The organism is Streptomyces californicus (assembly GCF_000717645.1).
Lineage (GTDB): Bacteria > Actinomycetota > Actinomycetes > Streptomycetales > Streptomycetaceae > Streptomyces > Streptomyces californicus.
This window is the reverse complement of the sequence record NZ_JNZZ01000021.1, coordinates 57,672-112,243: the sequence shown is the minus strand read 5'-3', so window position 1 is coordinate 112,243 and position 54,572 is coordinate 57,672. Positions and strand designations below refer to the sequence as shown.

43 protein-coding genes, 1 tRNA gene and 1 riboswitch (1 of these 45 only partly in view) are annotated in these 54,572 nt (G+C 72.9%); of the genes, 28 read left to right on the top strand and 16 right to left on the bottom strand.

Annotation, left to right across the window (positions count from 1 at the left end):
• Positions 1 to 70: 70 nt before the first annotated feature.
• A complete protein-coding gene (locus IF19_RS0126665) occupies positions 71 to 1,078 on the bottom strand; it encodes a hypothetical protein (RefSeq protein WP_030730532.1) in 1,008 nt (335 codons plus the stop codon).
• Between the two features lie 551 nt (positions 1,079 to 1,629).
• Between IF19_RS0126665 and mfd the strand changes: the two genes are divergently transcribed.
• A complete protein-coding gene (gene mfd / locus IF19_RS0126660) occupies positions 1,630 to 5,163 on the top strand; it encodes a transcription-repair coupling factor (protein ID WP_030115459.1) in 3,534 nt (1,177 codons plus the stop codon).
• Positions 5,164 to 5,247: 84 nt separating this feature from the next.
• On the opposite strand, the gene IF19_RS0126655 is transcribed toward mfd, so the two are convergent.
• Positions 5,248 to 6,126 carry a nucleotidyltransferase domain-containing protein gene (locus IF19_RS0126655; protein ID WP_078580877.1) on the bottom strand — a complete coding sequence of 293 codons (879 nt, stop codon included), beginning with the start codon at positions 6,124 to 6,126 and terminating at the stop codon, positions 5,248 to 5,250.
• Positions 6,127 to 6,475: 349 nt separating this feature from the next.
• On the opposite strand from IF19_RS0126655, the gene IF19_RS0126650 reads away from it, so the two are divergent.
• Complete coding sequence (locus IF19_RS0126650) at positions 6,476 to 7,258, top strand: HNH endonuclease family protein (protein ID WP_030115457.1); 783 nt, start codon at positions 6,476 to 6,478, stop codon at positions 7,256 to 7,258.
• Between the two features lie 158 nt (positions 7,259 to 7,416).
• Here the strand turns inward: IF19_RS0126650 and IF19_RS0126645 are convergent, their stop codons facing one another.
• Positions 7,417 to 8,082 (bottom strand): hypothetical protein, encoded by a 666-nt coding sequence (locus IF19_RS0126645; RefSeq protein WP_030115456.1) that lies wholly within the window; start codon positions 8,080 to 8,082, stop codon positions 7,417 to 7,419.
• Between the two features lie 147 nt (positions 8,083 to 8,229).
• The gene (locus IF19_RS0126640) at positions 8,230 to 8,709 is read right to left on the bottom strand and encodes a GNAT family N-acetyltransferase (RefSeq protein WP_418952769.1); all 480 of its coding nucleotides are present in this window, start codon (positions 8,707 to 8,709) and stop codon (positions 8,230 to 8,232) included.
• Between the two features lie 512 nt (positions 8,710 to 9,221).
• Between IF19_RS0126640 and IF19_RS0126635 the strand changes: the two genes are divergently transcribed.
• A complete protein-coding gene (locus IF19_RS0126635; RefSeq protein ID WP_030115454.1) occupies positions 9,222 to 9,968 on the top strand; it encodes a hypothetical protein in 747 nt (248 codons plus the stop codon).
• The gene (locus tag IF19_RS0126630; protein ID WP_030121540.1) at positions 9,965 to 10,591 is read left to right on the top strand and encodes a cysteine hydrolase family protein; all 627 of its coding nucleotides are present in this window, start codon (positions 9,965 to 9,967) and stop codon (positions 10,589 to 10,591) included. The genes IF19_RS0126635 and IF19_RS0126630 overlap by 4 nt, the downstream gene beginning before the upstream one ends.
• Positions 10,592 to 10,689: 98 nt before the next feature.
• On the opposite strand, the gene IF19_RS0126625 is transcribed toward IF19_RS0126630, so the two are convergent.
• Positions 10,690 to 11,418 carry a hypothetical protein gene (locus tag IF19_RS0126625; RefSeq protein ID WP_030115452.1) on the bottom strand — a complete coding sequence of 243 codons (729 nt, stop codon included), beginning with the start codon at positions 11,416 to 11,418 and terminating at the stop codon, positions 10,690 to 10,692.
• Positions 11,419 to 11,652: 234 nt separating this feature from the next.
• Between IF19_RS0126625 and IF19_RS0126620 the strand changes: the two genes are divergently transcribed.
• The 15 genes from IF19_RS0126620 (at position 11,653) to IF19_RS0126550 (ending at position 31,380) form a co-directional block, all read left to right on the top strand.
• A complete protein-coding gene (locus IF19_RS0126620; protein ID WP_030278082.1) occupies positions 11,653 to 13,992 on the top strand; it encodes an N-6 DNA methylase in 2,340 nt (779 codons plus the stop codon).
• 326 nt (positions 13,993 to 14,318) lie between these two features.
• Complete coding sequence (locus IF19_RS1000000137810; RefSeq protein WP_063751465.1) at positions 14,319 to 15,083, top strand: hypothetical protein; 765 nt, start codon at positions 14,319 to 14,321, stop codon at positions 15,081 to 15,083.
• Complete coding sequence (locus IF19_RS0126610) at positions 15,080 to 16,762, top strand: serine/threonine-protein kinase (protein ID WP_030121545.1); 1,683 nt, start codon at positions 15,080 to 15,082, stop codon at positions 16,760 to 16,762. Before IF19_RS1000000137810 ends, IF19_RS0126610 begins: the two co-directional genes overlap by 4 nt.
• A 140-nt stretch (positions 16,763 to 16,902) precedes the next feature.
• Complete coding sequence (locus IF19_RS0126605) at positions 16,903 to 17,556, top strand: SurA N-terminal domain-containing protein (protein ID WP_030115448.1); 654 nt, start codon at positions 16,903 to 16,905, stop codon at positions 17,554 to 17,556.
• Between the two features lie 155 nt (positions 17,557 to 17,711).
• Positions 17,712 to 18,707, top strand: coding sequence for a nucleoside triphosphate pyrophosphohydrolase (locus tag IF19_RS0126600; protein ID WP_030196993.1), 996 nt, complete (start codon positions 17,712 to 17,714; stop codon positions 18,705 to 18,707).
• Positions 18,708 to 18,748: 41 nt separating this feature from the next.
• Entirely contained in the window at positions 18,749 to 20,311 is a 1,563-nt protein-coding gene (locus IF19_RS0126595; protein ID WP_050493936.1) for an SEL1-like repeat protein, read from the top strand.
• Positions 20,308 to 21,636, top strand: a complete 1,329-nt coding sequence (locus tag IF19_RS0126590) for a cytochrome P450 family protein (protein ID WP_030115446.1) — start codon at positions 20,308 to 20,310, stop codon at positions 21,634 to 21,636. Before IF19_RS0126595 ends, IF19_RS0126590 begins: the two co-directional genes overlap by 4 nt.
• A gap of 178 nt (positions 21,637 to 21,814) precedes the next feature.
• Positions 21,815 to 22,897 carry a transglycosylase family protein gene (locus IF19_RS0126585; RefSeq protein ID WP_030115445.1) on the top strand — a complete coding sequence of 361 codons (1,083 nt, stop codon included), beginning with the start codon at positions 21,815 to 21,817 and terminating at the stop codon, positions 22,895 to 22,897.
• 300 nt (positions 22,898 to 23,197) lie between these two features.
• A riboswitch (cyclic di-AMP (ydaO/yuaA leader) is annotated at positions 23,198 to 23,380 on the top strand.
• Positions 23,381 to 23,385: 5 nt separating this feature from the next.
• The gene (locus IF19_RS0126580) at positions 23,386 to 24,090 is read left to right on the top strand and encodes a LysM peptidoglycan-binding domain-containing protein (protein ID WP_030115444.1); all 705 of its coding nucleotides are present in this window, start codon (positions 23,386 to 23,388) and stop codon (positions 24,088 to 24,090) included.
• Between the two features lie 325 nt (positions 24,091 to 24,415).
• Complete coding sequence (eno, locus tag IF19_RS0126575; RefSeq protein ID WP_006125111.1) at positions 24,416 to 25,696, top strand: phosphopyruvate hydratase; 1,281 nt, start codon at positions 24,416 to 24,418, stop codon at positions 25,694 to 25,696.
• Between the two features lie 93 nt (positions 25,697 to 25,789).
• Positions 25,790 to 26,269 carry an FtsB family cell division protein gene (locus IF19_RS0126570; protein ID WP_030115443.1) on the top strand — a complete coding sequence of 160 codons (480 nt, stop codon included), beginning with the start codon at positions 25,790 to 25,792 and terminating at the stop codon, positions 26,267 to 26,269.
• 55 nt (positions 26,270 to 26,324) lie between these two features.
• A complete protein-coding gene (locus IF19_RS0126565) occupies positions 26,325 to 26,939 on the top strand; it encodes a DUF501 domain-containing protein (RefSeq protein WP_030115442.1) in 615 nt (204 codons plus the stop codon).
• The gene (locus tag IF19_RS0126560) at positions 26,936 to 27,877 is read left to right on the top strand and encodes a Ppx/GppA phosphatase family protein (RefSeq protein WP_030115441.1); all 942 of its coding nucleotides are present in this window, start codon (positions 26,936 to 26,938) and stop codon (positions 27,875 to 27,877) included. The genes IF19_RS0126565 and IF19_RS0126560 overlap by 4 nt, the downstream gene beginning before the upstream one ends.
• A gap of 484 nt (positions 27,878 to 28,361) precedes the next feature.
• Positions 28,362 to 29,747, top strand: a complete 1,386-nt coding sequence (locus tag IF19_RS0126555) for an NAD(P)/FAD-dependent oxidoreductase (protein WP_030730565.1) — start codon at positions 28,362 to 28,364, stop codon at positions 29,745 to 29,747.
• A 331-nt stretch (positions 29,748 to 30,078) separates the two neighbouring features.
• On the top strand, positions 30,079 to 31,380 hold the full coding sequence (locus IF19_RS0126550; protein ID WP_030115439.1) for an SAM-dependent methyltransferase: 1,302 nt from the start codon (positions 30,079 to 30,081) through the stop codon (positions 31,378 to 31,380).
• A 211-nt stretch (positions 31,381 to 31,591) separates the two neighbouring features.
• On the opposite strand, the gene IF19_RS0126545 is transcribed toward IF19_RS0126550, so the two are convergent.
• Both IF19_RS0126545 and IF19_RS0126540 read right to left on the bottom strand, forming a co-directional pair.
• On the bottom strand, positions 31,592 to 34,123 hold the full coding sequence (locus IF19_RS0126545) for an ABC transporter permease (RefSeq protein ID WP_030115438.1): 2,532 nt from the start codon (positions 34,121 to 34,123) through the stop codon (positions 31,592 to 31,594).
• Positions 34,124 to 34,242: 119 nt separating this feature from the next.
• Positions 34,243 to 35,013 carry an ABC transporter ATP-binding protein gene (locus IF19_RS0126540; RefSeq protein WP_030115437.1) on the bottom strand — a complete coding sequence of 257 codons (771 nt, stop codon included), beginning with the start codon at positions 35,011 to 35,013 and terminating at the stop codon, positions 34,243 to 34,245.
• A 625-nt stretch (positions 35,014 to 35,638) separates the two neighbouring features.
• On the opposite strand from IF19_RS0126540, the gene IF19_RS0126535 reads away from it, so the two are divergent.
• The 3 genes from IF19_RS0126535 to IF19_RS0126525 all read left to right on the top strand — a co-directional run bounded on the left by IF19_RS0126535 (position 35,639) and on the right by IF19_RS0126525 (position 37,274).
• A tRNA-Leu gene (locus IF19_RS0126535) sits at positions 35,639 to 35,721 on the top strand.
• 174 nt (positions 35,722 to 35,895) lie between these two features.
• Complete coding sequence (locus IF19_RS0126530; RefSeq protein WP_030115436.1) at positions 35,896 to 36,774, top strand: Bax inhibitor-1/YccA family protein; 879 nt, start codon at positions 35,896 to 35,898, stop codon at positions 36,772 to 36,774.
• Positions 36,775 to 36,956: 182 nt separating this feature from the next.
• Positions 36,957 to 37,274, top strand: a complete 318-nt coding sequence (locus IF19_RS0126525) for a hypothetical protein (RefSeq protein WP_030197009.1) — start codon at positions 36,957 to 36,959, stop codon at positions 37,272 to 37,274.
• Between the two features lie 117 nt (positions 37,275 to 37,391).
• Here the strand turns inward: IF19_RS0126525 and IF19_RS0126520 are convergent, their stop codons facing one another.
• The 3 genes from IF19_RS0126520 to IF19_RS0126510 all read right to left on the bottom strand — a co-directional run bounded on the left by IF19_RS0126520 (position 37,392) and on the right by IF19_RS0126510 (position 41,175).
• Positions 37,392 to 38,309, bottom strand: coding sequence for a hypothetical protein (locus IF19_RS0126520; RefSeq protein WP_030197011.1), 918 nt, complete (start codon positions 38,307 to 38,309; stop codon positions 37,392 to 37,394).
• Between the two features lie 409 nt (positions 38,310 to 38,718).
• The gene (locus IF19_RS0126515; RefSeq protein WP_030121550.1) at positions 38,719 to 39,939 is read right to left on the bottom strand and encodes an acetyl-CoA C-acetyltransferase; all 1,221 of its coding nucleotides are present in this window, start codon (positions 39,937 to 39,939) and stop codon (positions 38,719 to 38,721) included.
• Positions 39,940 to 40,152: 213 nt separating this feature from the next.
• Complete coding sequence (locus tag IF19_RS0126510) at positions 40,153 to 41,175, bottom strand: SGNH/GDSL hydrolase family protein (protein ID WP_030115432.1); 1,023 nt, start codon at positions 41,173 to 41,175, stop codon at positions 40,153 to 40,155.
• 159 nt (positions 41,176 to 41,334) lie between these two features.
• Here IF19_RS0126510 and IF19_RS0126505 point away from each other — a divergent pair, with 159 nt between their 5' ends.
• On the top strand, positions 41,335 to 42,741 hold the full coding sequence (locus tag IF19_RS0126505) for a cystathionine beta-synthase (RefSeq protein ID WP_030115431.1): 1,407 nt from the start codon (positions 41,335 to 41,337) through the stop codon (positions 42,739 to 42,741).
• Positions 42,742 to 43,154: 413 nt separating this feature from the next.
• Here IF19_RS0126505 and IF19_RS0126500 read toward each other — a convergent pair whose 3' ends face one another.
• Entirely contained in the window at positions 43,155 to 43,571 is a 417-nt protein-coding gene (locus IF19_RS0126500) for a hypothetical protein (RefSeq protein WP_030115430.1), read from the bottom strand.
• A gap of 294 nt (positions 43,572 to 43,865) precedes the next feature.
• On the opposite strand from IF19_RS0126500, the gene IF19_RS0126495 reads away from it, so the two are divergent.
• Positions 43,866 to 44,711: a MurR/RpiR family transcriptional regulator gene (locus tag IF19_RS0126495; protein WP_030277455.1), complete on the top strand. Its 846-nt coding sequence runs from the start codon at positions 43,866 to 43,868 to the stop codon at positions 44,709 to 44,711.
• A gap of 32 nt (positions 44,712 to 44,743) precedes the next feature.
• On the opposite strand, the gene IF19_RS0126490 is transcribed toward IF19_RS0126495, so the two are convergent.
• The 5 genes from IF19_RS0126490 to IF19_RS0126470 all read right to left on the bottom strand — a co-directional run bounded on the left by IF19_RS0126490 (position 44,744) and on the right by IF19_RS0126470 (position 48,613).
• Complete coding sequence (locus IF19_RS0126490; RefSeq protein WP_030115428.1) at positions 44,744 to 45,118, bottom strand: hypothetical protein; 375 nt, start codon at positions 45,116 to 45,118, stop codon at positions 44,744 to 44,746.
• Between the two features lie 204 nt (positions 45,119 to 45,322).
• The gene (locus tag IF19_RS0126485) at positions 45,323 to 45,793 is read right to left on the bottom strand and encodes a roadblock/LC7 domain-containing protein (RefSeq protein WP_030115427.1); all 471 of its coding nucleotides are present in this window, start codon (positions 45,791 to 45,793) and stop codon (positions 45,323 to 45,325) included.
• Positions 45,794 to 45,831: 38 nt separating this feature from the next.
• On the bottom strand, positions 45,832 to 46,641 hold the full coding sequence (locus IF19_RS0126480; protein WP_030115426.1) for a helix-turn-helix domain-containing protein: 810 nt from the start codon (positions 46,639 to 46,641) through the stop codon (positions 45,832 to 45,834).
• Positions 46,638 to 47,054 carry a hypothetical protein gene (locus IF19_RS0126475; protein WP_030115425.1) on the bottom strand — a complete coding sequence of 139 codons (417 nt, stop codon included), beginning with the start codon at positions 47,052 to 47,054 and terminating at the stop codon, positions 46,638 to 46,640. Before IF19_RS0126475 ends, IF19_RS0126480 begins: the two co-directional genes overlap by 4 nt.
• 158 nt (positions 47,055 to 47,212) lie before the next feature.
• Complete coding sequence (locus tag IF19_RS0126470; protein WP_030277453.1) at positions 47,213 to 48,613, bottom strand: APC family permease; 1,401 nt, start codon at positions 48,611 to 48,613, stop codon at positions 47,213 to 47,215.
• A 134-nt stretch (positions 48,614 to 48,747) separates the two neighbouring features.
• On the opposite strand from IF19_RS0126470, the gene hutU reads away from it, so the two are divergent.
• The 4 genes from hutU to hutI form a co-directional block, all read left to right on the top strand.
• Entirely contained in the window at positions 48,748 to 50,406 is a 1,659-nt protein-coding gene (gene hutU, locus IF19_RS0126465; RefSeq protein ID WP_030115422.1) for a urocanate hydratase, read from the top strand.
• Between the two features lie 239 nt (positions 50,407 to 50,645).
• The gene (locus tag IF19_RS0126460; protein ID WP_032748251.1) at positions 50,646 to 51,899 is read left to right on the top strand and encodes an allantoate amidohydrolase; all 1,254 of its coding nucleotides are present in this window, start codon (positions 50,646 to 50,648) and stop codon (positions 51,897 to 51,899) included.
• The gene (locus tag IF19_RS0126455; protein ID WP_030115420.1) at positions 51,890 to 53,257 is read left to right on the top strand and encodes a formimidoylglutamate deiminase; all 1,368 of its coding nucleotides are present in this window, start codon (positions 51,890 to 51,892) and stop codon (positions 53,255 to 53,257) included. The genes IF19_RS0126460 and IF19_RS0126455 overlap by 10 nt, the downstream gene beginning before the upstream one ends.
• A gap of 263 nt (positions 53,258 to 53,520) precedes the next feature.
• Positions 53,521 to 54,572: the 5' portion of an imidazolonepropionase gene (gene hutI / locus IF19_RS0126450; protein WP_030115419.1), read on the top strand. The gene runs 121 nt beyond the window's last position; the window shows 1,052 of its 1,173 coding nt (coding positions 1-1,052); it begins with the start codon at positions 53,521 to 53,523; its stop codon lies off the right edge, out of view.

The following is a 54,572-nucleotide window of genomic DNA, read 5'->3' as shown; positions in this document are numbered from 1 at the left end:
CCCGCGCCTCCCGCCCCCCGTCCCTCCCGGGCCCCGCGTCTCCCGGGCCCCGCCCCTCCCCTCCCGGGCCTCAGATCCAGCCGCGCTCGCGGGCCAGCAGCGCGGCCTGCGCCCGGCTGGCCGCGCCGAGCGTCTGCATCAGGTCGGCGACGTGCCGCCGGTAGGTGCGCACCGACACCCCCAGCTCCCGCGCGCCGGCCTCGTCCTTGCCCGCCGTGCACATCGACACGAGCACCCGCCGCTCGATCCCGGAGGGCGCGGGGGCCGCGGACTCCCCGCCGCCCCCGGCCGGGCCGCCCGCCCCCGCGAGATCGTCCGCCTGGTCCCAGATCCGTTCGAACAGCGAGATGATGTTGGAGACCAGGCCGCTCCGGTGGGCGAGGAGCGCGCCCCGCGAGGTGTCGCGCGGGTCCAGCGGTACGAGCGCCGTCCGGCGGTCGTAGACGAGCAGCCGCTCCGTGGTGTCCGCCGTCACCCGGATCGCGGCCCCGTGCTCGGCCAGCTCCCGCAGGTAGTCGGCGGTCGGCGGGTCCTGGAGCGCCGTGCTGGAGACGACGTTGCGGATCCGCACCCCGCGCCGCAGGCAGCGCAGGTCCAGCGGGCGGGACCGGGCGATGTTCTCGGCCGACAGCCGGGTGTACGGCTCCACGGAGAGGATCTCGTCCCGGGCGAAGAAGGCCAGGTCGTCGATCCGGTCGCGGATCTGGGCCAGCCCCTCCAACTGCTCGATGCCCTGCGGAGGCGGCGTACCGGCCCCCTGCTCCGCGCGTAGACCGTCAATGACGTGCCGCGATCGGGTGACGCGCTGCAGCTCCTGGTGGAGCGCGTGGAGCCGGACGTCCACCAGCCGGGCCAGGGCCACCTCGGGGTCGGCCGGGAAGATCCGCCGCTCCGTGTCCTCGGCGTGCAGCAGGCCCAGCTCCTGGAGGCGGGCGATCCCCGCGCGGGTCGCCCGGGGCCGGGAGCCCAGCAGGAGGTGGAGGCCGTCGGCGCGGGTGCCGGGGTTGCGCAGGAAGTGCCGGTAGAGCTCTTCCTCGGCCTCCGGAACCCCGAAGACAGACATCTCGTTCTCGTCCACGTACGCCCCCGATGCCTGGTGCCGTGGGGCCGTGCACCGAGGGGGATCGCCCCACGCCGCCCGTCCCGTCCGCTGCCCGCTCCGCCCGTGCCGTCGACTGTGCCCGGTTCCGCCCGGTGCGACGCGCGGGGCGGCGCACCTGCCGCCCGCACGGTCTCGCACGCGCGCGGGCCCGTGTGATGGTCGGGCAAAGACTAGACGCTGACGACCGTCCTGTGAGGGCCCCGGGCGCAACTGTGTGCGATCCGGAGATGAACGGTGTGCGACGGCCGACGAGCGGCCGTGTCGGCGCGACGGACGGCGGCGCGCGGCCGGGGCGCGGGACCGAAGCGGGCGCGGACCGGGCGGCGGGCCCGGCGATGCGGGCGGGGAGCGGGCTCGGCGATACGGGCGGGGAGTCGGTCGGCCCACCCGTTGCGGGCGCGGCTGTCGGTCCCGGGCCGTACCCTGGAAATCACCCCGGCCCGTCTCACGTGTCGGGCCCTTCGCGTTGCTCGCCCGCCGGCGCCAGCCTGCTGCCGGTACCCCTTGATCACCCGGACGGAAACTTCATGAGTCTGCACGGTCTGCTGGACGTCGTCGTCACCGACCCGGCGCTCGCCGAGGCGGTGAAGGCCGCCGGGGACGGGCACCGGGCCCACGTCGACCTGGTGGGCCCGCCCGGCGCACGCCCGTTCGCCGTCGCCGCGCTGGCCCGGCAGACCGGCCGTACGGTGCTGGCCGTCACCGCGACCGGGCGGGAGGCCGAGGACCTGGCCGCCGCCCTGCGCACCCTGCTGCCGCCGGACACGGTCGCCGAGTACCCCTCCTGGGAGACGCTGCCGCACGAGCGGCTCTCGCCCCGCTCCGACACCGTGGGCCGCCGCCTCGCCGTGCTGCGCCGCCTGGCGCACCCGCGCGAGGACGACCCGGAGACCGGCCCGGTTTCGGTCGTTGTCGCGCCGATCCGCTCCGTGCTCCAGCCGCAGGTCAAGGGGCTCGGCGAGCTGGAGCCGGTGTCGCTGGAGAGCGGGCAGAGCGCGGATCTGGGCGAGGTGGTGGAGGCGCTGGCGGCCGCCGCGTACGCCCGGGTGGAACTGGTCGAGAAGCGCGGCGAGTTCGCCGTGCGCGGCGGCATCCTGGACGTCTTCCCGCCGACCGAGGAGCACCCCCTTCGGGTGGAGTTCTGGGGCGACGACGTCGAGGAGATCCGCTACTTCAAGATCGCCGACCAGCGGTCCCTGGAGGTCGCCGCCCACGGTCTGTGGGCCCCGCCCTGCCGCGAGCTGCTGCTCACCGACCAGGTGCGGGAGCGGGCGGCCGTCCTCGCCGAGGAGCACCCGGAGCTGGGCGAGCTGCTGGGGAAGATCGCCGAGGGCATCGCGGTCGAGGGCATGGAGTCCCTGGCCCCCGTCCTGGTCGACGACATGGAGCTGCTGCTCGACGTCCTGCCGAAGGGCGCGATGGCGATCGTCTGCGACCCCGAGCGGGTGCGGACGCGGGCGGCCGACCTGGTCGCCACGAGCCAGGAGTTCCTCCAGGCGTCGTGGGCGGCGAGCGCGGGCGGCGGCGAGGCTCCGATCGACGTCGGCGCGGCCTCGCTGTGGGGCATCGCGGACGTCCGGGACCGGGCCCGCGAGCTGGGCATGATGTGGTGGACGGTCTCCCCCTTCGCGGCCGACGCCGCCGACCACGACGACGACACCCTCCAGCTCTCCATGCACGCCCCCGAGGCGTACCGGGGCGACACCGCCCGCGCCCTGGCCGACACCAAGGGCTGGCTGGCCGACGGCTGGCGCACGGTGTACGTCACGGAGGGCCAGGGGCTCGCCTCCCGTACGGTCGAGGTGCTGGGCGGCGAGGGCATCGCGGCCCGCCTCGACGCGGACCTGACCGAGATCACCCCGTCCCTGGTCCACGTCTCCTGCGGCGCGATCGACCAGGGCTTCGTGGACCCGGCGCTGAAGCTCGCCGTGCTGACCGAGACCGACCTGACCGGCCAGCGCACCGCCACCAAGGACCTGGGCCGGATGCCGGCCCGCCGCAGGAAGACGATCGACCCGCTGACGCTGGAGGTCGGCGACTACATCGTCCACGAGCAGCACGGTGTCGGCCGGTACGTGGAGATGGTGCAGCGCACGGTCCAGGGCGCGACCCGCGAGTACCTGCTCGTCGAGTACGCCCCCGCCAAGCGCGGCCAGCCCGGCGACCGCCTGTACATCCCGACCGACCAGCTGGAGCAGGTCACCAAGTACGTCGGCGGCGAGGCCCCGACGCTGCACCGGCTCGGCGGCGCGGACTGGACGAAGACGAAGCAGCGGGCGAAGAAGGCGGTCAAGGAGATCGCCGCCGACCTCATCAAGCTGTACAGCGCCCGGATGGCGGCCCCCGGCCACGCGTTCGGCGCGGACACCCCGTGGCAGCGGGAGCTGGAGGACGCCTTCCCGTACGCGGAGACGCCCGACCAGCTCTCCACCATCGCCGAGGTCAAGGAGGACATGGAGAAGACGGTCCCGATGGACCGGCTGATCTGCGGCGACGTCGGCTACGGCAAGACGGAGATCGCGGTCCGCGCCGCGTTCAAGGCGGTTCAGGACGGCAAGCAGGTCGCGGTCCTCGTGCCCACGACCCTCCTCGTCCAGCAGCACTACGGCACGTTCACCGAGCGCTACTCCCAATTCCCGGTCAACGTGCGCGCGTTGAGCCGCTTCCAGTCGGAGGCGGAGTCCAAGGCGACGCTGGAGGGGCTCAAGGACGGCTCGGTCGACCTGGTCATCGGCACGCACCGCCTCTTCTCCTCCGAGACCAAGTTCAAGGACCTCGGCCTGGTCATCGTGGACGAGGAGCAGCGGTTCGGCGTCGAGCACAAGGAGCAGCTGAAGAAGCTCCGCGCCAACGTGGACGTGCTCACCATGTCCGCCACCCCCATTCCCCGTACGCTCGAAATGGCGGTCACCGGCATCCGCGAGATGTCCACGATCACCACCCCGCCGGAGGAGCGCCACCCGGTCCTCACCTTCGTCGGCCCGTACGAGGAGAAGCAGATCGGCGCGGCCGTCCGGCGTGAACTGCTGCGCGAGGGCCAGGTGTTCTACATCCACAACCGGGTGGAGTCCATCGACCGGGCCGCCGCCCGCCTGCGCGAGATCGTCCCGGAGGCGCGCATCGCCACGGCGCACGGCCAGATGTCCGAACAGGCCCTGGAACAGGTGGTGGTGGACTTCTGGGAGAAGAAGTTCGACGTCCTGGTCTCCACGACGATCGTGGAGTCGGGCATCGACATCTCCAACGCCAACACCCTGATCGTGGAGCGCGGCGACAACTTCGGCCTCTCCCAACTCCACCAGCTGCGCGGCCGGGTGGGCCGGGGCCGCGACCGCGGCTACGCCTACTTCCTCTACCCGCCGGAGAAGCCGCTCACCGAGACCGCCCACGAACGCCTGGCCACGATCGCCCAGCACACGGAGATGGGCGCGGGCATGTACGTGGCGATGAAGGACCTGGAGATCCGCGGCGCGGGCAACCTCCTCGGCGGCGAGCAGTCCGGCCACATCGCGGGCGTCGGCTTCGACCTGTACGTCCGCATGGTCGGCGAGGCGGTCGCGGACTACCGGGCCCAGATGGAGGGCGGCGTCGAGGAGGAGCCGCCGCTGGAGGTCAAGATCGAGCTCCCGGTCGACGCGCACGTCCCGCACGACTACGCCCCCGGCGAGCGGCTGCGCCTCCAGGCGTACCGCGCGATCGCCTCGGCCACCTCGGAGGACGACATCCGCGCGGTCCGCGAGGAGCTGACCGACCGCTACGGCCCCCTGCCCGAACCGGTCGAGAACCTCCTGCTGGTCGCCGGCCTGCGCATGCTGGCCCGCGCCTGCGGCGTCGGCGAGATCGTCCTCCAGGGCTCCAACATCCGCTTCGCGCCGGTGGAGTTGCGCGAGTCCCAGGAACTCCGCCTCAAGCGCCTGCACCCCAAGGCGCTCATCAAGCCGGCCGCCCACCAGATCCTGGTCCCGCGCCCGACGACGGGCCGCATCGGCGGCAAACCGGTCATCGGCCGCGAACTGCTGTCGTGGACGGGCGAGTTCCTGACGACGATCCTGGGGTCGTAACCCCCGGACACGCGAAACCACGGGGCCCCGCCGGACACGTGTCCGGCGGGGCCCCGTGGTGGGTCGACGGATCCGCCCGTTTCGTCACGAACGAGATGAGCTCGACAGCACCCGGGCGATCTCCTCGTGCAGCTCCGACGGCAGCCGGACGCCCCAGCGGTCCGCCGTCTCGGCCGCCAGGTCGCGGCTCCACTGCCAGCTGTTCGCGGACGCCGTGTGGACCGCCTCCGGGGTCAGGGGCCCGGTGGTCGTGGCGTACCGCTCGACGTCCGTGGCCGGCAGGTCCGCCTCCAGGGCGCGGCTCGGGGTGAGCCAGTGGGCGGTCGAGCCGCGCAGCAGGCGGCAGAGCTTGAGCTGGAGCGGGGCGATCACGGCGTGCAGCAGGTGGTGGGCGCGGGCGTGCTCGCCCCGGGCGCGGACGTGGGCCAGCATCAGGGTCCAGTTGGCCAGTTCGTCGGTGAGCTGCTGGGCGGTGGCGACCGGTTCCGGCGGGGTGAGGGCGGCCAGTTCGCGGGCGGCGGCGGTCAGGCGGCCCGTGCGGTCCAGGAGGACGGCCGCCTCGGGGCGGGGGAGGTGGATCTGGTCACGCCAGCCGGCGATCTCCGCGATGCCGGTTCCGGCCGGCTCGACGTGGAACTCGCCGCGCATCAGGTCCTCGAAGACCACGGCGAGGATGCCGTACATGTTGGTGTACGCCAGCTTCAGCGGGGCCAGCCGCTCCACGAACTCCCGCCCGTCGAAGGCGGCCACGTCCTCCTCCCGTACATAGAGGTACGCGTCCAGATCCGAGTGGGCGTCGGCCTCGCCGAGCGTCCAGGACCCGTACAGCAGAACGCCCTCCACGCGGGGGTCGGCCTCGGCGGTCGTGCGCAGCAGTTCGATGCGGCGGGCCAGGGGCAGGGCGTCGGCGGGCAGGGGAGCAGGGGCGGCGGTACGGGCGTGGGCGGGGCGGTCGTGCGGCATGGCCGGGTCTCCTGAGGGGGTGATTGGGCAGACGGACGGGGCCCGGCGGCAGGCGCCGGGCTGCGTGCGGCCGGTCCCGGTCGTACGGGACCGCGTTCGTCGCTCAGGAAACGCCCATGGGGACAGCCTAGGGCCTGTCTGACAGTTCCCGTCTGCCCGGGGGCGCGCGGGAGAAGGGGCGCGTGAAAGGAAGGCGCGTGGGGCGGAAGGTGTCCGCGGGACGTGCGGTGAGGCTCCGTCACGCGCCCGCCGGAGAAAGCCGCCGAGGCAGTCATGGAAGAAGCCCCGACGGGGAAGACGCTCGTAGGATTCTCGGCGTTCGGTTTTCTCCCCGTCAGGACGGCTTCACGTGATAGCTCCCCGTACGCACCGAGCGGCCCTCCCCGCCGTCGCAGCCCTTGTCGTGCTCGCCCTAACGGGGTGCGACCCCGACGACCTCGCCGCCGAGGGCGGTGCCGCGAGCGGCGGGGCCAACGGCGGTGCGCGGTCCGCCGAGGGCTTCGGCGCGAGCCCGCTGGACAACCCGGACGGTACGAAGCCGGGGCTCGCCCCGCTCACCAGCGACGCGGACCGGGCCGCCGCCCGGAAGATCATCGACAAGGTGGCGACGAAGGGGCGCGGCCCGAAGACCGGCTACGAGCGGAAGAAGTTCGGCTACGCCTGGAAGGACGGCATCGACGGCATCCCGCTCGCCCGCAACGGCTGCGACACCCGCAACGACCTGCTGGCCCGGGACGGCAAGGACCTCGAACACAAGGCGGGTTCGGACTGCATCGTCATGGCGATGACGCTCCAGGACCCCTACACCGGCGAGACCATCGACTGGCGCAAGCAGCAGGCCACCAAGGTGCAGATCGACCACGTAATGCCGCTGTCCTACGACTGGCAGATGGGCGCCGCCCGCTGGAACGAGTCCAAGCGCGAGCAGATCGCCAACGACCCGCTCAACCTCATCCCGGTGGACGGCCCGGCCAACAACGCCAAGCGCGACTCGGGCCCCGCCTCCTGGCTGCCGCCGTACAAGCCGATCCGCTGCTCCTACGCGGTGCGGTTCGCCCAGGTCTCCCTGAAGTACGAACTCCCCGTCACGACAGCCGACAAGCAGGCCATGCTCGCCCAGTGCGGCGGCTGAACCGCCCCGCCCCGTGACAACCGCCCCGCCCTGTGACAGCCGTCCCGCCCTGTGACAGCCGTCCCGCCCTGTGACAGCCGTCCCGCCCCGTGACAGCCGTCGGGGCCGTCCCGGAGGAACGGCCCCGACGAAGGTACGTACGCGAGCGGACGCTGTGGTCAGACCTTTCCGCCGCAGATGACGTTGTACGGACGGCCGAGCGCCATCATCAGCTGCATCGGTTCCGTGGTCGCCGCCGGGCACTCGGTCTTCTGGTCGACCAGCCCGAGGACCTTGAAGTCGGCGCCCCCGGCCGAGGCGCAGGCGATCTCCTTCGCCGTGGCCGACACGCAGTCGCCCTCCACGAGCTGGCCGCCGCCGGCGCCCGCGTCGCCGGGGTGGTCCCCGGTGAGGTTGCGGCCGCAGACGGTGTTGGTGGGGATGCCGCCGCTCTTCTTGTCGTCGCCGGAACCGAAGACCCGGGAGACCTGGATGATCAGGTCGGTCCCGGCCGGGCACTGGATCGCGTTGGGCATGATGCTCGCGCTCTTGACCTCCAGCGCCTTGAAGGTCGCGCCCGACTCGTCGCAGTCGAAGGCCCGGTAGCCATCCGGCTTGTTCTCCGGGTCCGGGCCGCCGCAGTCGCCGATCTCCCAGGAGCCGCCCTTCCCGTCCGAGGCGGACGAGGAGGACGGGGACGCCTTCGACGTCGACGCGTCGTCCCCGAAGATCTTGGAGGCCCCGTAGCCCAGGCCGAGGATCACCGCGAGCACGACCAGGGTCTGCAGGCATCCGGCGCCTCTCCGGGGGCGGTTCGGTGCGGTGCCGGGCTGGGGATGGGCCATGGTTCTCTGCTCCTCGGAGGTGACGCGCGGGGGCGGCGGACGGGCACGCGGGCGAAGCCGGCGGCGCACGGGCGGGAAAGTCACGGGTGGGGACGCGGCATGGACACCTCATGGTTCCTGCCGCTCCCCTCGGCGCGCCGGACGCCCTCAAGCGGCGGCCGGCCCCTTCGGCAACTCCTTGACCAGGAAGCGTGCCGGGTCCGCGACCTCGTGCCGGACGCCCTCGTCGTCGAGGTACGCGTACCGGTCCACGTACCGGCACCCCGTTTCCCGGTAGCCGATGCGCGCATAGAGCGCGGCCGCTCGGTGGTTGTCGTCGTCCACGCCCAGGCCGATCAGCGTGTGGCCCGCCGCGCGGACCCGCTCCTCCGCCGCCGCGATCAGCGCCGAGCCGATGCCCCGGGAGCGAAGCTCCGGCGGCCAGACCGAGAGCCCGTTCAGTTCCGGGCAGCCGGGGAAGCGCGCTCGCACCTCCGGGGCCGCGCAGCCCTGCCACAGGATCTGCGCCGTCCCCACCGGTACGTCGTCGGCCCAGGCGGTGAGGAAGGCGGCGAGGCCCCGCTCCTGCCGGTCGAACCGGGCCGCGTGACGCCGGGTCCGGCCGGGCGAGGGCAGGTACCGCTCCAGCGGTTCGAGGTCCGCCTCCCGGCACGGCCGGACGCGTACGGGACCGGATGCGGAACCGGGACGGGCACGGGCACCGGGGTGGGCATCGGCGCCGGGCGCGGGACCGGCTCCGGGACGGGCACCGGCGGCGGGAGCGGAAACGGCATCGGCGGCGGGCACGGGATCGGGGCCGGCGGGGTCCGGGGGCGTCGTCGTCATGCGGCGAGACGGTAGCCGGGCGGTGCCGTGCCACGCCGGACGTATCACCCGGCGCCGCCACCGGGCCGTGCCGGGCCGCACCGGGCCGAGCGGAGCCGCCACCGCCCCGGTAGCCGGGCGGTGCCGTGCCACGCCGGACGTTTCGCCCGGCGCCGCCACCGGGCCGTGCCGGGCCGCACTGGGCCGAGCGGAGCCGCACTTGACCGAGCGGAGCCGCCACCGCCACCGGAGCCGATATCCGCTGCGGAGCGGCCACCGCCACCGGAGCCGATATTCGCTGGTCGGAGCGGTGCGGGGCCCCTAGGGTCACGGGCATGGACCCGCACATCACCACCCTCGCCGAGCGACCCGAGCTGGCCGGCGCCCTGAACGGGATGCCGGACACCTGGCCGGAGTTCGTGCTGGAGGACATCGTCGGCTGGGCGAACTTCCCCCGGATCGCCGTCGAGTTCCCGCAGTACGTGCTCGTCGCCACCGACCCGGAGGGGACGGTCGTCGCCCGCGCCTACAGCGTGCCGTTCGAGCTGGACGCCCCCGGGCGCGGCGCGCTGCCGGTCGGCGGCTGGGACCGGATGCTGCTGTGGGCCTTCTCGGACCTGCGGCGCGGACGCACGCCCGACACGGTCGGCGCCATCGAGATCACGGTGGCGACCGGCCACCAGGGCAAGGGGCTCTCCGGCCGGATGCTCGCCGCGCTGCGGGACAACGCGCGCCGCCTCGGCTACGGCGAGGTCGTCGCCCCGGTGCGGCCGAGCGGCAAGCACCTGCGCCCCGCGCTGCCGATGGAGGAGTACGCCCGGCTGACCCGCCCCGAGGACGGGCTGCCCGAGGACCCCTGGCTGCGGGTCCATGCCCGCGCCGGCGGGACGGTGGACTCCGTCGCCACGGTGTCGATGACCGTGAGCGGTTCGCTCGCGCAGTGGCGGGAGTGGACCGGGCTCCCGTTCGACGCGGACGGGCCGGTGGAGGTGCCGGGGGCCTTGGTCCCGGTGCACTGCGCGCTCGACCACGGGTACGCGGTGTACACCGAGCCCAACGTCTGGGTACGGCACCGGCTGTGACGGCGTCCGCCGGCAGGCGACCGGATGCGGGCCCGGGCGCCGGGGCGGAACCGACCGGGGGCCCGGCCTCCGCGCTCCTCGTCATCGACATGCAGAACGCCCTCGTCGCGATCGCGCACCGGGCGTCCGCCACCGTCGCGGCCATCGCCGGTCTCCAGGCGCGGGCCAGGGCGGCCGGGGCCCCGGTGATCCTGCTCCAGCAGCAGGACGGAGAGCTGGAGCCCGGCACCGAGGCGTGGCGGATCGCGCCCGAACTGGCCCCCGCCCCCGCTGACACGGTCCTCCCCAAGACCGCCCCGGACGGCTTCCTGGGCACCGGGCTGGACACGGTCCTCCGGGACCGGGGAATCACGGAGGTCGTCGTCAGCGGGTTCGCCACGGAGATCTGCGTCGAGTCCACCGCCCGCCAGGCGCTGAGCCGGGGGTACGACGTGGTGCTCGTCTCGGACGGCCACACCACCTCGGTCCGGCCGGACGGCTCCGGGCCGTACGCCGCTCCGGAGGCGTCCGTCGCCCACCACAACGAGATCTACCGGAACCTCCGCTTCCCCGGCCGGCGGGTGCGCGTCCTGCCCGCGGCCGAGGTCGACTTCCGGCGCGGTGACGTCCCGGAAACGCCGTAGGGCGGTGTTCGGAGCCCCCGTGGCCGCCCTACCGTCCTTCGCGCGGGCGGTAGGGCGACGACAGGCCCCGGGCGTCCGAAGTCGTCGCCCCGCGCGTCCTACTGCTCCAGGTCGACGATGTCCTTCGCGGCGGGCTTCTTCGCCACGACCGGCACGTCGAAGTCGGAGAGGTTCATCGTCATCGGCTCCTTGCCGCCCTTCGACGTGACGCGCAGGAGGTACGGCTCGCCCTCGGCGGCGACGTCGAAGGTGTACGTCTCCTTGCCGTCCTTCTCCACCAGCCGCAGGGCCGGCTTGCCCGCGACCTCCGACGGGCCCTTCTTCTCGGCGGCGTTGTCGTTCGCCTCGAACTCCTTCAGGAGCGCCTTCAGGTCGCAGAACTCGACGGTCTCCGCCGTGTCCGGGTCGGACGCCTTCGACTCCATCCACTTGCCCGCGATCATCGTGACCGCGGCCTCCACGTCCGCCTTCGGCTCGCCCTTCATCTGCGCGCGCATCATGGCCTCGTCGAACCTCGTGTAGACCGTCCCGCCGGTCTTGACGATCTCCATGCCGCCCTGGCCGGCCACCGACATCGTCCCGGTGCAGTCGCCGCCCAGGCTCGACGCGAAGTCGGCCTTGATCCGGCCGTCCTCGGTGGTCATGTCGACGGCTATCCGCAGGGATTTGACCCCGTTCGTGGCCGTGAGGGCCTTGTTGGCCACCTGCGGTCCTGACTGGCCGGCGAACGGCCCGGTCTCCTTCGGCGCGTCCGTGCCGCAGGCGGCGAGCCCGACGAGGGTCAGCGCGCAGAGGGTGTTGACGGAGATACGGGTGGCGAGGCGCATGGGTCAGGCTCCGGAAAGGAAGGCGCGAGGGTGCGCCGCAGTGGATGGAAGAACCGGCCCCCGGTGGGGGCGGATCAATAAGAGCAAAGCTTGTGAACCGAGTCAACACGAGGTGCGTGTGAAGTGGTGGGCAACGCCCTGCACGGGTGTGTTCGGAGGGAGTCGCTATGCTCGCGGACAGACGGCGTCGACGGGTCGGCGGGCGGGCCGGCGTACGGACCAAGGGGAGAGCCAGTGACGGAGAACGCGACCGAGGTCACCGCGGCGGGAATCGCCCGGCTCGCGGGCGTGGGACGCGCCGCCGTCAGCAACTGGCGGCGGCGGCACGCCGACTTCCCGCTCCCCGTCGGAGGTACGGGGACCAGCCCGTCCTTCGCTCTGGCCGAGGTGGAGCAGTGGCTCCGTGACCAGGGGAAACTCGTAGAGGTGCCGCTGCGTGAACGCGTCTGGCAGGCGATCGCCGGGCATCCCGCCGGCGCCGTCCAGGCGTTGATCCACACGGGCTGCGCCCTGCTGCTGGTCCGCGACCGGCCCACCGCCTGGCTGGAGCTCGCGGCGGCCCCGGACGAGCGGATGGCCGCACTGCTGCCGCACACCATGGAGCACGTCCTCACCGACCGGTTCGGCCCGGAGGCGGACACCGGTGTTCACACGGTGCCTTCGCCGGAGACCTCAGGTGTTCACACGGCGCTCCCGTCGGAAGTCCCTGGTGTCCACACGGCGCTCTCGCCGGGAGCCCCCGGTGTTCACACCCCGAGCCGAGCGGAGGCCCCGGCCGCCGAGTCCTCGGCCGCCGATTCCCCGGCCGTCCGGGCGGCGGGCACACCGGACGGCCGCCGCCCCCACGCCGACCGCGCTGTCCACACCCCCACCGCCCGGGACCTGATGCCGTCCGTGCCGCTCCTGCGCGCCGCCGCCGAACTGGCCGCCGGGATCGGGGCCGGGCAGGCGTTCGCGTTCCTGCTCGGGCGGCAACTGGACGCCAACCCGCGCCAGTACACGCTGACCCCGGCCCATCTCGCCGAGCTGATGGCGGACCTCGCCGAACCGCCCCCGACCGCCGACCGGACCGCCCGCGGGCAGCACGTCCGCACCGTCCTCGACCCGGCCGCCGGCACCGGCGCCCTGCTCCGCGCGGTCCACGGTCCCGCCGCGCTGTACGGACAGGAGGCCGACCCCGCCCTCGCCGCCCTCACCGCCCTGCGCCTGGCCCTCGACGCCGACACCCCGCGCGGAGCCGTCCCCGGCCCGGACCTCCGTACCGGCGACACCCTGCGCGCCGACGCCTTCCCGGAGCTGGCCGCCGACACCGTCCTCTGCCACCCGCCGTTCAACGAACGCAACTGGGGCCACGAGGAACTGGCCTACGACCCGCGCTGGGAGTACGGACTCCCGGCCCGCACCGAGTCCGAACTCGCCTGGGTCCAGCACGTACTGGCCCGGCTGCGCGACGGCGGCACCGCCGTCCTGCTGATGCCGCCCGCAGCCGCCTCCCGCCGCTCCGGCCGCCGGGTCCGCGCCGGCCTCCTGCGGCGGGGAGCCCTCCAGGCCGTCATCGCGCTGCCCGCCGGGGCCGCCCCTCCGTACGGCATCCCGCTCCACCTCTGGGTGCTCCGCAGGCCGGAGCCCGGTGTGCGGCCCGCCGCCGACGTCCTCCTGGCCGACACCACCGGCCTCCCGGGTCCGACGACGGCCGCGCCGGAAGCCGCCCCCACAGGAGGCCGGGAACGGCTCGACTGGCCGGCCGTGCGTGCCGCCGTGCTGGACGCCTGGCGCGAACGGGCCGACGTCGAGGGCGTCAGCCGTGTCGTGCCCGTGGTCGAACTCCTCGACGACGACGTGGACCTGGCCCCGGCCCGCCACCTCCCGCGCCCGGCGCCCGGCGGCGGCGCTTCCGGCCTCGGGGAGATCAGGGAGAAGCTCGCCGAGACCCTGCGCCTGACCGCGGAACTCGTCCCGCCGGCCGCCGTCCCGGCCGGCTCCGCGCACCTGCCGCTCACCACCGTCGGCGAACTCGCCCGCGCCGGCGCCCTGCGGCTGCGCACCGGCACCGCCGCGCCCGGCAGCGCCCCGGTCCCCGTCCTCACCGAGCACGACGTCCTCACCGGCGCGGCCCCGGCCGCCCCCGCCGCACCGCCCGCCGCCGAAGCCACGGGCACGGACGCCGACGCCGACGAGACGGTCCTGCTCGAACCCGGCGACGTCGTCGTCCCCGTCCTCGGCGGCGGCAGTGCGGCCCGGGTCGTGGACGGGACGACGGCCGGGGCCGCGCTCGGCCGCAACCTCCAGCTCCTGCGGCCCGACCCGGCGGCCCTCGACCCCTGGTTCCTCGCCGGCTTCCTGCGCGGGACGGCCAACCACCGGCAGGCCAGCAGCCACGCCTCCACCGCCGCCCGGCTGGACGCGCGCCGCCTCCACCTGCCCCGGATGCCCCTCGCCGACCAGCGGCGGTACGGGGAGCGCTTCCGCGAACTGGCCGCCTTCGAGGACGCGCTGAGGACGGCGGGCCGACTGGGCGGGCTGCTCGTCCAGGGGATGTACGACGGCCTGGCGGACGGCACGGTCACACCCTGACGCGCGCGGTGCCCGGTCACGCCCCGAGGAGCGCGGGGCCGGCCACGCCCCGCCGCAGCACGGACCCGGCCACGCCGACACGGTACGACGGCCCGGTCACGCCGACGCCGCAGGGCGGCCCGGTCGTGCTTCGCCGCACGGCGGGCCCGGTAACGCCGACGCGGCAGGGGCCCGGCGCGCGGGCCCGGCCGTCGTCGGGAACCTGAACGGTCGTCGTCGGGGGAACCACAACGGTTCGGTACGACGTCCGGACAACCGGGACAGCCTGTCGGCGGAGGTGTATACGCTCACCCCACACGCCCGTCGTCCGCCTCCAGGAGCAGCACATGCACGGCTACGGCCCGTCGCCGCAGCAGCCGATCGCCCCCCGGCCGTCCCCGGCGACGATCACCGCGATCCGGGTGATCCTCGTGGTGTTGACGGTGCTGAGCTGCGGTCTGCTCGGGTGGGCGCCGATGCTGCGCCTCGCGATCGTCACCCGCAAGGGGCGCGACTGGTTCCTGCTGGCGCTCGTGGCGGTTTCGAACATCGCGCTGTTCGCGTTCATCCTGGCCACCCCGGACGACCCCGACGACATGACGGACGCCCAGGCCCTGATCCTGGCGGCCTGGATGCTCGGCGCTCTGGCCGCGGTGATCACCTATTACCTGAGCGCGGAGATACGCCACTACAGCTCGCTCGGCGCCTCGCCGCCGTACGCCGCGTACGGCTTCCCGCCGGTCCCGTACCAGCAGCAGCACCCGGCCCAGCAGCAGCACCCGGTTCCGCAGCACCCGGCCCAGCCGCAGGCACAGCACCGGCACCAGCCGCCGACCGCGCACCCGCCGCAGTCCCCCTCCCAGCCCCGCCCGTCCCAGGGGCAGCACCCCAACCCGTACGCCGCCCCGGCCGCCCCGACGACGCCCACCCCCGCGCCCCGCCGCCTCGACCAGGTCCGCGCCGAGCTGGACGAACTGAGCGACTACCTCCGCAAGGAGAGCCAGGGGAGCCAAGGGAACCCGGCCGGCCAGGGGAGCCAGGGGACCCCGGGCAGCCAGGAGAACCGGGGCAGCGGGGAGCACGGAGGCCGCAGGGAGGGCGAGGGCCGGTGAGCGGCCGGATCATCGCCGACCGCTACGAGCTGGCCGCCCTCCTCGGCCAGGGCGGCATGGGCCAGGTCTGGACCGCGTACGACCGGCGCCTGGACCGCCGCGTCGCGGTGAAGCTGCTGCGCCCCGACCGGGTCGCCGGCCCCACCGGCAGCGACGCGGCGGACGAACTGCGCCGCCGGTTCGTCCGCGAGTGCCGTGTCACCGCCCAGGTCGACCACCCGGGACTGGTCACCGTCCACGACGCGGGCAGCGACGGCGACGACCTCTACCTCGTCATGCAGTACGTCGAGGGCGCCGACCTCGCCGACCACCTCGCCGAGCAGGACCCCTACCCCTGGCCGTGGGCCGTCGCGGTCGCCGCCCAGCTCTGCGCCGTCCTCTGCGCGGTGCACGCGGTGCCGATCGTCCACCGCGACCTCAAGCCCCGCAACGTCATGGTCCGCCCCGACGGCACGGTCACCGTCCTCGACCTCGGCGTCGCCTCCGTCCTCGACACCGATACCACCCGCCTCACGCACACCGGTTCGCCCATCGGCTCCCCGGCCTACATGGCCCCCGAGCAGGCGATGGGCGGCGCGGTCGGCCCGTACACCGACCTGTACGCCCTCGGGGTCCTGCTGCACGAACTCCTCAGCGGAGACGTCCCGTTCGCCGGATCGACCGCGCTCGGCGTCCTGCACCGCCATCTGTACGAGCCCCCGGCCCCGGTCCGCCGCACCCGCCCCGAGGTCCCGGCGGCGCTGGAGGCCCTCGTGCTGCGGCTGCTCGCCAAGGACCCGCAGGACAGGCCCGCCTCCGCGCAGGAGGTGTACGAGGAGCTGGCCCCGCTGCTGCCGAAGCACGGGACGCCGTCCGCCCCGCTCGACCCGACCCGCCCGTTCCTGCGGCCGCACGCCCCCTGGCCGGACCGGGCGACGACCCCCGCGCCCGTCCCCGCGCCCGCCGCCTTCGCGGCCCCGCCGACCGGGCTCGGCGCACCGCTGTCCACCACGCCGCCGCCCGGCCCCGCCGCGCCGCGGTCCTTCACCCCGCCCCCGTACGCCCCGCCGCGCTCCGCCCCCGTACGCCCCACCGCGCCGCCCCACGCCACCCCGCCGCCGCCCGCCCGGCCGGACGTCGCGCGCGCCGTGGACGAGGTGAAGAAGCTGCTCGGCGAGGGCCGGATCACCCAGGCCGTCGACGTCCTCGGGGCCATCCTCCCGGCCGCCGCCGCCGAACACGGCGAGCGCTCCCCGGTCGTCCGCATCCTGCGCAAGCAGTACGCGGCGACGCTGATGGACGACGGGCAGTACCGCCGCGCCCTGCCCGAACTGCGCCGCCTCGCCGAGGACCGCACCGCCGAGTCCGGACCGGCCGACGCCCAGGCCCTCCAGTTCCGCTACGACGCGGCCCAGTGCCTCGAACAGCTCGGGGAGGCCGGAGCCGCGCTCGTCGAGTACCGCGCGGTCCTCCCGTACTACGAGAACGCCTACGGGCCGGCCACCTCCGACCCCGGCCGCGCCCTCGACATCCGGCACCGCATCGGACAACTGCTCCTCGCCGTGGGCGACCACACCGCGGGACGGGCGCAGCTCCAGAACCTGCTGTACGACGCCGAACGCGTCTACGGGCCGCACCACCCGCTGCCGACGGACCTGCGCCGCCTGCTCAGCCACCAGCGGGACGTGCGCGGAGGCTGATCCCGGGGGCGGGGCCGCCCCACATCCCCAACTCCTCCCGAATCGTTGGTCGAATCAGTGGCACTGATCACCACCACTGCCTAACATCGGTCACCGCAAGGCTTGTGCACCGATGCACAAACTCTCCCCGGGAGGCTCCTTTGCACCGCCGTCGTCGCACCGCGCTCTCCGTCCTCGCCGCAACGCTCGTCGCCGCACCGCTCCTGTCGGCCTGCGGCAACCAGGCCCACCCCGGCGCGGCGGCTGTCGTCGGCGGCGAACGGATCGAGGTGTCGGCGGTCCAGGCGCGCGCCGCACAGGTCCGCAGCGCCCAGGAGAGCTCCCCGCAGGCCGCCGAGCTGGTCAACAAGTCGGGCCAGCTCAGCCGCGCCAAGCTGCACGGGCTGATCTTCGGCAAGGTCCTCGACCGGGCCGCCGAGGACGCGGGGGTCACGGTCACCCGCAAGGAGATCCAGGAGATGCGGAAGGCCGGCCTCGCCCAGCAGGGCGGCGAGAAGCAGTTCGAGGCGATGATGCTCCAGCAGCGCTGGGTCGCCCCGGACCAGATCGACGCCGACATCCGCCAGGAGGTCCAGCTCCCGAAGCTGGCGCGGGCGCTCGGCGTGGACCTCGGCACCCCGGCCGGACAGCAGGCCGTCGGGGAGGCGCTGGCCAAGGCGTCGAAGGCGCTCGACATCGACGTCAACCCGCGCTTCGGCACCTGGGACGACCAGAAGATGCAGCTCGGCGACTACCGCGCGCCCTGGATCACCCAGCGCACGGAGGCCGCCCCCGAGCAGCCGGCCGGGGCCTGACCACGCCCGCGCGGGCCTGCACGGGCCGGGGCCTGAGCCCGCCCGCGCCGGCCTGAACGGGCCGGACGGGACGGGCCGGGGCGGGACCTGAGCATGCCCGCGCCGGGCGGGACGGGCCGGAGCGGGGGCGCCGCCGCCGGAGGTAGGTTCGCACGGTGAACGCCGAAGCCCCCGACGCCTCCGTCGAGACCCCCGCCGACCCCGGCCGCATCGTTCTGCTCACCGCCAGCCACCGGGTCGCCCCGGGCCTGCTGTCCTGGCCGGCCTGGCAGACGCTGCACGCCGCCGACCTGGTCCTCGTCACCGACCCGGACCACCCGCAGCTGCCCTACCTCCGCGAGGCGGGCGTACGCGCCGAGCACGCCGCGCCCGCCGCCGACGAACTGGTCGCGGAGTGCGCGGGCGGCCGGACCGTCGTCGTTCTGGTCGGCGGCGAGGGCGACACCCGCCTGACGGACGGCCTGGCCCGTCTCGGCGGCTCGGGCCGGTTCGCCATGCCGGACCTGGAGCTGCTGCCCGGTTCGTACGACCTGCCCGGGGCCCGGCTGCTCGACCTGGTCCAGGTCATGGACCGCATCCGGCGGGAGTGCCCGTGGACCTCGCGCAAGACGCACCGGGGACTCGCCAAGTACGCGATCGAGGAGGCGTACGAACTGGTCGAGGCGATCGAGGACGGCGACCGGGACGAACTGCGCGAGGAGTTGGGCGACGTCCTGCTCCAAGTCGTCTTCCACGCGCGCATCGCGCAGGAGGATCCCGAGGAGCCGTTTGACGTGGACGACGTCGCGGGCGGCCTCGTCGAGAAGCTGATCCACCGCCACCCGCACGTCTTCGGCGACGCGACCGCCGAGACCCCGGAGGACGTCCACGCGCACTGGCTGCGTACGAAGGCCATCGAGAAGCAGCGCACCTCGGTCACGGAGGGCGTCCCCCTCGGCCAGCCGGGCCTGGCCCTCGCCGCGAAACTGGCGAGCCGAGTCCGCACGGCCGGACTCGACGTCCCCCTCCCCGCCGGCGACTCCATCGGCTACGACCTCCTCGCCCTCGCCGTACGCGCCGAGGCCGACGGCGCCGACCCGGAGGCCGCCCTCCGGGCCGCCGCCCGCGCCTACCGGGACGCGATCCTGGCGGCGGAGGGCGGGGCGGGTTAGTACGGTGACGTCGGAGGCTCTACGAGGGGTGGGGGACGGCCGTGGGCGGACAACGGGACGTAGAGAACGACGCGGCCTCGGCCAACTCCGTCTCGGGCGGTGGGTTCCACGCTCCGGTCGTTCAGGCCGGCGCCTTCAACGGCGGCGTGCACACCTACTACGGGGTGTCGCCCCACACCGGCCTGCCCCCGGTCACCGACTGGCCCCGGCTCGACGCGGCCGACCCGATCGCCTTCGGCGTGCGGCCCACCCGGAAGTTCGCCGATGAGGCGACGCTGCCTCCCTACGTCGCCCGGGACGGTGACGCCCTGCTGGAGAGGCGCATGAGCGCGGCCGCCGAGGCCGGCGGGCTGGTGCTGGTGACCGGTGAGCCGCTGTCGGGGAAGAGCCGGACCGCCTGGGTGGGCATGCTCGCCAACCTGCCGGGAACGACACGTCTCCTCGCCCCCGCCGCCGGGACGGATCTGCGCGGTCTGCCCCTCGTGCTGCGCGGACGGCGCGAGCAGCCGTGCGTGATCTGGCTGGACGAGCTGGAGGGCCATCTCGGCGAACACGGCCTGACCCCGGCGCTGCTGGCCGACCTCGCCCGGCTGCGCGTCCCGGTGATCGCCACGATGAGCGACGAGGCGTACGACGCCCACCGCTTCGGCGAACAGGTCCGGGCCCGGGTCCTGGTCGGGGTCGGCGCGGTGGAGCTGACCCGCGTCTGGACCGAGGCCGAGCTGCGTCGGCTGGCCGGGGCGTTGGACGAGGACCGCAGGCTGGGAGACGCGTCCCTCTGGTGCGAGGACGCGGACATCGCCGCGTTCCTGGCCGTCGGCCCCGAGCTGTGGGACGAGTGGTGGCGTGCCCGACGCCCCAACGCCCACCCGCACGGCCATCTGCTGGTGCGCGTCGCCATGGACCTGGCCCGGTGCGGCACGGACGACACCCCCGTCCCGTCGAGTGTGCTGCGCGAGGCGTGCGCGCTGTACGACGAGGGGGCCGCGCAGGCGAGCCGGGAGTCGTTCGAGGACGCCGTCGCCTGGGCGTCGAAGGCCCGGCACGGCGTCGCCGGAATGCTGCTCCGGGGCGCGGAGCCCGACACCTGGAGGGCCTTCCCTTCGCTCCACCGGGACGCGGTGCGCCACCCCGACGCCCCGCCCGTACCGCTCGGTCTGTGGCTCCGTGCCATGGAAGTGGTGAGCGGGAACCGGGATCTGCAGGAGGTGGTGGTGGACAGCGCTCAGAGCGAACTGGAGGGGGAGGCGGACGGACGCCCGGAGGTCGGGCTGGTCCTCGGCCGCCTCTACGAAGCGACCGGGCAGGACCAGTACGCCGAGGAGTGGTTCCGGCACTCCGCCGACGCGGGCGGTGTCGAGGCGGCGGGGGTCGTCGGCCAGGTTCTCGCCTCCCGGGGGGACGTGGTCGAGGCCCTTCCCTACCTGGAACGGGCGGCGGAGGCCGGGAACCGGTACGCCCAGGGCCTGCTGGTGAGGGAGCTCGTGGTCCGGGCGGTGTTCTGGCTGGACCGCGGCGTCGGGGGCGGGAGCCGGGCGGCGGCGGACTTCAGGGGGAGACTGCGGGAGCTCATCAAGGCGCTGCCCGATACCGTCGAGGAGTGAACGACAGCCCCGCCCACCGCACCCCCGAGCACCCCGCCTGCCCGCACAGCGCCACCACCCCCGAAAGCGGCCCCGAACTCTTCACCTGGGAGTTCGCCACCGACCCCTACCCCGCCTACGCCTGGCTCCGCGAGCACCGCCCCGTGCACCGCACCTCGCTGCCCAGCGGGGTCGAGGCGTGGCTCGTGACCCGGTACGCGGACGCCAGGCAGGCGCTCGCCGACGCGCGGCTCTCCAAGAACCCGGCCAACCACGCCGAGTCGCCGCACGCCAAGGGGAAGACGGGCATCCCGGGGGAGCGCAAGGCGGAGCTGATGACGCATCTGCTCAACATCGACCCGCCGGACCACACCCGGCTGCGCCGGCTCGTGTCGAAGGCGTTCACCCCGCGCCGGGTCGCGGAGTTCGCGCCCCGCGTGCAGGAGCTGACCGACCGGCTCATCGACCGGTTCATCGAGGACGGGGAGGCCGACCTCATCCACGACCTCGCCTTCCCGCTCCCCATCTACGCCATCTGCGACCTGCTCGGCGTCCCGCGCGAGGACCAGGACGACTTCCGGGACTGGGCGGGCATGATGATCCGGCACGGCGGCGGACCGCGCGGCGGGGTCGCCCGGTCGGTGAAGAAGATGCGCGGCTATCTCGCCGAACTCATCCACCGCAAGCGGGAGAATCCGGGCGACGACCTGATCTCCGGGCTCATCCGGGCCAGCGACCACGGCGAGCACCTCACCGAGAACGAGGCGGCGGCGATGGCGTTCATCCTGCTGTTCGCCGGGTTCGAGACGACGGTGAACCTGATCGGGAACGGGATGTACGCGCTCCTGCGCCATCCCGAGCAGCGCGCCCGGCTCGAAGCGTCGCTGGCGGCGGGGGAGAGCGGTCTGCTGGCCACCGGGATCGAGGAACTGCTGCGGTACGACGGGCCGGTGGAGATGGCGACCTGGCGGTACGCCACCGAGCCGCTGACCCTGGGCGGCGAGGAGATCGCCGCCGGGGACCCCGTTTTGGTGGTGCTCGCGGCGGCCGACCGCGACCCGGAGCGGTTCGAGGACCCGGACACCCTGGACCTCGCGCGGCGCGACAACCAGCACATCGGATACGGGCACGGCATCCACTACTGCCTGGGCGCACCACTGGCCCGGCTGGAAGGACAGGCCGCGCTCGCCACCCTCCTGAGACGCCTGCCCGGCCTGCGACTTGCCGCCGATCCCGCCGATCTGCGCTGGCGCGGCGGGCTCATCATGCGAGGTCTGCGCACCCTCCCGGTCGCGTTCGAACCGGGCTCCCGAACCGAAAAAGGTGACCTTCTGTCAACTCTGTGACTTTCACGTGATCTGCGCTGCATCGACTTGTGACATACGTTCGCGTCCCGCTAGGTTCACGGTTCGACGCGTCGGCCGCAGGTTGCCCACGCGTCACTCGGGCCCCGGGGTGCGGGGGTGAGACCCCGCCGTACGGAGCCCGGGCAACTCGCTTGTCAGTCGCACGGAAGGCATACCCATGGGCTCCGCGAACGGCAGACACCGCCGACCTCGCCAGGCACCCGCCATCGTCGTCGCCGCGGGCGTGACGGGATCGGCCATCGCCATCCCGCTGCTCGGCGCGAGCGGCGCGCACGCGGCCGACTCGGCCACCTGGGACCGGGTGGCCGAGTGCGAGAGCGGCGGAACGTGGAGCGCCGACCTCGGCAACGGCCACTACGGCGGGCTCCAGCTCACGCAGGAGACCTGGTCGGCGTACGGCGGCACGGAGTTCGCGCCCCGGGCCGACCTCGCCAGCCGGTCGCAGCAGATATCCGTCGCCGAGAAGGTCCTGGACGACCAGGGCCCCAAGGCGTGGCCGAGCTGTGCGGTGATCTCCGGCCTCATGACGAGCGGCGGCCTGCCCGGCGTCGATCCCGGCACCTCGCCGTCCGCCGACCCCGCGGACGACCCCGCGGCCGACCCGACCGGCGAGACGGGCTCGGGCGACACGTCGGGCGAACCCGGCACGTCCGGTGAAACCGAAGGGTCCGACAAGAAGGACGGCAAGGGCAACAAGGGCGAGAAGGGCGAGCAGCGCCAGGAGGGGAAGGGCGGCAAGGCGGGCGGGAGCACCGAGAGCCCCGACCCCTCGGCGACGCCCACCGCTCCGCCGTCCTCCGAGGCTCCCGACGCCACCGACCCCTCCACCGCCCCCGACGGCTCGACGGACGGCGAGAGCGGCGGCAAGCACCGCGGCGCCCCCGCGCCCGAGGAGGCCGGCCAGGAGGACGGCCCGCGCGGCCCCGGCCGGCACGCCTCGCGCGGTGACGGCGACGCCCGGGACGGCGGCGTGACGGGCGCGTACACCGTGCGGCCCGGCGACAACCTCTGGGCCATCGCCGACGCGCAGGACCTCCCTGGCGGCTGGACCGGTCTCTACGAGACCAACAAGGACGTCCTGGGCTCCGACCCGGACCTGATCCTGCCCGGCCAGAACCTGGACCTGGGTCAGGGCGGAGGCGCGGCGGAGGACGCCGGGACGGACACCGGGCCGGCCGCCCCGAAGGGCGCCGAAGGATCCGCCGCTCCGAAGAGCGCCGAGGAGCCCGCCACCCCCTGATCCGCAGGGATGATCCACCGGGAAAACACCCCGAAAACCCGGGTAGTTCAGAGACCTATGTCCGCTTTTGCGTAAGTGAGACATGGGTCTCTTTGCTTCAACTCACGCATTTCGCCCGGCTGATCCGTGCGCATCGCCCCCGACCTGCGGAAACGGTCGGGCGGCGGTGGTGAGTTCGAGTTGATTGCCCGCTATGTCCATCTTTGAATGTCGGGGTTGCCTGTGTTTACGGTCTAAGCCGCTCGCACCGCGGGCCCCGACGACCGCCACGCCGAATCCTGCCGGCGGCCGGAGGGAACAGACGCGCAAGCGCCGTAGGCAGGAGCGGGGGACCCAGGTAAGCCGCCGGGCCCGGACGCCTCGTCGAGAAGACGGGGCCGTACGGAACCGGCTAGGGGTGAAGCCGTGCGCAAGGACGCACGGCCGGGCAACTCATCAGCCCGAACCCGACAGCTCACCTCGTAGGCGTCGGTGAGGAGATTCGTTCCATGCTGCTGAACAGCAAGGGCAAGCACCGCCGCCCGTCCAAGGCCACCCGCATCGCCGCCCTCGCGGGCGTGACCGGCGCCGCCGTGGCCGTCCCGCTGATGGGCGCGACCAACGCCTCCGCCGCCTCCGTCGCGACCTGGGACGCCGTCGCCCAGTGCGAGTCCGGCGGCAACTGGTCCATCAACACCGGCAACGGCTACTACGGCGGCCTGCAGTTCTCCCAGTCCAGCTGGGCCGCCGCCGGCGGTACGCAGTACGCCGCGCGCGCCGACCTGGCCTCCAAGGACCAGCAGATCGCCACCGCCGAGAAGCTTCTCGACATGCAGGGCCCGGGTGCCTGGGCCTGCGCCGGCGCCGGCGGCCTGACCAACGACGGCGTGGACCCGGGCGTCAGCACCGGCTCCGGCCAGTCCCAGAAGGCGCAGCCCGAGCGCAAGGCCGAGCAGCCCACCACGCGCTCCGAGCAGCGCTCCGCTCCGAAGGCCGAGAAGAAGGCCGAGAGCAAGAAGACCGTCACGACCCCGACCGGCGAGAAGGTCCAGAAGGGTGACGGCGAGTACAAGGTGAAGACCGGTGACACCCTGAGCAAGATCGCCCAGAAGCAGGGCGTCAAGGGCGGCTGGAGCAAGCTCTTCGACCTCAACGACGACATCGTCAAGGACGCGAACCTGATCTTCCCGGGTCAGCAGCTCCACCTGAAGTAATCGCCGTTTCTCCTCCCCGGAGGGAGGGCGTCCGGCGGCTCCCTCCCTCGCACGGCTTCCCGGCCCGGCGCGCTCGTCCCCCCAGCGCGCCGGGCCGGGTTCTTCGTGAAGGGCGGAGGCCGGTCGGGACCCGGTCGCGTTCACCTCTTGTTATTACCGCTCAGTAGATTTCTAGAGTTTCGTCCCGATACGCACGCCCCCGGGTCCTTTTTCGTCCCAGGAGTCGGGCGGTCGGCCGGTCAACGCGGCCGGGCCGGATAGGCTCGTGTCGCAAGGCCACAGTGACCCTGCACAACCAGTGTCAGATCCCAGAAGGAGATGCCTCGTGCCGTCCATCGACGTCGTCGTAGCCAGGGAAATCCTCGACTCCCGGGGCAACCCCACGGTCGAGGTCGAGGTCGGCCTCGACGACGGCAGCACGGGCCGTGCTGCCGTTCCGTCCGGCGCCTCCACCGGTGCGTTCGAGGCCATCGAGCTTCGCGACGGTGACCCCAACCGCTACCAGGGCAAGGGCGTCGAGAAGGCCGTCCTCGCCGTCATCGAGCAGATCGGCCCGGAGCTCGTCGGCTACGACGCCACCGAGCAGCGCCTCATCGACCAGGCGATGTTCGACCTGGACGCCACCGAGAACAAGGCGTCGCTCGGCGCCAACGCCATCCTCGGCGTCTCGCTGGCCGTCGCCCACGCCGCGTCCGAGGCGTCCGACCTGCCGCTCTTCCGCTACCTCGGCGGCCCGAACGCGCACCTGCTGCCCGTTCCGATGATGAACATCCTGAACGGCGGCTCGCACGCCGACTCCAACGTGGACATCCAGGAGTTCATGATCGCGCCGATCGGCGCCGAGTCCTTCTCCGAGGCCCTGCGCTGGGGCGCGGAGATCTACCACACGCTGAAGAAGGTCCTGAAGACCAAGGGCCTGTCCACCGGACTCGGCGACGAGGGCGGCTTCGCCCCGAACCTGGAGTCCAACCGCGCCGCCCTGGACCTCATCGTCGAGGCCATCAAGGAGGCCGGCTACGTCCCCGGCCGCGACATCGCGCTCGCGCTCGACGTCGCCGCGTCCGAGTTCTACAAGGACGGCGTCTACGAGTTCGAGGGCAAGTCCCGCTCGGCCGCCGAGATGACCGAGTACTACGAGGAGCTCGTCTCCGCGTACCCGCTGGTCTCCATCGAGGACCCGCTGTACGAGGACGACTGGGCCGGCTGGAAGGTCATCACCGACCGCATCGGCTCCAAGGTGCAGATCGTCGGCGACGACCTCTTCGTCACCAACCCCGAGCGTCTGGCCCGCGGCATCGAGGAGGGCTCCGCCAACGCCCTGCTCGTGAAGGTCAACCAGATCGGTTCGCTGACCGAGACCCTGGACGCCGTCGAGCTGGCCCAGCGCAACGGCTTCAAGTGCATGATGTCGCACCGTTCCGGCGAGACCGAGGACGTCACCATCGCCGACCTCGCCGTCGCGGTGAACTGCGGTCAGATCAAGACCGGCGCCCCGGCCCGCTCGGACCGCGTCGCCAAGTACAACCAGCTGCTGCGCATCGAGGAGATCCTCGACGACGCCGCGGTCTACGCGGGCCGCTCCGCCTTCCCGCGCTTCAAGGGCTGACCCGTCGCCGCACGACGGTAGCCTCCGCCCGTCCCCGCACCCGGTCCCGTACCGTGTGCGGGGACGGACGTGTGTGATGGGGAGGCGGGAGACATGGCCGGGAAGGACCGCGACCGGTTCTCCACCTCGACCAGGCTGCGGCTGCTCGGTGAGCAGACCGCCGCGCGCGTGTACCGATCGCAGAACCGCCGCCAGGCCCGCCGCTCCCGGCTGACCGGCCGGGCCGCGTTCCTGGCGCTGGTCGTCTGCTCGCTGGTGGTGGCGCTCGCCTACCCGATGCGGCAGTACGTCTCCCAGCGCGACGAGATCGCCGAGCAGGAGCGCCTCTCGCAGGAGGCGCAGCGGCGCACCGAGGAGCTGCGGGACGAGAAGGCGCGGCTCCAGGACGACGCGTACATCATGCGACTCGCCCGCCAGCACCTCCATTACGTCCTCCCCGGGGAGCTCGGCTACACCGTGGCCGACCCCGACGCGGCGAAGGACTCCCGCGGCGAGTCCGGCGCGAACGACCGCCCCTGGCACTCCAACCTCTGGGACGGCGTGGACAGCGCCGACCGTGACGACCGCGACTGACCGACCGATCCCGTACGTCCACCTCTACGAGCTTCCGAGCAGAACCAAGGCAGGCATGGAAACGCCCCCTCCGCAGACCGAGTCCACCAAGCCCACCGACGCGGACATCGCCGCGTTCGAGCAGCAGCTCGGCCGTCCGCCGCGCGGTCTGCGCGCCATCGCGCACCGCTGCCCGTGCGGCAACCCGGACGTGGTGGAGACCCAGCCGCGTCTGGAGGACGGCACGCCGTTCCCGACGACGTACTACCTGACCTGCCCCCGGGCGGCCTCGGCCATCGGCACGCTGGAGGCCAACGGGGTCATGAAGGAGATGACGGCCCGGCTGGGGACCGACCCGGAGCTGGCGGAGGCCTACCGGGCCGCGCACGAGGACTACATCACCCGCCGCGACGCCATCGAGGTCCTGGAGGGCTTCCCGAGCGCGGGCGGCATGCCGGACCGGGTGAAGTGCCTGCACGTCCTGGTCGGCCACTCGCTGGCCGCCGGGCCCGGGGTGAACCCGCTGGGCGACGAGGCCATCGCGATGCTTCCCGAGTGGTGGGCCAAGGGCCCCTGCGTCACCCCGTGCGCGCCGACGGGCGAGGACGACGGGTGGACGGTCGACGAGGGCGACGGCGGCCACTTCGCCTTCCGTCCGGTCGACGCCCCCGCCGACGGGAAGGGCGCATGACCCGGGTCGCCGCGATCGACTGCGGCACCAACTCCATCCGGCTCCTCGTCGCCGACGTGGACCCCGCCACCGGCTCCTTCACCGAGCTGGTCCGGCGGATGACGATCGTCCGCCTCGGCCAGGGCGTCGACCGGACCGGACGGCTCGCCCCCGAGGCGCTGGAGCGGACGTTCGCGGCCTGCCGCGACTACGCCGCCGCCATCGGTGAACTGGGCGCGGAACGCGTCCGGTTCGTCGCCACGTCCGCCTCCCGCGACGCCGAGAACAGCGACGAGTTCGTCGCCGGGGTGCGGGACATCCTGGGCGTCGAGCCCGAGGTGATCACCGGCGACCAGGAGGCGCAGCTCTCCTTCGACGGGGCCACCAAGGAGCTGGCCGGCCGCGACGACCTGGCGAAGCCGTACCTGGTCGTGGACATCGGCGGCGGCTCCACCGAGTTCGTCCTCGGCTCCGACCGGGTCGAGGCGGCCCGGTCCGTAAACATCGGCTGCGTACGGATGACCGAGCGTCACCTCGTCGTGGACGGCGCCGTGGTGGACCCGCCCAGCCATGAGCGGGTCGCCGCGATCCGCGCCGACGTGGACGCCGCCCTCGACCTGGCGGAGCGGACGGTGCCGCTCACCGGGGCCGGCACCCTGGTCGGCCTGGCGGGGACCGTCACCACGGTCGCCGGGATCGCGCTGGAGCTGGCGGAATACGACTCCGGGGCCATCCACCACTCCCGGATCACCCGCGGCCAGGTCCGCGCGATCACCGAGCACCTGCTCCGCTCCACCCACGAGGAGCGCGCCGCGATCCCCGTGATGCACCCCGGCCGGGTCGACGTGATCGGCGCGGGCGCGATGGTCCTGCTCGCCGTGATGGAGCGGACGGGCGCGCACGAGGTGGTCGTCAGCGAACACGACATCCTGGACGGGATCGCCTGGAGCGCGTTCTAGGGCACGTCCGCCAGGTCCGTGCGGGGGCCGTTCCTCTGCGGGAGCGGCCCCCGGCCGCGCCCTCCCCGCTCGATCGGGGTGTCACCTGCCCCATTGAGCTTCGATTCGACCCCTGGGAGCCCCGTCGGGGGTCGAATCGGTGGGGTGGTGCGAGAAAGTTCGTGAACTTCTTCACAAGGAATGGGGCCGTATCGGCCTCCGTTCGGGCCCTTCGGGGCCTTGTGGGTGGCACTGGGTGCCGAACGCGCGCGTGACGTACGCGTGTCGAGCGTGTTGCGTACGCGCGGAAGAGGGTCGCGGTTCACCCGGTGGGAGCGGACAACGGGCAGCTCACAGGCGGTGCACAACGTTTCCGGAGGCGTCCTGGTTCCCTCGTGTCACCATGACCTGGGTCACGCGGGCGGCGAAGTGTAGCAGAGGGTCGGTGAATCCTTGTGAAGGGGCTCACGAGCACCCCCTGGGGGAGGGGTGGATACTCGATGGCATGAGCACCACGGAGCGTCCCAGGATCCTCGTTGTAGGCGGTGGGTACGTAGGCCTGTACGCAGCTCGTCGCATTCTGAAGAAGATGCGATACGGAGAGGCGACCGTCACGGTCGTCGACCCGCGGTCGTACATGACGTACCAGCCCTTCCTCCCCGAAGCTGCCGCCGGCAGCATCTCGCCTCGGCATGTCGTCGTCCCGCTGCGACGCGTGCTGCCCAAGGCTGAGGTTCTCACCGGTCGTGTCACGACCATCGACCAGGACCGCAAGGTCGCCACGGTCGCGCCGCTCGTCGGCGAGGCCTACGAGCTGCCCTTCGACTACCTGGTCATCGCGATGGGCGCGGTCTCCCGCACCTTCCCGATCCCCGGCCTCGCCGAGCAGGGCATCGGCATGAAGGGCATCGAGGAGTCCATCGGCCTGCGCAACCACGTCCTGGAGCAGCTCGACAAGGCCGACTCCACGACCGACGAGGACGTCCGCCGCAAGGCGCTGACGTTCGTCTTCGTGGGCGGCGGCTTCGCCGGCGCGGAGACCATCGGCGAGGTCGAGGACATGGCCCGCGACGCGGCGAAGTACTACACCAACGTGAAGCGCGAGGACATGCGCTTCATCCTCGTCGACGCCGCCGACAAGATCCTTCCCGAGGTCGGCCCGAAGCTGGGCGCCTACGGCAAGGAGCACCTGGAGAGCCGCGGTGTGGAGATCTACCTCTCCACCTCGATGGACTCCTGCGTCGACGGCCACGTTGTCCTGAAGAACGGCCTGGAGGTCGACTCCAGCACCATCGTGTGGACCGCCGGTGTGAAGCCGAACCCGGCGCTGGCCCGCTTCGGCCTGCCGCTCGGCCCCCGCGGCCACGTGGACACCTCCGAGAAGCTCCAGGTGCAGGGCACCGACTACATCTGGGCCGCGGGCGACAACGCCCAGGTGCCGGACATGGTCGGCCGCCGCGCCGGCAACCCGAACGCCTGGTGCCCGCCCAACGCCCAGCACGCGCTGCGTCAGGCGAAGGTCCTCGGCGACAACGTGATCTCCGGCATGCGGGGCTTCCCGCAGAAGGAGTACAGCCACGCCAACAAGGGTGCGGTCGCCGGTCTCGGCCTGCACAAGGGCGTCGCGATGATCGTCATGGGCAAGGTGAAGATCAAGCTCAAGGGCCGTCTCGCCTGGTACATGCACCGCGGCTACCACGGCATGGCGATGCCGACCTGGAACCGCAAGATCCGGATCTTCGCCGACTGGACGCTGGCGATGTTCCTCAAGCGCGAGGTCGTCTCGCTCGGCGCCATGGAGACGCCGCGCGAGGAGTTCTACGAGGCCGCCAAGCCGGCCCCGGCTCCGGCCGCCGCCAAGCCCGAGGGCGAGAAGGCCAAGGCCTCCTGACCCTCCGGTGACCCGCTCCGCGAGGAGCGCTCCGTACGACGCCCGAAGGGGCCGTCCGCCATCCGTGGTGCGGACGGCCCCTTCGGCGTACCCGGGGAGAGGGTGCGCGCGAGGCAGCCGACGGGGCGTCAGGGCCGGGGTGGAGGCGCCATGGACGGCGCGCGCGGACGCTTTGCGGTTTCGTTGCCCGGTAGCGGGATGACGGAGGGTGCGGAGACAGTTGACGCAGGTGTACCTCGCCGCGCACCGGGGTGACGCGGCGGGGCCACGAGCATGTCTGTTCGCCTGTGCCTGTAGTGCTTGTCGGGGAAACACCACGGAGGTGTGCGCCATGGCAGACGCCGCGTCGCGGCTGACCGCTCTCGCCGAAGAGTCGCTCTCACAACCCCTGCCGGTCCGTATCCGGGCCTGGGACGGCAGCGAGTCGGGTCCGCCCGGCGCCCCCGTCCTGGTGATCCGGCGCCGCCGGGCCCTGCGCCGGCTGCTGTGGAAGCCCGGCGAGCTGGGCCTGGCCCGCGCCTGGGTGGCCGGGGACATCGACATCGAGGGCGATCTGTACGAGGCGCTCGGCCGGCTGGCCGGACTGCTCTGGGACCGCGACCCCGAGGACTCCGTCCACCCGGTGCGCGACCCCCGGGCCCGTGCCTTCGCCCGCGGCCTGCTCCGGATCGCGGGACCCTGGCCGCCGCCCGCCCCGCCCGGCGAGGAGGTGCGACGCCGCTCCGGGCCGCTGCACACCAGACGGCGCGACAGACAGGCCGTCAGCCACCACTACGACGTCGGCAACGACTTCTACGCCCTCGTCCTCGGCCCCTCCCTGGTCTACTCCTGCGCCTACTGGCGGGACGGCGGCACCCTGGAGGAGGCCCAGCGCGACAAGCTCGACCTGGTCTGCCGGAAGCTCGCCCTCCGGGAGGGCGACCGGCTCCTGGACGTCGGCTGCGGCTGGGGTTCAATGGCGATCCACGCCGCCCGCCACCACGGCGCCCGGGTCACCGGCATCACGCTCTCCCGGGAACAGGCCGCCCTCGCCCGCAAGCGCGTCGCCGACGAGGGGCTCACCGACCGCGTGGAGATCCGCGTCCAGGACTACCGGGACGTCGACGACGGACCGTACGACGCCATCTCCTCGATCGGCATGGCCGAGCACGTCGGCTCCGTCCGCTACCGGGAGTACGCCGACGACCTCTACGCCCTCCTGAAGCCCGGCGGCCGCCTCCTGAACCACCAGATCGCCCGCCGCCCCGAGAAGGACGAGGACGCCTACCGCATCGACGCGTTCATCGACGCCTACGTCTTCCCCGACGGCGAACTGGCCCCGCTCGGCCGCACCCTGACGCTCCTGGAGGAGGCCGGCTTCGAGGCGCGGGACGTCGAGTCGCTGCGTGAGCACTACGCACTGACCCTGCGCCGCTGGGTGGCCAACCTGGAGCAGCACTGGGAGCGGGCGGTACGGGCCACCTCGCCGGGGCGGGCCCGGGTCTGGCGGCTGTACATGGCGGCCTCCGCGCTCTCCTTCGAGCACAACCAGATCGGCGTCAACCAGATCCTCGCGGTACGCCCGACGGACGACGGCGGCTCCGGGATGCCGCTGCGGGCCCGCCGCTGGACGGCGTCCGCCGGGGACGCCTGACCCGTACGGCCGCGCACTCCGGCGCCCGAACGCCCGTACGCGCCGTACACGCCCCCGTACACGCGGCACACGGGCCCGTACGAGTCCGTACCGTCTGCGGGCCCGTGCGCGTCCGTGCCGGGTCCGGGAACGGGTGAGGGGCCGGTGCACCGCTTCCGCGCGGTGCACCGGCCCCTTCTCGTCCCCACGTCCCGGCCCTGCCGGGCCCCGGCTACTCCGTCTTGATCGCCGTCAGCATGTTGAGCTTCGCGGCGCTGCGGGCGGGCCACAGCGAGGCGAGGACGCCCACCAGCGCGGCCAGCAGCAGGAAGATGCCGAGCCGGTCCCACGGGATGACCAGGGCGTAGCCGGGGATGTCGGCGGACAGGGTCCGGCCGATCGCCCAGCCGAGGAAGACCCCGAGACCGACGCCGATCACCGCGCCGAAGACCGAGATCACGACGGCCTCCAGGCGGATCATCCGCTTGACCCGGCCGCGGTCGAGACCGATCGCGCGGAGCATCCCGATCTCCTGCTGGCGCTCGAACACCGACATGGCCAGGGTGTTGACGACCCCGAGGACCGCGATCAGCAGGGCCATGGCGAGCAGCCCGTACATGATGTTCAGGGCGGTGTTGATGAAGCCGCCGAACATGTCACGGATGTCCTGCCGGTCCATGACGCTCATCGCGGGGTTGTCGCCGAGGGCGTTCACGATGGACTGCTCGTTGGCCTTGCTCGCGCCGCCGTCCGCCTTGATCCAGATCTCGCGGATCTCGGACCGGGTGGAGGAGGTGTGGGCGTCCGCCATCTCCTTCGGGATCACGAAGGGGGAGAGGAACTCGTTCTCCTTGTAGGTCGCGCCGACCTTCAGCTCGCCCTTCTTGTCGTCGTCGAACTTCACCGGAAGGGTGTCGCCGGTCTTCCAGCCGTGCTTCTCCGCGGTCTTGGAGCCGACCGCGACCTGGCCGTCCTTGAGCGAGGCCAGCGAACCGGACTCGGTGGTCAGCGAGAAGACCTGCTCCACATCGCCCGGGGTGACGCCGGAGGCCGAGAAGTAGTCGCCGTCGACCTCGAACCACGCCGCCTGCTGCGGGGAGAGCGCCGCGACGCCGTCCGCCTTCGACAGGGCCGTGAGCGCGGACTCGTCGAGCGAGTCGCCGCTGGCCATCGAGACCATGTAGTCGGCCTTGATGTTGTCCGTGGTCATCTTGTCGATGGCCTGGCCGAGCGTGACGCCGAGCACCGAGATGCCGGTGACCAGGGTGAGCCCGATGGCCAGGGCGGAGGCGGTGGCTCCGGTGCGCCGCGGGTTGCGGACGGCGTTCTGCGACGCCAGCTTCCCGGAGACGCCGAAGACCTTCTTCAGCAGCGGCCTGACCAGGGCGATCACCGGGCGGGAGAGCAGCGGGATCAGGATGATGACGCCGATCAGGGCGAAGAACGCGCCCGCCGCGACCAGCTGGCGGCCGGAGGTGCCGCCGGTCGCCGCACCGCCGACGATGCCGGCGGAGCCGAGGAGGGTGATGACGCCGCCGATCGAGTTCCGTACGACGAGGGACTTCACGGAGGCGGTGGCGTGGACGCTGCTCATCGCGGCGACCGGGGCGATCTTCGCGGCCCGGCGGGCGGGCAGCCAGGCGGCCAGCACGGTGATCAGGATGCCGACCGCGAAGGCCGAGCCGACGGCGGTCGGGGAGACGATCAGCGGTCCGGCGGGGATCTTGCCGCCCATGACGCCCATCGCGGAGCGCAGACCGGTGGCGAGGCCGAGGCCCAGCAGGAAGCCGATCACCGAGGCGAGGATGCCGACGACAGCGGCCTCCAGCAGCACCGAGCGCTTCACCTGGCGGCGGGTCGCGCCGATGGCCCGCATCAGGGCCAGCTCACGGGTCCGCTGGGCGATCAGCATGGTGAAGGTGTTGGCGATGAGGAAGACGCCGACGAACAGGGCGATGCCCGCGAAGGCCAGCAGCATGGTGTTGAGGCTGGTCAGGCCGGACTCGATGTCCTTCGCCTGCTTGTCGGCCAGCGCCTTGCCGGTCTGCGCGGTGGCGTCCTTCGGCAGCAGCGGCTCGACCTCGTCCAGCAGCTTCCGGTCGGAGACGCCGGGCTCGGCGGAGACCGTGGCGTTCTGGAAGACGCCGGGCTTCAGGTAGAGCTTCTGGGCGGTCGCGGTGTCGAACAGCACGAGGCTGCCGCCCGCGTTGACCGCGCCGTCCTCGGTGGTGAAGATCCCCGCGAGGGTGTACTCCTTCACCGGGCCGTTGGTGGCGACCCGCACCGGGTCGCCGACGCGGTACTTGCCCTTGCTCGCGGTGTCCTTGTCGAGGGCGACCGTGCCGTTCTTCGTCGGACCCGAGCCGTCGGTGAAGACGTACTGGGAGTCCTTGCCGTCCTTGCCGGGCGCGAAGTTGGCGCCGGTGTTGGACCAGCCGTTGCCGATCAGCTTGCCGTCCGGGTCGGCGACCCCGGCGAAGCCGTTGACCCGGCCGGTGGCCGAGGCCACGCCGTCCAGGCCGCGGATCTTCTCCAGGGTGGCGTCGTCGATGCCGGGGGTCTTCTCGTCGTCGCCGGCGTACGTCTCGATGGAGACGGCGACGTTGTCGTAGCTCTTGGCGGACTGGTTGCGGAAGGCGTTGCCGAGGGTGTCGGTGAAGACCAGGGTGCCGGAGACGAACGCTACGCCGAGCATGACGGCGAGCACGGTCATCAGCAGCCTGGCCTTGTGCGCGAGCACATTGCGCAGGGCGGTACGGAACATGTCTGTGTCCTGGGATGGGTTCCGGAAGGTGCGGAAGAGGGCGGGCAGGGGCGCACGCGGGTACGGAGGCCGTACGCCGCGGCTGTGCTGCGGCCGGCCGGTGCGGGCCGGCCGGGGCGTCAGCTCGTGCGGCCCTTCGCGTCGAACGCCTTCATCCGGTCGAGGACGCCCTCGGCGGTCGGCTGGATCATCTGGTCGACGACCGCGCCGTCCGCGAGGAAGATGACCCGGTCCGCGTAGGAGGCGGCCACCGGGTCGTGGGTCACCATCACCACGGTCTGGCCCAGCTCGCGCACCGAGTTGCGCAGGAAGCCGAGGACCTCGGCGCCGGAGCGGGAGTCCAGGTTCCCGGTCGGCTCGTCACCGAAGATGATCTCGGGCTGCGAGGCCAGGGCGCGGGCCACGGCGACGCGCTGCTGCTGACCGCCGGAGAGCTCGGTGGGACGGTGCTTGAGGCGCTCCGAGAGCCCCACCATGTCGATCACCTTCTGGAGCCACGCGGCGTCCGGCTTCCGGCCGGCGATGTCCATCGGCAGGGTGATGTTCTCCAGCGCGGTGAGCGTGGGCAGCAGGTTGAACGCCTGGAAGATGAAGCCGATCTTGTCCCGGCGCAACTGGGTGAGCTGCTTGTCCTTGAGCGTGGACAGCTCGGTCTCACCGATGCGCACCGAACCGCTGCTGAAGCTGTCGAGCCCGGCGACGCAGTGCATCAGCGTCGACTTGCCGGAACCGGAGGGGCCCATGATCGCGGTGAACTCGCCCTGGGGGAAGTCCACGGTCACCCGGTTCAGGGCGACGACCTGAGTCTCGCCCTCGCCGTAGACCTTCGACAGCTCCGTGGCGCGGGCGGCCACCGTGGTGGCGCGGTGAACGGTGGGGGTGGTGGTCACTGGGACGCTCCTGGTTCGGTGATGCGGATGCCCGGACCGCGACGCGGACGCCCGGGCCGTACGGAGGCGGGGCTGCGACGCCATGCCTGGGGGACTTACTCCATCCTTACGGCTCGATCCCGCCGGGGCGTCCCTCCCGATGCCCGTTCCCGGGGCCCTCTTGAGTCGCACCACGACCGTCCGTTCGTCCTCCTCGGGTATGACATCGACCCCGAGGTCCTGCCCCCGGATCCGGGCCCCACGCACCGTTCCGACGCCCGCCGCGGCAGGTGGCCGTGATCACCGAGGGTGAGAGCCCGGAGGCGCGGGTGGAGAGGAGCCGGGGCGGCTGGCGGACGGCGCCGCCGCCGGAGAACGGACGCCGTCCGGCCCGAGGGTGGCGGAAGCCGTGGCGGGCCCTGGCGCGGACCTGGCGTGTTGGGCCGTACGAGTGCGGCGACTTTCCGTCAATCCCGCGCCGCTCGCGGGCCGCCCATGATCGGTAACGGCCGTGTGGTCAGCCCAGCCGGATGTGCTGACGGTCCCTCAAGCGGTCAATAAAATAAGACAACATCGCGCCAGTGTTCCGCTGATCGAGGGACGGCCCCCGATAGGGTCGGGAGCCGTACGCGGAGCCGCGTGGCACGCCCGGATGGTGGAACGCAGACACGGCGAGCTTAAACCTCGCTGCCCCTCGGGGGCGTGCCGGTTCGAGTCCGGCTCCGGGCACTCAATTCCCCACGGAGCGTGACCCGGTCGGCCCGCAACGTCACCGCTGACCTCCGCGGCGGCGGGGAGTCGTCGCGCGCGGCCGCAAAGATCCTCCCCTGGCACTAGGGTGATTCTTTTGCCTACCCATTACTCTTGTGGCAAGGCCACGCAGTGTGGCCATGGAGGAGTGAAATGAGGAGCAGCAACCCGGTCTTCTCGCGACGGGGCTTCAGCCGCGACAACGGCCACGCGGGCTTCAACGCGGCGCCGCAGGCCGGGGCCCCCGCGACGGGCAACCCGTACGCGCAGGGCACCGCCGCCAACCCGTACGCGACCAACCCGTACGCGCAGACGGACGTCCACGGGGCCCCCGCGCCCGCGCGGCCGGACGTGATGACCATCGACGACGTGGTGACGCGCACCGGCATGACGCTGGGCACCGTGGTGCTCACCGCGGTGCTGTCCTGGATCGTCCTCCCGGTCGACCAGGCGAACCTCGGCAAGTCCTACGGCATCGCCATCGGCGCGGCGCTCATCGCCTTCGTGCTGTCGATGATCCAGGCGTTCAAGCGCAAGCCTGTGCCCGCGCTGATCCTCGCGTACGCGGCCTTCGAGGGCGTGTTCCTCGGAGTGATCTCCAGCACGGTCAGCACGTACATCAACCCCGGCGTCGTCATGCAGGCGGTCCTGGGCACGATGTGCGTCTTCGCCGGCGTGCTTTTCGCCTACAAGATGCGGTGGATCCGCGTCACCCGCCGGTTCTACGGTTTCGTGATGGCCGCCGCCGTCGGCTTCATGCTCCTGATGGTCGCCAACCTGCTCTTCTCCGTCTTCGCGGGCGGCGAGGGCCTGGGCTTCCGCAGCGGTGGTCTCGGCATCCTCTTCGGCGTCATCGGCATCATCCTCGGCGCCTGCTTCCTGGCGCTGGACTTCAAGCAGGTCGAGGACGGCGTCGCGTACGGCGCGCCCCGCGAGGAGTCCTGGCTGGCCGCCTTCGGTCTGACCCTGACGCTGGTGTGGATCTACCTGGAGATGCTGCGTCTGCTCTCCATCCTCAGCGGCGACGACTGACCGGCTCCTCGGTGCGGGCAGGTTCCGCATCGTCCCGCAGGACCCCGTAGTACCGGAACGGCCCGCAGGCATCGCGCCTGCGGGCCGTTCCGCGTTCCGGGGCGTCGTGGGTACGGGGCACGGGCGGGTGGGGCGGCCGGGGCCGCTGGCGGCCGTGCGGGAGGGGCGCGTAGGGTCGGCGCGTGCTCGATACGACGCCCCTGATCCAGGCCGTGGACCGATTCGCCGACCGGCTCCGCTCGGCCCCGCAGAGCCGCCTCCAGCGCGGTGCGGCCGCCGAGGCGCTGGCCGCCGCGCGGGAGCTCGCCGTACGGGCCCAGCGGCTGGAGAACCCGGAGGCCGAGCCGCGCGAGCTGCCGGACGCCGGGATGTTCGCGGTGGGCGACCAGGTGGCCGTCGCCGGGAGGGACCTGGCCGTGGCACTGGAAACGGCCTCGTCCCAGGAGCTGGACGAGGCCGTGCGGTATGTCGGGGAAGCGGCGGCGCGGACGTTCGCGTGAGCGGCGGTCCCGCGCGCGAGCGGTGGGAGGGGTACGGGGCGGCGCGGGTTCCGGGCTTCGCCGCGAGCGGCCGGTGCGGGGCGGCGCGGGTTCCGGGTTGCGGCCCGCGCCCTGCGGTCAGAACGAGGCGATGACGCGGTCCGCGAGGATGTACACGTTGTCCTCGCCGCAGGAGAAGGTCAGCGCGTAGGCGCCCGAGACGCCCGAACCGCCCAGCAGCACCGGCTGCCGGCCCGCCCGCAGCGCCTCCGCGAGCCGCTCGGCGGTCTCGCGGTGGCCGGGGGTCATGCAGAGCGTGGTGCCGTCGGCGAAGACGTACACGTCGAGCGTGCCCAGCGGGCCGGGCCGCACGTCGGTCAGCTCCGTCGCCGTGTCGGCCAGCTCCTCCAACCGGTTCACGGTGCGCTCGTGGTCGGTGACCACCGGCGTCTGCACGGGGACGAAGTCCGGGTGCGAGGGGTGGCGGCGGCGCGCGGCGGCCAGCTCGGGGGAGTCCTCGGGGAACTCCGCGATCTCGGTGACCTCCGCGACGTCCGCCGTGCCCGGCAGCTCCGGAAGGTCGGTGAGCTCGCCGATCTCGTGCTCCGCGAGGGTCCGCTCGCTCAGCTCCACGAGCTCCTCCATGGCCTCGGCCGCCTCGAAGTCCATCGACTCCAGGCCGGCGAAGTCGGCCTGCCGGGGCAGGTAGTACGGGGCGTCGTCGCCGAGCCCGGACAGACCGCCCAGCAGGGACGGGGCGTCGGCGGCGTCGCGGGCCTCCTGGGCGGCCCAGAAGGCGCGCGCCTCGGCCAGCTCCCGCTCGCGCTCGTCGGCCAGCGCCTCGGCGACGGCCGCGCGTATCTCCTCGGCCGGGGTGGCCGTGCTACGGGTCTGGTGCGGCACGGCGGCGGCGAGAGCGTGGCCGGCGGCCAGCTCCGTACGCAGCGCCGCGACCTGCTTGCGCAGCCCGTGAGCGGCGTGCAGCGCGGCGGCGCCGACGGCCGTGGCAGCGGCGGTGGTCAGCAACAGGGCAAACGGCATGGCGCTCACTGACATACTCCCGGTTCCATCGATACCCCCGACTTACTACATCAGCTTGGCCTGTACCGGTACGGGCTGTCAGTGCATTACGTCACGAAATGGACAGGTCTTTCGGTCCTGTACTTTCCTCCGTTTCCGCGCTGACCTGCGGAAACGACTCTCCCCCGGGACGCAGATCACATCCTGGGGGAGATTCGGTCACGGTCGGGGCTCGGCAGGGTTCGAAGCGGCGGTGGAGAGGGACGCGCCGCAGCTCAACGGACGGCTCCCGCCCTCCGCCGCCGCGCGCCGGTGGTCGCGCCGGGCATCGCCTCCGCCGCGGCTCAGCTCAGCCGCTCTGTGCCGGTGGTCGCGCTGAGCTTCGCCTCCGCTGCGGGCAGGTGCCGCCCTCGTGCCTCGGGCGACCCCTGCCCTCCGCCGCGGCTCAGCTCAGCCGCTCGATCACCATCGCCATGCCCTGGCCGCCGCCCACGCACATCGTCTCCAGGCCGAACTGCTTGTCGTGGAACTGGAGGCCGTTGATCAGCGTGCCGGTGATGCGGGCGCCGGTCATGCCGAAGGGGTGGCCGACCGCGATCGCGCCGCCGTTGACGTTGACCTTCTCCAGCGGCAGGCCCAGGTCGCGGTAGGAGGGGATGACCTGGGCGGCGAACGCCTCGTTGATCTCGGCGAGGTCGATGTCGTCGATGGTCAGGCCCGCCCGCTTCAGCGCCTGCTTGCTGGCCTCGACCGGGCCGTACCCCATGATCTCGGGGGACAGGCCGGAGACGCCCGTGGAGACGATCCGGGCCAGCGGGGTCAGGCCCAGCTCGCGCGCCTTGGTGTCGGACATGATCACCAGGGCCGCCGCGCCGTCGTTCAGCGGGCAGCAGTTGGCGGCCGTGACCAGTCCGTCGGGCCGGAAGACCGGCTTCAGGCCCTGCACACCCTCCAGGGTGACGCCCGCCCGCGGGCCGTCGTCCTTGGCGACGACCGTGCCGTCCGGGGTGGTGACCGGGGTGATCTCCCGCTCCCAGAAGCCGTTCTTCAGGGCTTCCTCGGCCAGGTTCTGCGACCGTACGCCGAACTCGTCCATGTCCTGGCGGGTGACGCCCTTCAGCCGGGCCAGGTTCTCCGCCGTCTGCCCCATCGCGATGTACGCGTCCGGGACGAGGCCGTCCTCGCGCGGGTCGTGCCAGCTCGCGCCGGACTCCTCGGCACGGGCGGCGGTACGGGCCTCGGCGTCGGCGAACAGCGGGTTGTGCGTGTCCGGGAGGCTGTCGGAGTTGCCCTTGGTGAAGCGGGACACCATCTCGACGCCGGCCGAGATGAAGACGTCGCCCTCGCCCGCCTTGATCGCGTGCAGCGCCATGCGGCTGGTCTGCAGCGAGGAGGAGCAGTAGCGGGTGACCGTACAGCCGGGGAGGTGGTCCATCCCCATCTGCACGGCGATGACGCGGCCCAGGTTGTTGCCCTGCTCGCCGCCCGGCAGGCCGCAGCCCAGCATCAGGTCGTCGATGTCCTTCGGGTCCAGCTCGGGGACCTTGGCCAGCGCGGCCTGGATGATCGTGGCGGTCAGGTCGTCCGCGCGCAGGTCCTTCAGGGACCCCTTGAAGGCGCGGCCGATCGGCGAACGGGCGGCAGAGACGATCACGGCTTCGGGCATCACACGACTCCAAGGGGCTGGAAAGCTGTACGGCGGGCTCTACGGCGTCTGGCGACGGGCGGAACTCCTCTGGAAGTTACCCGGACGTATCGCCGGGGTCACCCGGCAGACCGTGTGATGCGGAACTCTTTTCTAAGCGCTTGCTCAGCCGGACCCCGGGGTGGATCCGGCGGAGCGGGCTCGGACGGTCCGCGCCGGGCACCGCGGGCCCGGTCAGGATCCGCCGGACGCGCCCTGGGCGCGTCCGTGGGCGGTGTCCGGGTGGACGTGCGGGGTGGGCTCCGTGGCGGCGGGCAGACGCCGCCGCCTGCGGTGCTTGAGGAGGGCCCAGGGCGCGCGGGCCCCCGTGACCTCCGTACCGGCCTCCCGGGCCGCCTGGGACGCGGCCTTCGCCACCGGGAGGATGTCCTCGCGGCGGGTGCCGTCCAGCCGGTCGCTCTCCGGCCACAGGCCCAGCACCGCGCACAGCGTCGGCAGCACCGCCATGGCCGCCGTCGCGTAGCCCTCGGCGGAGGGGTGGTAGTTGTCCGGGCCGAACAGCTCGCGCGGGTTCGCCGCGAACTCGGGGCCCAGCAGGTCGCCCAGCGACACCGTCCGCCCGCCCTGCTCGACCACGCCGATCGTCTGCGCCGCCGCGAGTTGGCGGCTCACCCGCCGGGCCAGCCAGCGCAGCGGTTGGTAGACCGGCTCGATCGTGCCCAGGTCCGGGCAGGTTCCCACGACCACCTCCGCCCCCGCCGTCCGCAGCCTGCGCACCGCCGTCGTCAGACAGCGCACCGACTGGGTCGCGGGCATCCGGTGCGTGACGTCGTTGGCCCCGATCATGATCACGCAGACGTCCGGCGTACGCGCCGGGTCCGCGAGCAGCAGCGACACCTGCCGGTCCAGATCGTCCGACCGGGCCCCCGGCAGGGCCACGTTCCGCAGGTCCACCGGCCGCTCGGCCACCGCCGCCAGCCCCGAGGCCAGCAGCGCCCCGGGCGTCTGCCCGGTCCGCCGCACGCCCTGGCCCGCGGCCGTCGAGTCGCCGAGCATGCCGAGCCGCATCGCGTCGCTCGGCCCGGCGAACGCCACTCCGTACCGTCCGTCCGCACTCGGCGGAACCGGAGCCGTACCCCCGCCGACCTGCCTCTTCGCGAGCTGGACCTCCGCCAGGAACACGCCCACGGCAGCCGCACCGATCAACCCGATGCCGCCACCGCCGTAAGCCGCGCCCGCCGCGATCCGCCGTGCCACCCTTGCTCTCGACACAGTCCGGTCCACCTCCTCCTCGCCGTACAGCCGTACACGTACCTACTTGCCCCGCCCGGGGCTCGGTGTACTCCTTCCCGTACGCACAGTGCGCCCCGTACGCATACTCTGGGCCGGACCATCTCGGAGATCCCGGAGTACACGGTGCAATTCCACGATTCGATGATCAGTCTTGTCGGCAACACCCCGCTGGTGAGGCTGCGCAACGTCACGGCAGGTATCCAGGCGACCGTCCTGGCCAAGGTCGAGTACTTCAACCCCGGCGGGTCGGTGAAGGACCGCATCGCGCTGCGCATGATCGAGGCGGCCGAGCAGAGCGGGGAGCTGAAGCCCGGCGGCACGATCGTCGAGCCGACCAGTGGGAACACGGGCGTCGGGCTCGCCATCGTCGCCCAGCAGAAGGGCTACAAGTGCATCTTCGTCTGCCCTGACAAGGTGTCCACGGACAAGATCAACGTGCTGCGCGCATACGGAGCCGAGGTCGTCGTCTGCCCGACCGCCGTCGACCCCGAGCACCCGGACTCGTACTACAACGTCTCCGACCGGCTGGTCACCGAGACGCCGGGCGCCTGGAAGCCGGACCAGTACTCCAACCCGAACAACCCGCGCTCGCACTACGAGACCACCGGTCCCGAACTGTGGGAGCAGACGGAGGGGAAGATCACCCACTTCGTCGCGGGCGTCGGCACCGGCGGCACGATCAGCGGCACCGGACGCTACCTCAAGGAGATCAGCGACGGCGCGGTCCAGGTGATCGGCGCGGACCCGGAGGGCTCGGTCTACTCCGGCGGCTCCGGCCGTCCGTACCTGGTCGAGGGCGTCGGCGAGGACTTCTGGCCGAGCGCCTACGACCGGAACGTGACCGACGAGATCGTCGCCGTGTCCGACAAGGACTCCTTCCAGATGACCCGCCGCCTCGCCAAGGAGGAGGGCCTGCTCGTCGGCGGCTCCTGCGGCATGGCGGTCGTCGGGGCCCTGGAGGTCGCGAAGCGCCTCGGGCCCGACGACGTCGTCGTGGTGCTGCTCCCCGACAGCGGCCGCGGCTACCTCAGCAAGATCTTCAACGACGAGTGGATGGCGGACTACGGCTTCCTGGAGGACTCCGGCACCTCCGCCCGGGTCGGCGCGGTCCTGGACTTCAAGGAGGGCCCCCTGCCCTCCCTCGTCCACATGCACCCGGAGGAGACGGTCGGCGAGGCCATCGATGTGCTCCGCGAGTACGGCGTCTCCCAGATGCCGATCGTGAAGCCGGGGGCCGGGCACCCGGACGTGATGGCCGCCGAGGTCATCGGCTCCGTCGTGGAACGCCAGCTTCTGGACGCGCTGTTCACGCAGCGGGCCTCGCTGGACGACCCGCTGGAGAAGCACATGTCGGCCCCGCTGCCGCAGGTCGGCTCCGGCGAACCGGTCGAGGACCTGATGGCCGTGCTCAGCGGCACGGACGGGGCCGACGCGGCGATCGTCCTCGTCGAGGGCAAGCCCAAGGGCGTCGTCAGCAGGCAGGACCTGCTGGCGTTCCTCGCGAAGGACGCGGGCACGGCGAGGGCGTGACGGTCCGGCGCCGGGCACCCGAGCGGTGGCCGGCGACCCGGCGACCGCGACCGGGCCGGTGCCCGACGGCCCGGTCGGACCTTTGAGGGCGGGGCTTCGCGAAACCGGTACGCGTGCGTCACGTCCGCGCAGCACCCGCTTAACACGGGACCGGCACAGTGGTGGGTGTCGGCAGGGGAGACCCGCCGGCACCCAGAACGGCGACACCGGACTACGGAGCGGCTCCCGGACCTCCACCGTCGCCCGGACGCGCGACACCGGCCCTGACCCGGACTCGCGTCCCTCGCGGGGATCGCCGTCGTCCCGCCCCCCGGGCGACCGGGGGTGCGGCGGTCCCCGCGACATACTCCGCCCTCTGCACGAGCATCAGCGCGGCGGGACCGCCCCCCCCGGGCCCGCCCGCGACGCCTGGCTCAGCCCTGCCATGCGGACCGCGCGCGCTCGTCCCGGCGGCGGAACAGGGCCCCGTTGCGCGCCGCCTGGAACGCGTTGACGCCGACGATGCCGAGCCAGGCCACGATCAGCCCTTCGAGATCGGCGTTGGCGACGCCTATCGCGGACAGCGGGACGGCCAGCACCAGCGAGACGATCCCGAGCCCGTGCCGCTCCCCGAATCCGCCCGGCCCCGACGGGAGCGGCGGCCGGGCGGTGGCGGTCTGCTGCTCGGCGAGCTGGCGGCGGACCCGTCGGTCGTGCGTCGCGTCGAGGCGCTGCTCGACCTTCTCCAGGAACGCGTCGATGAGCGCGGGCTCGTACTCCGCGCCGAGCTCGCTCCGCGCCTGGAGGGTCGCGGCGAGCTCCTTCTTGAGCTCCTGGTCACGGGTTTCCATACCGAAGACGGTACGGAGCCGGAACCCCGGCGGCAGTGGGGCTAGCCCCCGGATTCCTCGGGGGCTGACCCCCGGGGCCTCTCGCACCATCGGCCCGTGCTTCTCCGAAAAGGCACCCGAGGATATGGCGCCGGAGCTTCGGTCCGCCCCCCGTTCCGGTCGGCGCCCGGACCCGCCCGCACCGGAGCGCCCCTCCCGCTCCCGCCCCTGCATATGGACATACAGCGACCTACCTGGCTGAATGGAACGGTCGGGGCGCCGGTCGGGGCGCGATGGACTCAGCAAGGGGACACCATGAGCGGGAGCAGCCCCGCCGCGCGGTTGCAGCGGCTCTTCGAGGGGCACCGGCTCACGCCCACCCAGCGGCGCATCGCGCACTGCATGGTCCGCCGGGCGGCCGACGCGCCGTTTCTCTCCAGCGTCGAGCTGGCCGAGCTGGCCGGGGTCAGCCAGCCCTCCGTCACCCGCTTCGCCGTGGCGCTCGGCTTCGACGGCTATCCGGCGCTGCGCCGGCACCTGCGGGAGGTCGCGCCCGCCGGGACGGAGCCGGAGGAGGCGGGGGAGGCGTACAACGAGTACCAGCAGGCCGTCCGCGCCGAGATCGAGAACCTCCAGCACCTCTGCGACGTGCTCGCGGACCCCGCCCCCGTCGAGCGGGCCGGGCGGCTGCTCGCCGGTTCCCGGCCGCTCCCGGTGCTCGGGCTGCGCGCCGCCTCCTCGCAGGCCCGCGGCTTCGGCTACTTCGCCGCCAAGGTGCACCCCGACGTCCGGGTCCTCGACGAGGGCGGCAGCATGCTGGCCGACCGGATCGACTCCGCGCGCCGCGCCGGGGCCACCGCCCTGATGTGCTTCGCCCTGCCGCGCCATCCCAGGGAGACCGTGGACGCGCTCGCGTACGCCCGGAACCAGGGGCTGACCGTGGTGACCGTCGCGGACTCCGCCTTCGCACCCGTCGCCCACCACAGCGACCTGCTGCTCCCGGCGGCGATCGGCTCCGGGCTCTCCTTCGACACCGTCTGCGCGCCGATGCTGCTCGGCCGGGTGCTGCTGGAGGCGATGTGCGACGGACTGCCCGACGCCCAGGCGCGGTTGGAGGAGTTCGACGTACGGGCGGCGGCGCGCGGGCTCTTCGTGGAGTGAGCGCTCCCGGGCCCCGCGCCGCCCCGCACGTGTCAGACCTCCAGCTCGGCCTCGATCTTCTTCAGCTGGTGGCGGGCCATGGCCAGGTTCGCCCGGCTCGCGTCCAGCACCAGGTAGAGAAACAGGCCGTTGCTGCCACGGGTCTTGAGCAGCCGGATCAGGTGGTACTGGCTGTTGAGCGTGATCAGGATGTCCTCGATCTCCTCCTTGAGACCCAGGTGTTCCATGGTGCGGAGCTTGGCGCGGATCACGTCCGTGTTGCCGGCGGCGGCGACCTCCAGGTTGAAGTCCTTGCCGCCGCCGAGCGTGCCCAGGGCCATGCCGCTCGTGTAGTCGACGAGGGCGACACCCGTGGTGCCCTCGATCGAGCTCATCGCTTCCTTCAGAGACGCTTCGGTGTTCGCCATGGTGGCTCGTTTCCTTTCCCTGGCCGGTCGAGGTGACCGGGTCCGTTTCTGCACCGGCCGCTGTGCCGGTTCCGGTGCCGTTTTCCGTACGGGCTTCCGTGCTGGTTTCGGGGCGGGCGTGGGTGCGGGCTTCTGCGTGATGGCTGAGTCCCGGTGGGTGCGGTGGTACGGGGTGGGGGGAGTCGGGGGCCGTGCGCGGGCGCGTTACGTGGGGCGCTGCGGCAGGGCGCGGTTCGGTGTGCCGGTGGGGCGTGGGGGCAGGGCGCGGGCGGGCGCGGGGCGCTCCACGCGTGCCAGCGCGGCGTCGACGAGTTCGCCGATCCGGGCGCCGGAGCGGCGGCCCTCCAGATGGAGGCGGCCGACGTTGATGCGGTCCTCGGCCAGCAGGGTGAGGACGGCGGAGGAGCCGGCGGCGTAGGTGGCGATGTAGCCGCTGCCGCCGCGGACGAGCAGTTCGCGGAAGCCGCCCCGGCCGGCGGCGTCCGTCATCCGGATCGAGACGCCGAGCGCGGCGGCGGTGAGGGCGGCGACACCCTCGGCCTCGACGCCCGGGGTGTCGTGGGCCAGGACCAGGCCGTCGGTGGAGGCGGCGAGCGCCCCGGAGAGCAGCGGGACCCGGGCCCGTAACCGCTGGAGCTCGTCGAGGACATCACGCGCTTCGGCCTCGGGCACCATCAGCTGTCTCCTCCCGGCACGCTGTCTGAGCGCGCGTATCACAGGGCCTCCAATGCGTCTCGGAGCCGGCGCAGCAGGGCGATATCGGGGTCGGCCGTCACCTCGGGGAGCGTGATCCGGCCGGGGGCGGAAGCGGCGGGCAGGGGCTGGGCGCGGACCGCCTCCACCAGGCCGGCCGCCGCCAGCCGGCGCAGGTCGACCAGGACGTGGAAGGCCGAACGGCCCAGCTCCCGTGCGATGTCGGAGGCCGTACGGAACCCGTCGGCCAGCTCCAGGATCCGGCTCTGGCGGGCCGGCGCCGGGGCGTCGGAGCCGTACGCCGCCGTCCGCAGCAGCGGTGCGCCGTCGCACGCGGCGTCGGGCCAGATCCGGTCGAGGAACTCCCGCCGGCGCAGTGTCTCGCGCTCCACGGCGGCGACCGGCACGGGCCGCACCGGGCCGATCCAGTGCGCCACCCCGTAACGGAAGCGGGCGGGCGTCCCGGTCGGCGCGAGGGCGAAGAAGGCGGCGTCGTACAGCGCGCCCAGATGGCACAACTCCAGTGCTCCGCCCGGCACATGGCCGCTGTCCACGAGGTAGCGGCCGACCCGGCGGTGCGCCCCGGCCTGCGCCACGGCGTCCCACCAGCCCTCGTGCCGCAGGGTCCCGCCGGCGGTGAGCAGGACGTCGATGCCCGGGGTGGCGGGGCTCTCGGCGTGCACCACCTGGCCGTCGGCGAGGTAGAGGGTGCCGTGGTCGCGCATCAGAGCGCCGGTGGCCCGCTCGGCGGCGAGGCGCTGGAGCATCGGGGAGAGCACCGGGGCCCGGTCGGCGGCGGGGGCGTCTAGGCCGGCGGCTATCGCACTCATGCCAGCACCAGGCGTTCGGCCAGCTCGCCCAGGCGCATCCGGGCGAGCGCCAGGTTGCCCTCGGAGCGGTTCAGCCACAGGTGCAGGAAGACGCTGCTGTCGAAAGCGGTCTCGACGAAGCGGAGCATGTGGTACCCGTCATGGGTGGTGACGATGACGTCCTCGACGGGCGGGCCCGCCGCCTCCCCGGGCGGGCGGTCGCCCTCGGCGGGGGAGGAGAGGCGGGCGAAGGCCGGCTGTTCGGCGGCCATCCGGGCGACCTCCGCGGTCTCGGCCGCGGTCGCCTCGTGGTCGCCGTTGGGGGAGTCCCCGATGGTGCCGAGAGCGAGACCGCTCGTCCAGTCGACCACCGCGGCGCCCCGGGCACCGGGCAGCCTCATGACTTCGAGCAGGCACTCGTCGATTCCGGGCACGCGGTTTTCCCCTCCCGACGCGGCGTACGGCTGTGACGCAGAGGCTACGCATCGTGTGCGCGCCGTGAGGGGGTTCTGGCATTTTCCTTTGGTACATGCGCTCCAGGGTGTAAAGGAACGGCCGGAACCAGGCGCTCCGTACGGAGGCCGGAGTTCCGTCAGGACCCCTCGGCGCCGGGCCTCTCGCGGGCCGTCATGACCGCCTTGTTGACCGCCCACAGTCCGATGCCGATGAGCAGCAGGATCCCGGCGCGTACGTACACGTCGGCGCCCCGGTCGGCCAGCGGGCTCGCCAGGACCAGCGAGGTGAGCGCCCCGAGGACGGGCAGGGCCGTGGGCGTACGGAAGTGGTGGTGCTCCACCCGGTCCCTGCGCAGCACCAGGACGGCGATGTTGACCACGGCGAAGACGCACAGCAGCAGGAACGAGGTGGTGTCGCCGAGCCCCTCGATCTCGCCGGTGGAGACGAGCCCGATCGCCAGGACGGAGACGAAGACGATCCCGACCCAGGGGGTGCGGCGGACGGACAGCACCTTCCCCATCGCGGGCGGCAGGATGCGCTCGTTGGCCATGCCGTAGCAGAGCCGCGAGGCCATCATGATGTTGATCAGCGCCGAGTTGGTGACCGCGAACAGGGCGATCAGCGCGAACAGTTTCGGCGGAAAATCGACGCCCCCCGCCTTCACCACCTCCAGCAGCGGACCGCTGGATTCCGCCAGGGTGCGGGAGTCGACCAGAAGCGAGGAGACCAGGGCGACCAGGATGTAGATCGTGCCGGTGACGCCCACGCCGATGAAGATCGCGCGGGGGAAGTTGCGGGCCGGGTTCTTGGTCTCCTCCGCCATGTTGACCGAATCCTCGAAGCCCACGAAAGCGAAGAAGCCGAGCGCGGTCGCGCCGAGGACGCCGGTGATCAGCGCGTACCCGGTGCCGCCGGTCTCGATCTGGGTCAGCCGGGCCGGTTCGCCCTCGCCGCTGAACACGGCGTACGCGCCGATCGCCAGGATCACCGCGAGCCCGCTGACCTCGACCAGCGTCAGCACGACGTTCGCCTTCACCGACTCCGCGACCCCGCGCAGGTTGATCGCGGCCAGGGCGAGGACGAACAGGATCGCGATCAGGGTCGGCGGCACCGCGTCGGTGAACTCGCCCAGGTAGTCGCCGCTGAACGCCCGCGCCGCCGCGCTCGCCGAGGAGAGGCCCGAGCACATCACCATGAAGGCGACGACGAAGGTGAGGAAGGGGACCTTGAACGCCTTCTGGGTGTAGAGCGCGGCCCCGGCGGCCTTCGGGTACTTGCCGACGAGCTCGACGTACGAGGCCGCCGTCAGCAGGGCGACCGCGAAGCCGATCGCGAACGGCAGCCACAGCGCGCCGCCGACCTTTCCGGCCACGTCCCCGGTGGTGGCGTAGATGCCGGTGCCCAGGATGTCGCCGATGACGAACAGGATCAGCAGCTTGGGGCCCAGGGCCCGCTTGAGCGGCGGCGACCCGTCGGGCTTCTCGTGGCCCGCGTGGCTCTCGGGTCCCGTCGGTGCGGGTATGTCGGCAGTGCTCATGCGTGCCTCCGGATCGGCTGCCGGTCGCCAGGCTGAACCTGTTCCCCGCCACGGCGCGCACCGCACCTGTTGACTACGACTATTCAGCGCATCAGGATGTGAATAGTTTTTCACCGTCGCGAGGAGGCACCGCCATGTCAGGACCCCGCCCCGTACGGGCACCGCGCGGCAGCGCGCTGACCACCCTGGGATGGCAGCAGGAAGCCGCCCTGCGGATGCTGCAGAACAACCTCGACCCCGAGGTCGCGGAGCACCCCGACAAGCTCGTCGTCTACGGCGGCACCGGCAAGGCGGCCCGCGACTGGCGCTCGTTCGACGCGATGGTCCGCACGCTGCGGACGCTCAAGCAGGACGAGACGATGCTCGTTCAGTCGGGGCGGCCGGTCGGCGTCATGCAGACCCACGAGTGGGCGCCGCGCGTGCTCATCGCCAACTCCAACCTGGTCGGGGACTGGGCCAACTGGGAGGAGTTCCGCCGCCTGGAGGCGCTCGGACTCACCATGTACGGCCAGATGACCGCCGGTTCCTGGATCTACATCGGCACCCAGGGCATCCTCCAGGGCACCTACGAGACCTTCGCCGCCGTCGCCGCGAAGAAGTTCGGCGGGACCCTGGCCGGGACGATCACGCTGACCGCCGGGCTCGGCGGCATGGGCGGCGCCCAGCCGCTCGCCGTCACCATGAACGACGGCGTCGCCCTCGTCATCGACTGCGACCCGCGCGCCATCGAACGCCGCATCGAGCACCGCTACCTCGACGTGAAGGCCGACAGCCTGGAGCACGCCCTCCAACTCGCCGTCGAGGCCCGCGACGCCCGCCGCCCGCTCTCCATCGGCCTCCTGGGCAACGCGGCCGAACTGCTGCCCCGCATGCTGGCCGAGGGTGCGCCGATCGACATCGTCACCGACCAGACCAGCGCCCACGACCCGCTGGCCTACCTGCCGCTCGGCGTCGACTTCGACGACATGGCGACGCTCGCCGCCGAGAAGCCCGCCGACTTCACCCGTCGCGCCCGCGAGTCGATGGCCCGCCACGTCGAGGCCATGGTCGGCTTCATGGACGCCGGCGCCGAGGTCTTCGACTACGGCAACTCCATCCGCGGCGAGGCCCAACTCGCCGGATACGACCGGGCCTTCGACTTCCCCGGCTTCGTCCCCGCCTACATCCGCCCCCTCTTCTGCGAGGGCAAGGGCCCCTTCCGCTGGGCCGCGCTCTCCGGCGAGGCGTCCGACATCCACAAGACCGACAAGGCGATGCTGGAGCTCTTCCCGGAGAACGAGTCGCTGCACCGCTGGATCACCATGGCCGGCGAACGCGTCCACTTCCAGGGCCTGCCCGCCCGTATCTGCTGGCTCGGCTACGGAGAGCGCGACAAGGCCGGCGAGCGCTTCAACGACATGGTCGCGAGCGGCGAACTGGCCGCCCCGCTGGCCATCGGCCGCGACCACCTGGACTGCGGCTCGGTCGCCTCCCCGTACCGCGAGACCGAGGCCATGCTCGACGGCTCCGACGCCATCGCCGACTGGCCGCTGCTCAACGCCATGGTCAACGTCGCCTCCGGCGCCTCCTGGGTCTCCCTCCACCACGGCGGCGGCGTCGGCATGGGCCGGTCCATCCACGCGGGCCAGGTCACCGTCGCCGACGGCACGAAGCTCGCGGGCGAGAAGATCCGCCGCGTCCTGACCAACGACCCGGGCATGGGCGTCATCCGCCACGTCGACGCGGGCTACGACATCGCGGAGTCCGTCGCCGCCGACAAGGGCGTACGCGTGCCCATGACGGAGGGCGAGTGATGCCCACGGGCACGGCGGGGGAGACGCCCTCTGGCGCCTCGGGCCCGTGGGGGCAGACGCCCTCGGGTACAGCGGGGGAGACGCCCTCGGGTACAGCGGGGCTGACGCCCCCTGGCGCCTCGGGCCCCTGGGGGCAGACGCCCTCGGATACGGCGGGACAGGATCCGGCCGGTGCGGCCCGGCCCGGTCCGGCCGGTCCCGGTCGGCAGCCGTGGCGTGCCGGTGACTCCTTCCTCTCCATGTGGCGGGAGCTGGCCCCCATCGGCCGCCACCCCGGCAGCGGCGGCTACCGGCGCCACGCCTGGACGGCCGCCGACCTCGACTGCCGCGCCTGGTTCCGCGCCCAGGCCGAGGCGCGCGGGCTCGCGTACGAGACCGACCGCAACGGCAACCAGTGGGCCTGGCTCGGGGACCCGCTGGCCGGGGACGCCGTCGTCACCGGCTCGCACCTGGACTCCGTCCCCGACGGCGGCGCCTTCGACGGCCCGCTCGGCGTGGTGTCCTCCTTCGCCGCGCTCGACGAACTCCGCCGCAGGGGGGCGGAGTTCACCCGACCGCTGGCCGTCACCAACTTCGGTGACGAGGAGGGCGCCCGCTTCGGCCTGGCCTGCGTCGGGTCCCGGCTCGCCGCCGGACAGCTCACCGTCGCCGACGCCCACCGGCTGCGCGACGGGGACGGGACCACCCTGCCCGTGGCCATGGAGGCCGCCGGGTACGACCCCGCCGCCATCGGGCCCGACCCGGAACGGCTCGCCCGGATCGGCGCGTTCGTCGAACTCCACGTCGAGCAGGGCCGCGCCCTCGACCTGACCGGCGACCCCGTCGGCATCGCCTCGGCCATCTGGCCCCACGGCCGCTGGCGGTTCGACTTCCGGGGCGAGGCCAACCACGCGGGCACCACCCGCCTCGTGGACCGCCGCGACCCGATGCTCACGTACGCCGAGACCGTCCTGGCCGCCCGCCGCGAGGCCGAACTGACCGGCGCCCTCGCCACCTTCGGTAAGATCGCGGTCGAGCCCAACGGCGTCAACGCCATCCCCTCCCTCGTCCGCGGCTGGCTCGACTCCCGCGCCGCCGACCAGGCCACCCTGGACGCCCTGGTCACCGGAGTCGAGCGGGCCGCCCGGGAGTACGCCGAGCGGGCCGGGATCGACCTCGACGTGGTCCGCGAGTCGTTCACGCCCGTCGTCGAGTTCGAGCACGCCCTGCGCGACGAGATCGCCAAGATCCTCGAACGCGCCGGAGACCGGCGAGGCGCTGACGTCGGGCGGCCCGGCCAGCCGGGCCGCGACACCGGGAGGCCCGTGCCCGTCCTCGGCACCGGCGCGGGCCACGACGCGGGTATTTTGTCCGCCTCGGTCCCCACCGCCATGCTGTTCGTACGGAACCCCACCGGCATCTCGCACTCACCCGCCGAGCACGCCGCCGAGGACGACTGCACGGCCGGGGTGGAGGCACTCGCCGACGTACTGGAAGGTCTCGCGTGCAGCTGACACACCGGACGACGGGCGGACCCGTCACCGCCACCTACTGGGCGGACCACGCCTGGCTCGGCACCCATGTCGAGCCGGACGTCGCCCTGGAGGTCGCCGACGGCCGCATCGCGGGCGTCAGGACCGGCGTCGCGTCGCCGCCGCCCGGCGCGACCGTGCTGCGCGGCCTGACCCTCCCCGGCCTCGCCAACACCCACTCGCACGCCTTCCACCGGGCCCTGCGCGCCACCGTCCAGGTCGGCTCGGGCACCTTCTGGACCTGGCGCGAGCTGATGTACCGGACGGCCTCCCGGCTCACCCCGGACACCTACTTCGACCTCGCGCGCGCCACGTACGCCGAGATGGCCCTGGCCGGCATCACCTCCGTCGGCGAATTCCACTACCTCCACCACGCGCCCGGCGGCACCCCGTACACCCACCCCAACGCCATGGGGGAGGCGCTGATCGCGGCCGCCGCGGAGGCGGGCATCCGGATCACCCTGCTCGACACCGCCTATCTCGCCGCCGGCTTCGGCGAGCGGCCCAACCGGCACCAGCTGCGCTTCTCCGACACCACGGCCGAGGCATGGGCCGAGCGCGCCTCCCTCCTCAAGGGCGACGACCACACGCTGATCGGCGCCGCCATCCACTCCGTCCGGGCGGTCCCCGCGGACCAACTGGCCACCGTGGCGCGGTGGGCCGAGGAGCGCGGGGCCCCGCTCCACGTCCACCTCTCCGAGCAGCCGGCGGAGAACGACGCCTGCCGGGCCGCACACGGCCGCACCCCCACCCGGCTGCTGGCCGACCACGGGGTCCTCGGCCCGCGCACCACCGGCATCCACAACACGCACCTGACCGACGCGGACATCGCCCTGCTGGGCTCCTCGGCCACCGGCACCTGCATGTGCCCCACCACCGAACGCGACCTGGCCGACGGCATCGGGCCCGCCGCCGCCCTCCAGAAGGCTGGCTCGCCGCTTTCGCTGGGCAGCGACAGCCACGCCGTGATCGACCTCTTCGAAGAGGCGCGCGCGATGGAGCTCAACGAGCGGCTGCGCACCCACATCCGGGGCCACTGGACGGCCGCCGCCCTGATCCGGGCCGCCTCCGCCGACGGGCACGCCGCACTCGGCCGCCCCGACGCGGGCGTGCTGGAACCGGGCGCCCCCGCCGACCTGACCACCGTCGCCCTGGACTCGGTCAGAACAGCGGGACCGGTGCCCCGACTGGCAGCGGAGACCGCCGTATTCGCCGCCTCCGCCGCTGATGTGCGGCACACGGTTGTGGCGGGGCGGCACATCGTCCGGGACGGCCGTCACACGCGGGTGGAGGATGTGCCCCGGGCGCTCGCCGAAGCCGTCGCCGCCCTGCACGACTGAGCACGGAGACCCCCTGCCCCGTACGACCGGGCACGGAGACCCCCGGGCCTGCCCGACCGGGCTCGGAGACCTCCGGGCCTGTACGACCGGGCTCAGAGGCTCCCGGGCCTGCCCGGCCGGGCTCGGAGGCACCCTGCCCCGTACGACCGGGCTCGGAGGCCCACCGCACCGCCCCGGAGCCCCGGGAGGCTCTTGGGACTCCGGCTCCCCTGCCCCCGGCACGAGCCCCCTCGGACCCGCAACGCAAGGAGAACACTCTCCAGATGACGACCACCGCCGTCACCCACATCGCCAGCCTGGTCACCAATGACCCCTCCCTCGGCAACGGGACCCCCCTGGGCCTGATCCACGACGCGGCCGTCGTCATCGACGGCGACCGCATCGTCTGGACCGGTGAATCCAGCAAAGCACCCGCCACTGACAACGTCCTCGACGCGGCCGGCCGCGCGGTGATCCCGGGCTTCGTCGACTCCCACTCCCACCTGGTCTTCGCGGGCGACCGCACCGAGGAGTTCAACGCCCGCATGTCCGGGCAGCCCTACCGCGCGGGCGGCATCCGCACCACCGTCGCCGCCACCCGGGCCGCCTCCGACGACGACCTGTCCGCCAACGTCGCCCGCTACCTCGCCGAGGCCCTGCGCCAGGGCACCACCACCTTCGAGACCAAGTCCGGCTACGGCCTCACCGTCGAGGACGAGGCCCGTGCCCTGCGGATCGCGGGCCGCCACACCGACGAGGTCACCTACCTCGGCGCGCACATCGTCTCCCCCGACTACGCCGACGACCCCGCCGGCTACGTCGACCTGGTCACCGGCCCGATGCTGGACGCCTGCGCCCCGCACGCCCGCTGGATCGACGTCTTCTGCGAGCAGGGCGCCTTCGACGGCGACCAGGCGCGCGCCATCCTCACGGCGGGCCGCGCCAAGGGGCTGTACCCCCGCGTCCACGCCAACCAGTTGAGCTACGGGCCCGGAGTCCAGCTCGCCGTCGAACTCGACGCCGCCTCCGCCGACCACTGCACGCACCTCACCGACGCGGACGTCGACGCGCTCGCCCAGGGGAACACCGTGGCGACGCTGCTTCCGGGCGCGGAGTTCTCCACCCGCGCCGAATGGCCCGACGCCCGCCGCCTCCTCGACGCGGGGGCCACCGTCGCGCTCTCCACGGACTGCAACCCCGGTTCGTCGTTCACCTCGTCCGTCCCGTTCTGCATCGCCCTGGCCGTACGCGACATGGGGATGACCCCCGACGAGGCGGTCTGGGCGGCGACCGCCGGCGGAGCCGCCGCCCTGCGCCGCACCGACGTCGGCCGGAT

Bases quoted from the DNA above. Each gene is read 5' to 3' on its own strand.
- mfd (WP_030115459.1), top strand. From the start codon at position 1,630: ATGAGTCTGCACGGTCTGCTGGACGTCGTCGTCACCGACCCGGCGCTC.
- IF19_RS0126655 (WP_078580877.1), bottom strand. From the start codon at position 6,126: ATGCCGCACGACCGCCCCGCCCACGCCCGTACCGCCGCCCCTGCTCCC.
- IF19_RS0126645 (WP_030115456.1), bottom strand. From the start codon at position 8,082: ATGGCCCATCCCCAGCCCGGCACCGCACCGAACCGCCCCCGGAGAGGC.
- IF19_RS0126635 (WP_030115454.1), top strand. From the start codon at position 9,222: ATGGACCCGCACATCACCACCCTCGCCGAGCGACCCGAGCTGGCCGGC.
- IF19_RS0126625 (WP_030115452.1), bottom strand. From the start codon at position 11,418: ATGCGCCTCGCCACCCGTATCTCCGTCAACACCCTCTGCGCGCTGACC.
- IF19_RS1000000137810 (WP_063751465.1), top strand. From the start codon at position 14,319: ATGCACGGCTACGGCCCGTCGCCGCAGCAGCCGATCGCCCCCCGGCCG.
- IF19_RS0126585 (WP_030115445.1), top strand. From the start codon at position 21,815: ATGGGCTCCGCGAACGGCAGACACCGCCGACCTCGCCAGGCACCCGCC.
- IF19_RS0126580 (WP_030115444.1), top strand. From the start codon at position 23,386: ATGCTGCTGAACAGCAAGGGCAAGCACCGCCGCCCGTCCAAGGCCACC.
- IF19_RS0126570 (WP_030115443.1), top strand. From the start codon at position 25,790: ATGGCCGGGAAGGACCGCGACCGGTTCTCCACCTCGACCAGGCTGCGG.
- IF19_RS0126565 (WP_030115442.1), top strand. From the start codon at position 26,325: ATGGAAACGCCCCCTCCGCAGACCGAGTCCACCAAGCCCACCGACGCG.
- IF19_RS0126560 (WP_030115441.1), top strand. From the start codon at position 26,936: ATGACCCGGGTCGCCGCGATCGACTGCGGCACCAACTCCATCCGGCTC.
- IF19_RS0126555 (WP_030730565.1), top strand. From the start codon at position 28,362: ATGAGCACCACGGAGCGTCCCAGGATCCTCGTTGTAGGCGGTGGGTAC.
- IF19_RS0126550 (WP_030115439.1), top strand. From the start codon at position 30,079: ATGGCAGACGCCGCGTCGCGGCTGACCGCTCTCGCCGAAGAGTCGCTC.
- IF19_RS0126545 (WP_030115438.1), bottom strand. From the start codon at position 34,123: ATGTTCCGTACCGCCCTGCGCAATGTGCTCGCGCACAAGGCCAGGCTG.
- IF19_RS0126530 (WP_030115436.1), top strand. From the start codon at position 35,896: ATGAGGAGCAGCAACCCGGTCTTCTCGCGACGGGGCTTCAGCCGCGAC.
- IF19_RS0126520 (WP_030197011.1), bottom strand. From the start codon at position 38,309: ATGTCAGTGAGCGCCATGCCGTTTGCCCTGTTGCTGACCACCGCCGCT.
- IF19_RS0126515 (WP_030121550.1), bottom strand. From the start codon at position 39,939: ATGCCCGAAGCCGTGATCGTCTCTGCCGCCCGTTCGCCGATCGGCCGC.
- IF19_RS0126500 (WP_030115430.1), bottom strand. From the start codon at position 43,571: ATGGAAACCCGTGACCAGGAGCTCAAGAAGGAGCTCGCCGCGACCCTC.
- IF19_RS0126495 (WP_030277455.1), top strand. From the start codon at position 43,866: ATGAGCGGGAGCAGCCCCGCCGCGCGGTTGCAGCGGCTCTTCGAGGGG.
- IF19_RS0126490 (WP_030115428.1), bottom strand. From the start codon at position 45,118: ATGGCGAACACCGAAGCGTCTCTGAAGGAAGCGATGAGCTCGATCGAG.
- IF19_RS0126485 (WP_030115427.1), bottom strand. From the start codon at position 45,793: ATGGTGCCCGAGGCCGAAGCGCGTGATGTCCTCGACGAGCTCCAGCGG.
- IF19_RS0126480 (WP_030115426.1), bottom strand. From the start codon at position 46,641: ATGAGTGCGATAGCCGCCGGCCTAGACGCCCCCGCCGCCGACCGGGCC.
- IF19_RS0126470 (WP_030277453.1), bottom strand. From the start codon at position 48,613: ATGAGCACTGCCGACATACCCGCACCGACGGGACCCGAGAGCCACGCG.
- hutU (WP_030115422.1), top strand. From the start codon at position 48,748: ATGTCAGGACCCCGCCCCGTACGGGCACCGCGCGGCAGCGCGCTGACC.
- IF19_RS0126460 (WP_032748251.1), top strand. From the start codon at position 50,646: ATGTGGCGGGAGCTGGCCCCCATCGGCCGCCACCCCGGCAGCGGCGGC.